Genomic DNA, 57,671 nt, shown 5'->3' with positions numbered 1-57,671 from the left:
CCAAAGGCGTGATGGTGGAACACCGCAACGTGGAAAACCTGGTGCACTGGCACTGCGAAGCCTTCGGCCTGGACGCGCGCAGCCATACCAGCAGTGTCGCCGGTTTTGGCTTTGATGCCATGGCCTGGGAAGTCTGGCCGGCGCTGTGTGCCGGTGCGACCCTGCACTTGCCGCCTGCCACGGTGGGCAATGAAAACATCGACGAACTGCTCGCCTGGTGGCTGGCGCAGCCGCTGGATGTCAGTTTCTTGCCCACGCCAGTGGCCGAATACGCCTTCAGCCAGCACCTGCACCACCCGACGTTGCGCATCCTGCTGATTGGCGGCGACCGTCTGCGCCAGTTCACCCAGGAGCGGCGTTTTGCGCTGATCAACAACTACGGGCCGACCGAGGCCACGGTGGTTGCCACCTCCGGCCGTGTCCGCGCTGGGCAGGCGCTGCACATCGGCCGGCCGGTGGCGAATGCCAGCACCTACTTGCTCGATGCACAGCTGCGCCCGGTGCCGGTGGGCGTGGCCGGTGAGCTGTACGTGGGCGGCAGCGGCGTGGCGCGCGGTTACCTGAACCGTGCGGACCTGACCGCCGAACGCTTCCTGCAAGACCCGTTCAACCCAGGGCGCATGTACCGCACCGGCGACCTGGCGCGTTGGTTGCCCGACGGTAATATCGAGTACCTGGGCCGTAACGATGATCAGGTCAAGGTGCGTGGCGTGCGCGTGGAGCTGGGCGAGATCGAGAGCCGCCTGGCCGCAGTGGAAGGTGTCGCTGAAGCGGTGGTGCTGGTGCGCGAAGGGCGCCTGATTGCCTGGTTCACTGAGCACCACCCGCTGGCGATCGAAACCCTGCGCGTGCAATTGCAGGCGCAACTGCCCGATGCGCTGGTGCCCGTCGCTTACGTGAGGCTCGACGCGTTACCCCTGACCGCCAACGGCAAAGTGGATCGCAAGGCCTTGCCGGAACCTGATCAGGCGGCATTGCTCTCCCGCGACTACGAAGCGCCCCAGGGCGCAGTGGAAACCACTCTGGCGCGGATCTGGGCCGAGGTGTTGCAGGTCGAACAGGTCGGCCGTCATGATCACTTCTTCGAACTCGGTGGCCATTCGTTGCTGGCCGTGAGCCTGATCGAACGCATGCGTCAAGCGGACCTCAGCGCGGATGTCCGTGTGTTGTTCAGCCAGCCAACCCTGGCCGCGCTGGCGGCTGCCGTGGGCAGTGGCCGTGAAGTGCAGGTGCCGGCCAACCGGATCGCAGCGGATTGCCTGCGCATCACCGCTGACATGCTGCCCTTGGTTGATATCGACCAGTCAACCCTCGATCAAGTCGTCAGCCGCATCCCCGGCGGCGCCGCCAATGTGCAGGATATCTACCCGCTGGCGCCGTTGCAGGAGGGCATTCTTTACCACTACCTCACCGCCGAGCAGGGCGACCCGTACCTGCTGCAATCGCACCTGGCCTTCGACAGCTTCGAGCGCCTGCAGGCCTTCGCCCAGGCGCTGCAACAGGTGATCAACCGCCACGACATCCTGCGCACGGGTGTGGTCTGGGAAGGCCTCGGGCAACCGCTGCAAGTGGTGTGGCGCCAGGCTCAATTGCCGCTTGAAGAGGCGCAATTGCAGGGTGATGTGCTCGCCGGCCTGCATGAGCGTTTTGATGCGCGGCGTTATCGCCTGGACATCAGCCAGGCGCCGCTGATCTGCCTCAAGTACGCCAGGGACCCGGCCAACCAGCGCGTGGTGGTGGTGTTGCTCTATCACCATATTGCACTGGACCACACCGCGTTCGACGTGGTGCTGCGTGAGATGCAAGGGCACTTGCTGGGGCACGCCGCCCCGACGGCGGCGCCGATGCCGTATCGCAACTACGTGGCCCAGGCGCGATTGGGCGTCAGTGAGCAGGAGCACGAGGCGTTCTTTCGCGAGATGCTCGCCGCTGTCGATGAGCCGACCTTGCCGTTCGGCTTGCAGGACGTGCGCGGCGACGGCAGCGCGATTGAGGAATACAGCCTGCACCTGGACAGCGACCTTAACCGCCGCCTGCGGGCCCAGGCGCGTTTGCTCGGTGTGAGCACGGCGAGCCTGTTCCACCTGGCCTGGGGCCAAGTGCTGGCGGCCACTTCGGGGCGCCACAGTGTGGTGTTCGGCACCGTGCTGGTCGGCCGTCTGCAAGGCGGCGAGGGCGCCGACCGCGCCCTTGGGGTGTTTATCAATACCTTGCCGCTGCGCCTGGATATCGACGCGCAAGGCGCACGCGATGCCGTGCGTGCCACCCACACGCGGCTCACTGCGTTGCTCGGCCATGAACACGCGTCCCTGGCCCTGACCCAGCGTTGCAGTGGGGTGGCGGCCCCGGCGCCGTTGTTCAGCTCGATGCTCAACTATCGCCATCGCGGCGCCGCGACGCGCTCTGCCGAGGCGCAACACGCCTGGAAAGGCATGCAGACGCTGGCCAACGATGGCCGCACCAACTACCCGTTGACCCTCAACGTGGATGACTTGGGCGATGGTTACGATATCACTGCCCTGGCGCAGGTTGACGCGCAACGGGTGTGTGGTTACCTGCAGAACGCCTTGGCCGGGCTGGTTCAGGCTTTGGAACAGGCGCCGCATCAGGCGCTCAATTGCCTGCCGATCCTGGGCGCCGAGGAACGCCATAAACTGCTGGTAGCGTTCAACGCCACCGACGTCGATTACAACCTCGACCAGACCCTGCACGGCCTGTTCGAGGCCCAGGTTGAACGCACGCCGCATGCGCTGGCGGTCAAGGCCGGTGACCAGCAGTTGACCTACCGGGCACTCAACGAGCGCGCCAACCGCCTGGCCCATCACTTGCGCCAACTCGGCGTACGGCCGGATTCGCGCGTGGGTATCTGCGTCGAGCGTGGGCTGGACATGGTGGTCGGCCTGTTTGCGATCCTCAAGGCCGGCGGCGGTTATGTGCCGCTGGACCCGGCGTATCCCCTCGAACGCATCGCTTACATGCTGCAAGACAGCGCGCCGGTGGTGGTGTTGGCGCAAGGCGCGACCCGCCAGTTGTTGGGCGAGGTGCCGGTGCTGGACCTGGATCACGTCACTTGGCAACAGCAGAGCGCGAGCAACCCGCAGGTGCCAGGCCTGACCGCCCGGCACCAGGCCTATGTGATCTACACCTCCGGCTCCACCGGCCAGCCCAAAGGCGTGATCAACGAACACGCCGGCGTGGTCAACCGCTTGCTGTGGATGCAGGACGCCTATGGCCTCAAGGCCCATGACGCGGTGTTGCAGAAAACCCCGTTCAGCTTCGACGTGTCGGTGTGGGAATTCTTCTGGCCGCTGTTTACCGGCGCACGGCTGGTGATGGCGCGCCCCGGCGGGCATAAAGAGCCGGCGTACCTGTGCGAGGTAATCGAGGCCGAGCAGATCACCACCTTGCACTTTGTGCCGTCGATGCTCGACGTATTCCTGGCCCATGGCGATGTCAGCCAGGCCATAGGGCTGGCGCGGGTGATGTGCAGCGGCGAAGCCTTGCCGGGCAGCCTGGTGCGGCGCTTCAAGGCGCAACTGCCGGGGGTTGGCCTGTACAACCTGTATGGCCCGACGGAAGCGGCGGTCGACGTTACCGCGTGGAACTGCGCGCGGCCCGATGTGCCGGACAACACACCGATCGGCAAGCCGATTGCCAATACACGCATGTACGTGCTGGACGCTCAGTTGCAGCCGGTGCCATTGGGTGTAGTGGGGGAGTTGTTCCTCGGCGGCGTGCAAGTGGCGCGCGGGTATCTGAACCGCCCGGAACTGACCGCCGAACGCTTCCTCAAGGACCCGTTCACCGACGGGCGCCTGTACCGCACCGGCGACGTCGGCCGTTACCTGCCCGACGGCAATATCGAGTACCTGGGGCGCAACGATGATCAGGTCAAGATCCGTGGCCTGCGCATCGAGCTGGGCGAAATCCAGGCGCGCTTGCTGGAGCATCCTCAGGTCAACGAGGCCGCCGTGGTCGCCCGTGAAGAGCGCCTGGTGGCGTACTACACCGGCGCACACATCGACATCGACCGCTTGCGCGCCCACCTGTTGCAGCACTTGCCGGACTTTATGGTGCCCGCGGTATTTGTGCACCTCGACGCACTGCCACTGAGCCCCAACGGCAAGCTCGACCGCAAGGCGCTGCCGGTGCCGGGCATGGACGCACTGAGTGTGCGCGAATACGCGGCGCCCGAAGGCGACACCGAAACTCTCATGGCAGCGCTGTGGGCCGAGCTGCTTAACGTTGAGCGCGTTGGGCGCCATGACAACTTCTTTGAGCTGGGCGGGCACTCGCTGCTGGCCGTGAGCTTGATCGGACGCCTGCGCCAGGAAGGCCTGGAAGCCGATGTGCGGGCGCTGTTCGAACAGCCGAGCCTGGCCGGCTACGCCGCCATTACCGAACGAATGGAGATCGTCCTGTGAGCATTTTTGAGTTATTGACCACGCTGAAAACCAAGGACGTGCAACTGGCGCTCAAGGGCGAGCAGTTGTCGGTGCAAGGCAACAAACAAGCGCTGAGCGACCCTTTGATCCTGGCGGCGTTGCGTGAGCACAAAGGCGCCTTGATCGAATTGATCAAGGCCGGTGAATACTCGGCCTCCAAGGCCGGTGAAGTGCAGGTGCCGGCCAATGGCATCCCGCCTGGTGCCGAGCACATCACCCCGGCCATGCTGACCCTGTCGACGTTGAGCCAGGACGAGATCGAGCGCATCGTGGCCACGGTCGATGGCGGTGTGGCGAATATCCAGGACATTTACCCGCTGGCGCCGTTGCAGGAAGGCATTCTGTTCCACCACGTCAGCGCCGAACAGGGCGACCCCTATGTGATGCAGTCGCAGTTTGCGTTCGACAGCCTGGAGCGTTTCGAGGCCTTCGCCCAGGCCTTGCAAAGCGTAATGGACCGCCACGATATCCTGCGCACCGGCGTGGTCTGGGACGGTTTGCAACAACCCTCGCAAGTGGTGTGGCGCCAGGCACGCCTGCCGGTACAGGCGCTGCAATTGAACCTGGCCGACGGCGATATCGCCGCCCAACTGCATGGGCTGTTCGACGCTCGCCATTATCGTCTCGACGTGACCCGGGCGCCGCTGCTGCGCCTGGTGCGGGCCGACGACCCGCTGAACCAGCGCATTGTCGCCACCTTGCTGTTCCACCATATGGCCCTCGACCACAGCGCCCTCGACGTGGTGTGCCATGAAATGCAGGCGTGCCTGCTGGGCCAGGGCGCGGCGCTTGGCCAGGCCGTGCCGTTTCGCAACTATGTGGCGCAGGCACGCCTGGGCATCAGTGAGCCGGAACACGAAGGTTTCTTCCGCCAGATGCTCGGCGACATCAGCGAACCGACCTTGCCGTACGGCTTGCAGGACGTGCAGGGCGATGCCCGTGGCATCAGCGAAGTCAGCCTGCCTCTGCCCGCAGCACTCAGCCAGCGGTTGCGTGCGCAAGCCCGGCAATTGGGGGTGAGTGCCGCCAGCCTGTTCCATATGGGCTGGGCGCAGGTGCTGGCTGTGCTGGCCGGTAAAGAGCAGGTGGTGTTCGGCACCGTATTGATGGGCCGCATGCAAGGCAGCCATGCCACGGATCGAGCGCTGGGTATTTTCATCAATACCTTGCCGTTTCGCGTCGACGTAGATGCGCAGGACGTGCGCGCCGGGGTCAAGGCCACTCACGCGCGGCTCACCACCTTGTTGCGCCATGAACACGCGCCGCTGGCCCTGGCCCAACGCTGCAGCGGGGTGGTGGCGCCGACGCCGCTGTTCAGCGCCTTGCTCAACTATCGCCACAGCGCCCCGGCCGCCAGCGCCGAAGCCGTGTCGGCCTGGCACGGGATCGCCGCGCTCAGCGCTGAAGAGCGCACCAACTACCCGCTGACCCTGAGTGTGGATGACCTGGGTGACGACTTTGGCCTGAGCCTGCTGGCCAGCCAGCGGGTCGACCCACAGCGGGTGTGCGGCTACCTGCAAACCGCCCTGGAAAACCTGGTGACGGCGCTGGAGCAAGCGCCGCACACCGCGCTCAATCAGCTGTCGGTGGTGCCTGCCGCCGAGCAACAGCTGCTGCTGGAACAGTTCAACGCCACCCAGGCCGATTTCCCTCACGGCAGCACCTTGCACAGCCGCGTCGAAGCCCAGGCCGCGCTCACGCCGGACGCGATCGCCGCCGTGCAGCAGGGCCGCCAACTGACCTACGCCGAACTCAACCAGCAAGCCAACCTGCTGGCCCATCACCTGTTGGCGCTGGGGGTCAAACCCGACGACCGCGTGGCCATCGTCGCGCGGCGTGGCCTGGACACCCTGGCCGGGTTACTGGCCATCCTCAAGGCCGGTGCCTGCTACGTGCCGGTCGACCCGTCGCACCCGGCCGAGCGCCTGAGCTACCTGCTGAGCGACAGCGCCCCGGTGGCAGTGCTGACCCAGCAGGCGCTGCTCGAGCGCCTGCCGGTGCTGGACGTGCCGGTGATCCAGCTGGACCGCTACACCTGGCAGCACCATTCAGCCAGCAATCCCAACGCTGGCGCCAACCCATCGAACCTCGCTTACGTGATCTACACCTCCGGCTCCACCGGCCTGCCCAAAGGGGTGATGGTCGAGCACCACACGGTGGCCAACCTGGTGGACTGGCATTGCCGCGCCTTTGACCTGTGCGCCGGGCGCCACACCGCCAGTGTTGCCGGTTTTGGTTTTGATGCGATGGCCTGGGAAGTCTGGCCGGCGCTGTGTGTCGGCGCGACCCTGCACCTGCCGCCGGTCACGGACGGCGCCGAAGATATCGACGCGTTGCTGAGCTGGTGGTGCGCGCAGCCGCTGGACGTGTGCTTCCTGCCTACGCCGGTGGCCGAATACGCGTTCAGCCAGCAAATCGAACACCCTACATTGCGCACCTTGCTCATCGGCGGTGACCGCCTGCGCCAGTTTGCGCGGGCCCAGCGATTTGAACTGATCAACAACTACGGCCCCACCGAAGCCACGGTGGTCGCCACCTCCGGCAAGGTCGAGGCGGGCCAGCCGTTGCATATCGGCAAACCGGTGGCCAATGCCACGGTGTACCTGCTCGATGAACACCAGCGGCCGGTGCCATTGGGTGTCGCCGGTGAGCTGTACGTGGGCGGCAAGGGCGTGGCGCGTGGTTACCTCAACCGCCCGGAGCTGACCGCCGAGCGCTTCCTGCAAGACCCGTTCAACCCGGGGCGCATGTACCGCACCGGCGACCTGGCGCGCTGGTTGCCGGACGGTACGCTTGAATACCTGGGCCGCAACGATGATCAGGTGAAGATCCGGGGCATGCGCATCGAGCTGGGCGAGATTGAAACCCAGCTCGGCCAACTGCTCGGGATTCAGGAAGCGGTGGTGCTGGTGCGCGAGGAACGGCTGGTCGCCTATTTCACCGAGAGTTCGCAACTCGACCCGTTGGCGGTGGGTGATATCCGTGCCCACCTGGTCGCGCATCTGCCGGACTACATGGTCCCGGTCGCCTATGTGAAGCTCGAGGCGTTGCCACTCACGGCCAACGGCAAGCTTGACCGCAAGGCTTTGCCGGCGCCGGACATGGCCGCGGTGTTTACCCGCGAATACGCCGCGCCCGAGGGCGAGATCGAAAGCGTGCTCGCGCAGATCTGGGCCGATGTGCTGCAGGTGCAGCGTGTCGGGCGCCACGACCATTTCTTCGAGCTGGGCGGGCACTCGTTGCTGGCGATGCGCATGGTGTCGCAAGTGCGCCAGCGCCTGGGGGTGGAACTGGTGCTGGGCGACTTGTTTGCCAATGCCGAGCTGGCGGCAGTCGCTGAAGTGCTGGCGAAGTCGGCACGCAGCACCTTGCCGGATATCCTGCCGGCCAATCGTGATGAACACGTGCCGCTGTCGTTTGCCCAGCAGCGCCTGTGGTTCCTGGCGCTGATGGAAGGCGCCAACACCGCCTACAACATCCCCATCGGCCTGCGCCTGCGTGGCCAGTTGCATGTCGAGGCGCTGCAACGCGCTTTGGCGCGCATTGTTGCGCGCCACGAAACCCTGCGCAGCCGCTTTGCCCAACAGGGCGATGAAGCCCAGGTGCTGATCGTAGCGGCCGAAGACAGGCTGCCCCTGCAAGTGCAGGATTTGCGCCGCCACCCGCAACCGCAGCAGGCGCTGGATGCCTTGATTCAGGGCGAAGCCTCGGCGCCGTTCGATCTGGAGCGCGGCCCTCTGCTGCGCGGGCGTCTGGTGGTGATGGCCGACGATCACCATGTGCTGCTGTTGACCTTGCACCATATCGTTTCCGATGGCTGGTCGATGGGCGTGCTCACCCGCGAGCTGATGGCGCTGTATCAAGCTTTCAGCCACGGCATGCCTGACCCGTTGCCAAGCCTGCCGATCCAGTACGGCGACTTCGCCGTGTGGCAGCGGTTGTGGCTGAGCGGCGAAGTGCTGCAGCGCCAAAGCACCTATTGGCAACAGGCACTGGCCGGTGCGCCGGCCTTGCTCACGCTGCCCACCGACCGCCCACGCCCGGTGCAGCAGGACTACGCCGGCAGCAGCGTCGAAGTGCGCCTGGACGAACGCCTGACCGCCGGGCTCAAGGCCTTGAGCCAACGCCATGGCACCACGCTGTACATGACCTTGATGACGGCCTGGGCCTCACTGCTGGCACGGCTGTCCGGGCAACAGGACCTGGTAATCGGCACGCCGGTGGCCAACCGCACCCGCAGCGAGGTGGAAGGGCTGATCGGCCTGTTCGTCAACACCCTGGCGGTGCGCATCGACACCTCGGGCGAGCTGAGCACCGAGGCCTTGCTGGCGCGGGTCAAGGCGCTGACGCTGGCGGCCCAGGCGCATCAGGACTTGCCGTTCGAGCAGGTGGTGGAAATCACCCGGCCGGTGCGCAGCCTGGCCCACAGCCCAGTGTTCCAGACCCTGCTGAGCTGGCAGGACAGCAGCGCGCCGACCCTGGCCTTGGGCGACCTGGCCCTGGAAGGCATCGTCGAGAACAGCCACTTTGCCAAGTTCGACCTGTCGCTGAACCTGAGTGAAGTGCAGGGCAGCATTCTCGGCGCACTGGAATTTGCCGTGGCGCTGTTTGATCAGTCGACCGTGCAGCGTTATGCCGGTTATTTCATCCGCACCTTGCAGGCCATGGTCGATAACGACCAGGCGGTGCTGGAACATGCGCCGTTGGTGGATGAGCGTGAGCGTCAGCACCTGCTGGTCGATTTCAACGCCACCGCAGTGGCCTACAACCTCGACCAGACCCTGCACGGGATGTTTGAAGCGCAGGTGACGCGCACGCCGAACGCGATTGCAGTGAAGGCGGGCGAACAGCAACTGACCTACGCCGAACTGAATGCGCAGGCTAATCAGCTGGCCCCATCACTTGCTGGCGCTGGGCGTACAGCCGGGTTCGCGGGTGGCGATCTGTGTGGAGCGCGGCCTTTCAATGGTCGTTGGCCTGTATGCGATCCTCAAGGCCGGCGCTGCATATGTGCCGCTGGACCCGGCCTATCCGCAGGAGCGCCTGGCCTACATGCTGCAAGACAGTGCGCCGCGGGTGGTGCTGGCCCAAGGCGCAACACGTGGGTTGCTCGGTGAGGTGGAGATAGTCGATCTGGACCAGCCGACCTGGCAGCATCTGCCCGCAGGCAACCCTCATGCACAGGGCGTGAGCGCCTATGTGATCTACACCTCCGGCTCCACCGGCCAGCCCAAAGGCGTGATCAACGACCACGCCGGGGTGGTCAACCGCCTGCTGTGGATGCAGGACGAATACGGCCTCACGGCACAGGATTCGGTGCTGCAGAAAACCCCGTTCAGCTTTGACGTCTCCGTGTGGGAATTCTTCTGGCCACTGTTTACCGGCGCGCGTCTGGTGATGGCGCGCCCCGGCGGGCACAAAGAGCCCGAATACCTGTGCGAAGTGATCGAGGCCGAACAGATCACCACCTTGCACTTTGTGCCGTCGATGCTCGATGTGTTCCTGGCCCATGGCGATATCCGCCAGGCTGCCGGGCTGGTGCGGGTGATGTGCAGCGGCGAAGCCTTGCCGGGCAGCCTGGTGCGGCGCTTCAAGCAGCAACTGCCGGGCAGCGAGTTGCATAACCTGTACGGGCCGACCGAAGCGGCCGTCGACGTCACCGCCTGGAACTGTGCAGGCCCGGTGACCCCGGACAACACGCCGATCGGCAAGCCCATCGCCAACACGCGCATGTACCTGCTCGACAGCCAATTGCAGCTGGTGCCGCTGGGCGTGGTGGGCGAGTTGTTTATCGCGGGCGTACAAGTGGCGCGCGGCTATCTGAACCGGCCGGAGCTGACTGCCGAGCGTTTCCTTGACGACCCGTTCATGCCGGGGCGCATGTACCGCACCGGTGATGTCGGGCGTTACTTGCCGGACGGCAATATCGAGTACCTGGGGCGCAATGATGACCAGGTGAAGATCCGTGGTTTGCGCATCGAACTGGGTGAAATCCAGGCGCGGCTGCTCGAGCATCCGCAGGTCAACGAAGCCGCCGTGGTCGCCCGTGAAGAGCGGCTGGTGGCGTACTACACCGGCACGCCGAGCGACATCGACGCGCTGCGCGGCCACCTGCTGCGGCATCTGCCGGAGTTCATGGTGCCGGCGATGTTCGTGCATCTGCAGGCGTTGCCGCTCAGCCCCAACGGCAAGCTCGACCGCAAGGCGCTGCCGGCGCCGGGCCTGGACTCGGTGGCGGTGCGAGAGTATGAGGCGCCCCAGGGCGATACCGAAATCGCCTTGGCCAGCCTGTGGGCCGAACTGCTCGATGTTGAGCGCGTGGGCCGTCACGACGACTTCTTCGAATTGGGCGGGCATTCGCTGCTGGCCGTCAGTTTGATGGGGCGCATGCTTCGCCTGGGCTTGTCGGCGGATGTGAAGGTGCTGTTCGGCCAGCCGACGCTCTCGGCCTTGGCGGCGGCGCTGGGCGGTGGGCGTGAAGTGGTGGTGCCGGCCAATGGCATTGTCGAAGGCTGCACCCGGATCACCCCGGCTATGCTGCCCTTGGTCCAGATGGACCAGGCTGCCATCGACCGCATCGTTGCGTGCATCCCCGGCGGTACCGCAAATGTGCAGGATATCTACCCGTTGGCGCCGTTGCAGGCCGGCATCTTGTATCACCATCGGGCGGTGCTTGAAGGCGATGCCTACCTGTTGCGGGCGCAGTTTGCCTTCGACAACCGTCTGCGCCTGGACGCCTTTGCCCAGGCATTGCAGGCGGTGATCCAGCGGCATGACATCCTGCGTTCCTCCTTCCATTGGGAGGGCCTGGAAGAACCGGTGCAGGTGGTGTGGCGTGAGGCCTCGTTAAGCATTGAAACCGGTGCTGTGCCACAACGCCTGGATCTTTCGCAAGCGCCGTTGATGCGCCTGATCTATACCGAGGAACCGCAGCGCGTGGTGGCCACGTTGCTGTTCCATCATTTGGTGATGGACCACATCGCGCTGGACATCCTGCAGCATGAAATGCAGGCGTTTCTGCTGGGCACTCAGCACACCCTGGGCGCGGCCGTGCCGTATCGCAACTATGTGGCCCAGACCCGCCTGGGCGTTGAAGATCACGAGGTTTTCTTCCGCGAAATGCTCGGTGAAGTCGAAGAACCAACCGACGTCCACTACCTGGGCGTCGATGAACACGCGCATCTGGCCGTCGACCCTCAGTTGAGTCAGCGCCTGCGTACCCAGGCCCGCCAGGCAGGCGTGAGTGCCGCCAGCCTGATGCACCTGGCCTGGGCGCAGGTGCTGGGCAAGGTCAGCGGCCGCGAACAGGTGGTGTTCGGCACTGTCATGCTCGGGCGCCTGCAAGGCGGCGAAGGCGCCGAGCGGGCCATGGGCGTGTTTATCAACACCTTGCCGCTGCGCGTCGACTTGGGCGAACACTCGGTACGCGCTGCACTGCGCGCCACCCACGCGCGCCTGACCCAATTGCTCAGCCATGAACACGCGCCGCTCGCGTTGGCCCAGCGTTGCAGCGGCGTGCCAGTGGGGACGCCGTTGTTCAGCGTGCTGTTCAACTACCGCCACAGCGCGCTGCACACGGGTGGCGTGGCCGAGGCATGGCAGGGGATTGCGCTGCTCGGCGCCGAGGAGCAGACCAATTACGGGGTGTCGGTGAGTGTCGATGACCTTGGCGAGGGTTTCAGCCTGACCGCCATGGGGCAGGGCGCCCGGCGTTTGTGTGATTACCTGACTATCGCACTGGAACAACTGGTTGGTGCGCTGGAGCAGCACAGCGAGACGGCCATCAGCGGTCTGCCGATCCTGCCGACAGCCGAGCGCCAACAGCTGGCGGATTTCAATGCCACGGCGCGCACCTTCCCCCGCGAGCACACGGTGCAGCGCTTGTTTGAAGCCCAGGCCCAGGCACGGCCTGACGCGATAGCGGCGTTGCACGCTGACGCGGTGCTGAGCTATGGCGAACTCAACACCCGCGCCAACTGCTTGGCCCATCACCTGATGAGCCTGGGCGTGCGCCCGGCCGATAACGTCGCGATCCTGCTGCCGCGCTCCCTGGACCTGCTGGTCAGCCAACTGGCGATCCTCAAGTGCGCGGCGGCCTATGTACCGCTGGACATCAATGCCCCCGCCGAGCGCCAGGGCTTTATGTTGCAGGACAGCGGTGCGCGCTGGCTGTTGACCCGCAGCGACGCGGCGCTGGAGCACCCGGCGCGGTGCCTGGACCTGCATACCCTGAACCTGGACACCCTGAACCTGGACCCGCAACCGAGCCACAACCCCGACCTGTCGCAGTCCTCGGACAGCGTGGCGTACATCATGTACACCTCCGGCTCCACGGGGACGCCGAAGGGCGTATTGGTGCCCCATCGCGGCATCACGCGGCTGGTGCTCAACAACGGTTACGCCGACTTCAACGCCGCCGACCGCGTGGTGTTTGCCTCCAACCCGGCGTTCGACGCCAGCACCATGGACGTGTGGGGCGCGCTGCTCAACGGCGGCCAGGTGCAGGTGGTCGACCATTGCACCTTGCTCGACCCGGTTGCATTCGGCCGTTCGCTGCACGGTGCGACCGTGTTGTTCGTGACCACCGCGTTGTTCAATCAGTACGTGCAGATGATCCCCGAGGCCCTGGCCGGCTTGCGCATGTTGCTCTGCGGCGGCGAGCGTGCCGACCCGGCGGCGTTTCGCCGCCTGCTGGCGCAGGCGCCGGGTTTGCGCCTGGTGCATTGCTACGGGCCGACCGAAACCACCACCTACGCCAGCACTTACGAGGTGCAGGCGATTGCTGCCGACGCTGACAGCGTGCCAGTGGGTCGACCGATTTCCAACACGCAAACCCACGTGCTGGATGCGTACTTGCAGCCGCTGCCGGTGGGCGTGACGGGCGAAATCTGCATCGGTGGCGACGGCGTGGCCAAGGGTTATTTGAACCGGCCGGAGCTGACCGCCGAAAAGTTTGTCGACGACCCGTTCAACCCAGGCGCCTTGATGTACCGCACCGGCGACCTTGGCCGCTGGACGGCGGACGGTTTGCTGGAGTGCATCGGGCGTAACGACGACCAAGTGAAGATCCGCGGTTTCCGCATTGAACTGGGCGAAATTGAAGCACGCCTGGCGACCTTCGCGAGTATCCAGGACGTGGTGGTGCTGGCCCGTGAAGACGTGCCGGGTGACAAGCGCCTGGTGGCGTATTTCACCTGGGCTGGCGCGCCTGGCGACGTCGACAGTGTGCGTGCGCACCTGCACGGCCAATTGCCGGACTACATGCTGCCGTCGGCCTATGTGCCGCTGGCGCAGTTGCTGCTGACGGCCAATGGCAAGATCGATCGCAAAGCCTTGCCGGTTCCGGCATTGGAGGCCTTGCTCAGCCGTGACTTCGAGGCGCCGGCCGATGCCTTGGAGCAGTCACTTGCAGGCCTGTGGGCCGAGGTGTTGAAACTTGAGCAAGTGGGTCGACATGACAGTTTCTTTGAACTGGGCGGCCACTCGTTGCTGGCGATTCGACTGGTCAACCTGATGGAAGCGGCGGGGTTGCAGGTGTCGCTGGCCGAGCTGTTCCAGCACGTCAGCGTGGCCTCGGTGGCGGCGATGCTGCGTCAGCGTACTGGCGAGCCGGTGCGCGACACCTCGCTGATTACCGTGCGCAGCAGCGGCGCGCAGCCGCCGTTGTTCCTGGTGCACGAGTTCAGCGGCATGGACGTGTATTTCCCGGCGTTGGGCCAGCACTTGCCCGGTGACTATCCGATCTATGGCCTGCCGGGCGCGGCACTGGGCGAGGCGCACCTGAACACCATGGAAGGCTTGGCGGCGCGCATGGTCGGCCTGATCCGCCAGGTTCAGCCGCACGGGCCTTACCGCGTGGCGGGCTGGTCGTTTGGCGGCGTGCTGGCCTATGAAGTGGCGATGCAATTGCTGGGGCTGGATGAGCCGGTGGCGTTTCTTGGTTTGATCGACAGCTATGTGCCGCGCATGACCGATCAGGGCAAGGCGCGCTGGAGTGGGCCGGATGCCCTTAAACGGCATTTGCTGTTGCAGTGCACGGCGTATTGGAAAGCACAGGGAGGTGTGGATGAACTGGCGAGCCTTGAACAGCTTGAGGCGGGCATTGGACAGCTGGACTTTGCGGGTCTGCTGCAACGCTGTCGCGATCAAGGTCTGCTATACGCGCAAATGGCAGCGGCTACGGACGCGGACCTCTTGAGCTTTATCGAGCGGGAAGTCGGCCACGGGCATGCGCTGGCGCACTACAGCCTGTTCCCGCTGCCGGTGCCGGTGCATCTGTTCAGTGCCCGCGAACGGCCGACCGAGCTGTCGCGGCGCAGTGAATCGCTGGGTTGGGAAGACGCCTTGGCGCCTGGGCAATTGCGCCGGGTCGAAGTGCCGGGCGATCACCAGAGCATGATGCAGGCGCCGCATATTCAAGGCTTGGGCGCGGCGATGGCGCAGGCCCTGGCCGTGAGTGCGCCGGTGACGCAAGCGCTGCATCAACCGGTGCTGCGCATTCAGAGTGGGCGTGCGGGGTTTGCGCCGGTGTTCTGCGTGCCGGGAGCGGGGGACAGTGTCACCGGGTTTGTCGGGTTGAGTGAGGCACTCGGGCGGGACTGGCCGCTGTTCGGCTTGCAGCCGCGCGGGCTGGATGGCGAGGCGGTGCCCCATAGCCAAGTGGAAGCGGCGGCGCAGTGTTACCTGGCGGCGCTGGCGCAGGAGTGCCCGCGTGGGCCGGTGCATCTGGTCGGGCATTCATTTGGTGGCTGGGTCGCGCTGGAGATGGCGCTGCGCTTGCAGGCGATGGGCCGCGAGGTGGCGTCGTTGACGGTGATCGACAGTGAATCGCCGGGTGGTGCGGGCAAGCCGTATTCGACCACGGCAGCGCTGTTGCGCTTGATCGAGGCCATGCAGTTGTCGGCGGGCAAGTCGCTGGGCATTGACCGGGTGGATTTTGCCGGGCGCGATGAGGTGGCGCAGCAGCAATGGCTGCATGCGGGGATGGTGAGCGTGGGGTTGTTGCCGGGGCGTGCCAGTGTGGATGCCATGGCAGGGCCGGCGCGTACTTATGCGGCGGCGTTGCGCACGGTGTATCGGCCAACGCAGCGGTTCAACGGGGTGGTGCGCTTGGTGCTGGCGCAGGATCCGGCGTTGGATGCGGCGGGTAATCAGCGTGAGCAGGGGTTGATGGTGGAAGGGTGGCGGCGCCAGGGGAACGGGTTGCAGGTTTGGTATGGCGTGGGGAATCACTTTACGTTGCTTAAGACGCCGAATGTTTTGGGGTTGGCGCGGTGGTGGCTGGAAGGGGTGGTGGTTGGGGAGGTGGTGTCGTGAAGTGGCCGGTGTACATATCCGTTGCTGCGGTAACGGCGGCCTATGGTTCCGCTCTTACAGCGGGTCACTTTTGCAAGGACGCAAAAGTAACCAAAAGGTCCTCGCCCCACCACTCGGTGCCTCGCTTAGGCTCGGCATGCCTGCGTTCGCCCATCGTGGTTAACGGGGCGTCTCAGATCAAAAGCAGAGCACGGCGGCCTAGTAGCCGACCTGAGTGGTTAAAGCAAAAGCGAAAAGCGGATTTGCATGCACCTGGGATCTGCTTCTCTGTGGGAGCTGGCTTGCCTGCGATGCAGACACCTCGGTGTGTCAGGTACACCGAGTTGATGCCATCGCAGGCAAGCCAGCTCCCACACTGGACCGTGCCGTTGTAGGCCCTCTTCATCTTTTTATGGTCATTTATGGAAAAGTCAAAGATTCGCAAAATTGGAATGCTCGCGGTGTTGGCTGCTGCCATTGGCCTGGTGGTGTACACGGTGCAGGCACCCGCCGATGCGCCGCAGTACCTCACTGCCACGGCTGAGCGCGGTGATATCGAGAATGCGGTGTTGGCCACCGGGTTGCTCGAAGGCATCAAGCAGGTTGATGTTGGCGCGCAGGTGTCGGGGCAGTTGAAGTCGCTCAAGGTCAAGGTCGGCGACAAGGTGAAGAAGGGCCAGTGGTTGGCGGAGATCGACCCGCTGATTCTGCAGAACACCTTGCGTAAAGCCCAGGTGGATGAGGAAAACCTGCAGGCCCAGCGCCGCGCCACGGCGGCGCAGCTCAAGCAGGCCAAGTCGGTGTATGAGCGCTATAAGGGCTTGCAGGTGGATGAGTCGGTATCGCGCCAGGATTTTGAAGACGCCGAGTCGACCTTCCAGGTGCAGCAGGCCAACCTGTTGTCCCTGGATGCGCAGATCAAAAGCGCGCATATCCAGATCGACACCGCCAAGGTCAACCTGGCGTATACGCGCATCATCGCGCCCATCGACGGGGATGTGGTCGGCATCGTCACCCAGGAAGGCCAGACCGTGATCGCCAACCAGTTGGCGCCGGTGCTGCTCAAGCTGGCCGACCTGGACACCATGACCGTCAAGGCCCAGGTGTCGGAGGCCGATGTGATTCATATCAGCCCTGGCCAGCAGGTGTATTTCACCATTCTGGGTGAAGCCGACAAGCGCTACTACGCCAAGCTGCGCGGCACGGAGCCGGCGCCGCAGAACTTCCTCGAAACCCAGACGGCCGGCACGCCCAAGCAGAACACCGCGGTGTTTTACAACGCGCTGTTCGACGTGCCCAACCCGGACCATCGCCTGCGCATCGCGATGACCGCCCAGGTGCGCATCGTGCTCGACACCGCCCAGGCGGCGTTGATGGTGCCGGTGGCGGCGCTCGGCGCGCGCAACAACGACGGTACTTACCCGTTGCGGGTGCTGGACGCCAAGGGCAAGGCGCTGTCGCGGGATGTGAAGACCGGCATCAATAACAACGTCAAGGTGCAGATCCTGGAAGGCCTGGCCGAGGGCGACAAAGTCGTGATCGGCGATGCCACCCCAGCCGTGGCGGGGAACTGAGCCATGACCCAACCCCTGTTGGAACTCAAGGGCATTACCCGCAGTTTCATGGCTGGCGAACGCGAGTTCATCGCACTCAAGGGCATCGACCTGACGATTCATGCCGGCGAAATGGTCGCGATCATTGGCGCCTCGGGCTCGGGTAAATCCACCCTGATGAATATCCTCGGTGGCCTGGACTACGCCACCGCCGGCAGCTACAAGATCAACGGCATCGAGACCCGCTCGCTGGGCGATGAACAGTTGGCGGAACTGCGCCGTGATTACTTCGGGTTTATCTTCCAGCGCTACCATTTGCTCGCGCACTTGAGCGCCTTGCACAACGTGGAAATGCCGGCGATCTACGCCGGCACGCCCGAGAACCAGCGGCACAGCCGCGCACGCGATCTGCTCACGCGCCTGGGCCTGGCGGGGCACACCACCCACCGCCCGAGCCAGCTCTCCGGTGGCCAGCAACAGCGCGTGAGTATCGCCCGGGCCTTGATGAACGGCGGTGAAGTGATCCTCGCCGACGAGCCCACCGGCGCCCTCGACACTCACAGCGGCAAAGAGGTGATGCGCATCCTCGCCGAGCTGCACGCGGCCGGGCACACGGTGATCATCGTCACCCACGACCCCAAGGTGGCGGCGAACGCCCAGCGCATTGTCGAGGTGTGCGATGGTGAAATAGTCAGCGACAAGGCCAATGACAGTGTGGGTCTGGAGTTGCCCAGCGAGGCGCCGATCGAACCCAAACGCAGCGGCGCACGGCGTCTGGTGGCGAGCCTGGGGTTGTTCAAGGAGGCCTTCAATATGGCCTGGGTTGCGCTGATTTCCCATCGCATGCGCACCTTGCTGACCATGCTGGGTATCGTGATCGGCATTACCTCGGTGGTGTCGATTTCGGCGATCGGCGAGGGGGCCAAGCGGTATGTGCTCAAGGACATCCAGGCGATTGGCAGTAACACCATCGATATCTTTTCCGGCACCAGTTTCGGCGACAGTCGGGCGTCGGCCATCGAGACATTGATGCCGTCGGATGTGGAGGCGTTGAACCAGCTGTATTACGTCGACAGCGCTACGCCGGTGGTGGGGCGCAACCTGTTGCTGCGTTTCGGCAATATCGACCTGGATGCGCAGGTGAACGGCGTCAGTGATCGGTATTTCAAGGTGAAGGGGCTCAAGCTCGAGGCCGGGATTGCCTTCAGTGAAAGTGATGCGCGGCGTCAGGCGCAGGTGGTGGTGATTGACCACAACACGCGGCATCGCCTGTTCGGGCCGAATGTGGACCCGCTGGGGCAGGTGATTCTGGTCGGCAACCTGCCGTGTACGGTGATCGGGGTGACGGCTGATAATAAAAACATGTTCGCTGCCAGCAAGGCGTTGAACGTGTGGGTGCCTTATGAAACGGCGGCGGGGCGCTTGTTGGGGCAGCGGCATCTGGACAGCATTACCGTGCGTATCAAGGATGGGCAGCCGAGCAAGGTGGTGGAAGACAACGTCAACAAGCTGATGCTGCAGCGGCATGGGACCAAGGATTTTTTCACCAATAACCTCGATAGCATCATGCAGACGGTGCAGAAAACCAGCCGGTCCCTGGCGCTGTTGTTGTCGCTGATTGCGGTGATTTCGTTGTTGGTGGGTGGGATTGGGGTGATGAATATCATGCTGGTATCGGTCACTGAGCGCACCCGTGAGATTGGGATTCGCATGGCGGTGGGGGCGCGGCAGTCGGATATTCGCCAGCAGTTTCTGGTGGAGGCGGTGATGGTGTGTTTGATCGGCGGGGTTATTGGGATTTCGTTGTCTTACGCCATTGGTTATCTGTTTTCGCTGTTTGTGAAGGAGTGGGAGATGGTGTTTTCGGTGGGGTCGATTGTGACGGCGTTTGCGTGTTCGACGTTGATCGGGATTGTGTTTGGTTTTGTGCCGGCACGTAATGCGGCGCGGTTGGACCCGATTGAGGCGTTGGCGCGGGATTGATTTTTGCTGGCAGTGTTTGATTGGGGTGGGGGGTGGTTTGCTGGTGTACATATCCGTTGCTGCGGTAACGGCGGCCTATGGTTCCGCTCTTACAGCGGGTCACTTTTGGCAAACGCCCCAAAAGTAACCAAAAGGTCTTCGCCCCACCACTCGGTGCCTCGCCTAGGCTCGGCATGCCCTCACTCCGGCTTGAATCCGTGGGCCGCCGCGATGGGCCATCCTTGGCCCAGCGCGGCTAACCCGGCGTCCTGCCGGGTTACCCACGCATTCAAGCCTGCGTTCGGCCATCGTGGTTGACGGGGCGCCTCAGATCAAAAGCAAGATCAAAAGCAGAGCACGGCGGCCTGAAAGCCGACCTGAGTGGTTGAAGCAAGAGCCAGGTCAAGTGCAAGTCAAAAGCCTCTCTACCTGATGCAACTCGATCCAAATGTGGGAGCGGGCTTGCTCGCGAAAGCGGTGGGTCAGTTACAAATGAATTGACTGACCCACCGCATTCGCGAGCAAGCCCGCTCCCACAGTTGACCGCATGCATTTTTGAATATGAGGTCGGCTGCAGATTTGCATGCACTGAAGAGCTGCTTTTCTGTGGGAGCTGGCTTGCCTGCGATGCAGACACCTCGGTACATCAGGTACACCGAGTTGATGCCATCGCAGGCAAGCCAGCTCCCACCTTTGACCGAGTATGGCTCTGCTGTTGCTGTTGCTGTTGCTGTTGCTGTTGCTGTTGCTGTTGCTGTTGCTGTTGCTGTTGCTCTGGCCCTTACATCCTTTTCGATGACGAAGTCAGCGGTCTTTTGATCTGAGCTTTTGATTTTGATCTTGATCTTGATCTGAAATCGCCCCGTCAAACACGATGGCCGGAATTCGACAGTGATTTGGGGGGTAAACCGGCAAGGATGCCGGTTTAGCCGCCCCGCGCCATGGATGGCGCGTGGCGGCGGCCCCCCAAATCACTGTCGGATTGCGGGCATGCCGAGCCACAGCGAGGCACCGAGTGTTGGGGCGAGGACCTTTTGGTTACTTTTGCGTCCTTGCAAAAGTGACCCGCTGTAAGAGCGGAACCATAGGCCGCCGTTACCTAAATAACGGATATGTACTCCGACAAACCACCCCACAAAACTCTGCCGTGATCTAGAGATCCGCGGCCCCCCCCTCATCACCCGCATACATCCACCGCAACAACGAATGCCGCCCACTGATCCCCAGCTTGATCGCCGCCCGCTTGAGGTAGCTTTCAATCGTGTTGACCTTCAACGCCAACTGCTCCGCCAACTCCGGTGCAGTCCGCCCGGCCAGCAAGCCCACACACACTTCCAGCTCACGGTTGGACAAGGTCAACCCCGATTGCACCAAGCGCTCTTCAATACGCCGACGCAAGGTTTCAAGCCCCTGATTTTCCGCCACCACAGGCGACCCGTCCTGGCGGCACGGCTGGATCGCAGTGATGTGCTTCTCGACCATGGGCAGAAGCAGCGTAGAAAAATCCTGCAGCATGCTGCGTTCCTGCGGCGAAAAACTTTCTGATTGATGCGAGCGATACACCGACAGCACATACCGCACATCGTCCTTGCGGCGCGTAAGGTGCAATTGGGCGGCGGGTTGTTCTTCGCCCAGCGCCGCCGCCGAGTCGGTGTAGACCGGGCTGATCCGGCGCCGGGTGTGCCCTTCGGCGCTGACCTGCAGTTGGGTGATATGGGTGGCGTCCACTGCCAGTTGGGTCAGGATCAAGTCATGCAGCATGCGCGGGAAATGGCGGCTGCCGGTGCTGGCGATGACTTTGCCGATATGGGGGAACAGGTGTGAGTTCATCAGTTCGTCCATGAATGTCGAGTGCGGGGATTCATCCTTATAACGACGGGGTTTAACAAGGTAACCAAAGTGAATAACCTACAGTGATAATGCACCCGCCGAGCACCTATGCTAGTACAGCCTGGGAAAAGCAGGGGGATCCAATCGGCAAAAAAACCAGATTAAAACGCATAACGACGGTCGGACCAGTCCGACCATTGTCTGTGGGAAAGGATTACCTCAACCGTAGGCCTTATTTCACGGCGTGTTCTTCCACCACGGCGCGGCCCGGTGCCGTACGCGTGCATTTGGCCAGGGCCTGGTGGATATCGGCCAACAGGTCGGCGATGTCTTCAAGCCCGACCGACAAGCGCACCAGGCCTTCGCTGATACCGTGTTGTGCGCGTTCTTCGGGGGTGTAGGTGGAGTGGGTCATGCTCGCCGGGTGTTGGGCGAGCGACTCGGCGTCGCCCAGGCTGACGGCGCGGGTGAACAGGTTGAGGGCATTCATGAAGCGCCGGCCGGTGTCGATGCCGCCCTTGAGTTCAAACGCGATCATGCCGCCGGACTGCTTCATCTGCCGCGCCGCCAGGGCGTATTGAGGGAAAGAGCGCAGGCCCGGGTAAGTCACCCACTGCACGGCAGGGTGGGCCTGCAACGCTTCGGCCACCGCCTGGGCGTTACTGCAATGGCGGTCCATGCGCAGGGCCAGGGTCTTGAGGCCGCGCATCAGCAAGGATGCGTCCTGCGGTGACATCACTGCGCCGGTCAGGTCCTTGAGGCCTTGCAGGCGAATGCGTTGCGCCAGGGCCTGGTTGCTCACGGCGATACCGGCGGTGATATCGCCATGGCCGCTGAGGTACTTGGTGGCCGAGTGCACCACCACATCGGCCCCCAGTTCCAGCGGCCGTTGCAGGTAGGGTGTGCAGTAGGTGTTGTCGACCACCACGATGATATTCGGCTGCTGGTGCGCCAGCTCGGCCACGGCGGCGATGTCCACCAGGCGCAGGTTGGGGTTGGCCGGGGTTTCGCAGTAGACCATGCGGGTGGCGGGGGACAATGCCGCGCGCAGGGCGGCCAGGTCGGTGAGGTCGACGTGTCGCACCCGGATGCCGAACTCGGCAAGGCCATGGTGCAGCAGGGCAAAGGTGCAGCCATACAGGGTCTGGCTGACGATCACCTCATCGCCCGGGCGCAGCAATGTCCAGAACGTCGCGGCAATTGCACCCATGCCGGAGCTGAAGGCCACGGCGGCTTCGCCGTTTTCCAGGGTGGCCATGCGTGATTCCAGCAGTGCCAGGGTCGGGTTGGAAATGCGTGTGTAGAAGTGGCCGCCGGCGTCCCCGGCAAAACAGGCAGCGCCATATTCGGCAGTCGGGAACGCGAAGGTGGCCGATAAATAGATCGGCGGTACGAGGGCGCCGTGATGGTCCTTGGGGTCGTAACCGTGATGGATGGCGCGGGTAGAAAAGCCGAATGTAGTGTGTTTATTGTTCATGTCGGACGCTCCTTATTTCCTACAATGCTATGCTCATAACTGAAGTTGAACATTGCAAAAAACCCAGGAAAATCCCGGATTACGGGGCGAATCAGCGACAAAAACAACAAATAGAGGCACGTTATGCCCGTGAGTCTGGACCGCACCGACAAAACCCTTTTAAACGCCTTGCAAGGCAACGCCCGCCTGACCGTGGCCGAGCTTGCCGACCGCGTGGCCCTGACCACTTCGCCGTGCTGGCGACGGGTGCGCAACCTGGAGGAGAGCGGGGTGATCAGCGGCTACCAGGCGATCCTGTCGCCCAAGGCGCTGGGGTATGGCGTGACGGCATTTGTCAGCATCATGATGGAAAGCCACACCCAGGACATCGCCCGGGCGTTCGAGCACCGGCTGCTGGAGATTCCCGAGGTCGTCGCGTGCCATAACGTGTCGGGGCGCTATGACTTTTTGCTCGAGGTGGTGGCCAAAGACCTGGAGTCGTTCGGCGAATTTGCGCGTGAGGTGTTGCAGACGTTGCCCTGTGTTAAAGAAATCTACTCGAGTTTTTCCTATAAGTCGGTGCGGCCTTTGCGGGTGATTCCGCTACCGGGCTGAAGCGGCCTCATGCACGCCCTCAGTCGACCTTCAAATACCCGCGTGGCGTGCACCCGGTCATGCTCTTGAAGAAGGCGATCAACGCGCTGTCACTGGCAAAGCCCAACTCGAACGCGCAGTAGCCGAGGTTGCGCCCGATGGCCAGCAGTTCAATGGCCCGCATCAAGCGCCACTGCTGGCGCCATTGCTGATAACCAAGGCCGGTTTCCCGCAGGAATATCCGGCCGATGGTCTTGGTGCTGGCGCCTATCTGTTGTTCCAGCGCTTGCAGGGTCGGCGGCAACCTTTGCAGATCCGCGAGCAAGGGCGCCAGGCGTTTGTCATGGGGCAAGGGCAGGAGCATCGGTTGTGCGGTGGCCGCCTGGATTTCATCCAGGCACAGCGCGAGCAAATGCGCGTAGCGGCCCGTTTGCCAATCGGTGTCGAAGGGCGCCATCGCTATGGGTTCCAGCACCGCGCGCAGCAACGGGCTGACCTCGATCACTCCAACCTGCGGGGGCAATTGATCGGCCAGTGCCGGGCTCAGATACACCGAGCGATAGTCCACGGTTTTGTGCATCACCGCGCGATGCGGCACGCCACACGGGATCCACGCAGCGCGCGAAGGCGGCAGCAGGCACAGTTGGTTGTCGAGGGTGATACGGGTGCACCCTCGGCGGGTGAACAGCAGTTGCCCGCGCTGGTGGCGGTGCAAGCCGGAGTCGTGATCACCGAGCAAGGCGGCGATGCCGATGACCGGCGCTGCCAGGTGGTCGGGATCGAAAGGGGCGTCGGCGGTGAGCCAGGCCATAGGTTGTCCGATTTGATGGGTAAATTGTCAAAGTCTGGATAATACCCCAATCCACAGTCCTTACACTTCTTGCGCTGTTTCAAGCAAAGGAGTTGGGGAATGAAGGTTAGAATTTTTTTGCCACTGACCGTGGCGTTGCTGATGTTCCCGCAACTGGCCCAAACGCTTTACAGCCCAGCGCTGGGAGATATCGGCCGGGCCTTTGCGGTGGGGCCGGAGCGGGCCGGGCAGACGTTGTCGGTGTACTTCCTGGCGTTCGCTTTTGGCGTGGTGGTGTGGGGCCGACTGTCTGATCGTTGGGGGCGGCGGCCGGTGATGCTGGCCGGATTGGCCCTGTATGTGGCAGCCACGGTATTGGCCCTGGGCATGACCAGCTTCATCGGTTTGCTGCTGGCCCAGGCGTTGGCGGCGTTTGGCGCGGCGGTCGGCTCGGTAGTGACGCAGACCGTGCTGCGTGACCGTTTCCAGGGCGTGCAATTGGCCCAGGTATTTTCGCTGATGGGCATTGCCCTGGCCGCCAGCCCGGCCGTGGGTTTGTTCACGGGCGCCAGCCTGGTGCAGTCCTTCGGTTATCGCGGTGTGCTCAGTGGTTTGTTGCTGCTCTCGCTGGCCTTGTGGGCCGTGTGCTTATGGGCTTTGCCGGAGACACGTCCAACCTCGATGCCGACGGCCGCGCTGGGCGAGACGTTGCGGTTGCTGCTCAGGGATGCCGGGATTTGGCGTTCGGTGGGGTTGGTGGCGGCGTTCAATATTGCGCTGTTCAGCTATTACAGCGTGGGGCCCTTCGTCTTTTCGCGGCTGGGTTTGTCTGCCGCCGACTTCGGCTACAGCGGCGTGTTGCTGGCGCTGGGCTCGGGGGTTGGTGCGTGGCTGAACAAGCGGCTGCTAAAGCGTGGAATAAATGGCGAGCAATTAGTGCTGATCGCCGCCGGTGTCGCGGTGCTGTGCGGCTTGCTGGTCGTGCTGCTGCAACACAGTTGGATGTTTGTCTGGCCGATGCTGCTGGTGGTGCTGGCGTTCGGCATGGCCATTCCCAATGTGCTGGGGGCCGCGCTGGTGGCTTATCAGGATCGCCTGGGCACTGCCGCCGCGCTGTTTGGCTTGTTGTATTACCTGGTGATCGGCGCCGGGTTGACCCTGGTCGCCTGGGCCCAGGACCTGGGCTGGAGCCTGTTGGTCTGTGGTCTGGCGGCGCTGTGGCTGGCAGCGCCGCGCGGGCTCAGAAGTTGACCGAAGCACTCAGGCGCGCGGTCAAGGGCGCGCCCTGGAACAGGTAGTCGTCGCCCAGGTATTCACCCGCATCGCGCCAGTAGCGTTTGTCGAACAGGTTGTCGACGCTGAGGCGGAACACGGTTTCATAGCCGTCAATTCTGGTGGTGTAGCGGCTGCCGACATTCACCACGGCGTAGTCGCCCACCTGCACATTGCCGGTGCGGTCGGCGTACTTCTTGGCGCTGTATTGCACGCCGCCCAGCACGGCCAGCCCATTCATCCACGGCAGAGCGTAATCGGCATACAGGCTGGCGCGCAGTTTGGGTACGTTGATCGCTTGGTGGCCTTCGTAGTCCGGCGTGCCGCTGTTGGTCACGCGGGCGCGAATCGCCGCCACGCTGGTGGCGATCTGCAGGCGGTCGGTGGCCCAGCCGTTGGCGGAGAGTTCCAGGCCGGTGTTTTTTTGTTCGCCTTGCTGGACGTAGGTGAAGTTCCCGGCCCCCTCCGGCTTGGAATACTGGTAGGCCTGGCGGGTCTGGAACACGGCGGCGGCGAAGCTGATGCGGCGCCAGTCGTATTTCACGCCGGCTTCGATTTGCCGGGACACGGTTGGGGCCAGGGTGTCACCGGCGTTACTCGCGAACCACGGCGCCGTGCCGCCCAGGGACAGGCCTTTGCTGTAACGGGTATACAGCGAAATGTTTTCCACCGGTTTGTAGATCAATGAGGCCTGGGGCAGGAACACGTATTGCTGGGTGTGGCGATTTTCGTTGCCGGTTGCTTCATCGAACGCTTTTTCATCCAGACGCACTTCGCGCCCGCCAATGATGGTTTGCCATTGCTCGTTGAAGCGGATGCGGTCGGTGACGAACAGGCCATATTGGCGGCTGTCGAGGTTGCGATGGCTGGGGTTCAGCGGCTTGTCGGTAGGCTCGAAGGTCGGTGCGTCCTGGTTGATGTTGCCGCTGCCGATCCACTCGTTGACGGACTTGCGCTTGTCGATCACCCGGCGAAACGCGCTGGTGCCGAAAGTCAGTTCATGGCCCAGCCCGGCAGTGTCGAACAGCCCGGTCATTGCAGCTTGCACTTCATCATCACGGCGCGTGTCGTCCGGGCTGCGGTAATCGTAAATGTCGTAGTTGCCGTCAGGCGTGAAGTAGTTGCCTACGCCGGTCGTGGCGCCTCCCCAGGCAAACGCGCTGTAATCATCAATCACCACCTTGCTGTGGGCGGCACTGAGGCTGCCTTTCCACTGATCACTGAAGCGGTATTCAAACTTGCCATTGAGGTTCAGCGAATCGATGCCGACCTGATGGGAACCACTCTGGTGCCCCAGCAACTTCTTCGGTGACGCGTCATGGGGCACTTCAGTGCCGCCCAGCAGTTGATAACCCGGCACGGAGCGCTGCTGCTTGTTCTGGTATTCCGCGTCCAGTTGCAGCACCGCGTCGGGGCTGATGTTCCAGTCGAAGGCCAGGGACACAAAGTCGCGCTGGCCGTTGGCGTGCTCGACATACGAGTTGAGGTCTTCGTGGGCAACGTTGGCGCGCAGGCCGAACTGTTGCTCGCTGCCAAACCAGCCACCCACATCGGTGGCGACATAACCGCTGCCACGGTCGTCAGTGGACACGGTGACCGAACGCACATCCTCCGGGCGCTTGGTCACGTAGTTGATCACGCCGCTGGGTTCGGAAATGCCGCTTTGCAAACCGGCCAGGCCCTTGAGCACTTCGACCTGCTGCTTGTTTTCGAGGGCGACGTTCTGCTCGCCGGTGATGGTGCGGCCGTTGATCTTGTAGCTGCTCGCTGCGTTCAGCGAGAAGCCGCGCACCACGAAGTTTTCGTAGTAACCGATGGGCGCATAACTGTCGCCAACCGAGGCGTCGTTGCGCAGCACTTCACTGAGCAGGCGCGCTTGCTGGTCTTTGATCAGTTCGGCGTTGATCACGGTGATTGATGCCGGAGTGTCCAGCAACGGCGCTTCGTTGAAGCCACCCACCGAGGCGCTGTTGGTGCGATAGCCGGATTCGTCCTGGCCCTGGACGTTTACCGCCGGTAGTTCAATGTCGGCGGCCATGCTGTTGCCGAGGCTGGCGCTGAGTAACAGGCCGAGGGCGAAACGTGAGGTAACGACGGGACGAAAACGCACAACCATGGGGGTAGGGCCTTAATGCGCGGGGCGGGGGGCGCATAAGCTAGGGGGATGTGCCGGGATTTACAAGCTATTGAGAAGGGTTGTGTTGGGTTGTTTTGTGTAAAGCCGACTTGAGTGGTTGAATCAAGAACCAGATCAAGTGCAAAGCAAAAGCCTATCTGCCTGATGCAACACGGTCTGAATGTGGGAGCGGGCTTGCTCGCGAATGCGGTGGGTCAGTTATAGATGAAGTGACTGACCCACCGCATTCGCGAGCAAGCCCGCTCCCACAGTTGATCGCATACAGCTTTGAAAATGAAGTCGCCTGTTGCTGTTGCTCCGGCCCTTACATCCTTTTCGCTGACGAAGTCGGCGGCCCCCAGGTCAGTACCAAAAACACACGTCAACCCAAGCGCCTGAGCGTCTCACTGGGCAGCTCCCGAAACAACGCCCGATAACTCTGCGAAAACCGCCCCAAATGCCAGAACGACCAGTTCATCGCCACCTCAGCCACCGTGGCCCGAGTCGAGCTCAACAACTCACGCCGCGCCCCGTTCAACCGGCGCAAGCGCAACCACTGCGCCGGGCTCATCCCGGTGTAGGTCTTGAAGCCTTGTTGCAGCTGGCGTAACGGCACGCCGGCAATCTGTGCCAGTTCCAGCAGGTTGACGGTTTCATCCGGTGCGTCTGCCGCCCATTCGCCGATGCGCGCCATCAGCCGGCGCTCGTCGCTGCGCCGCTGCAACGAGCTGCGGTCCAGGCACACACAAGCGTTGTCGAGAATGAACAGGCAGTCATCAAGCAGTTGCTGGGTGAGGGCATCACGGCTGATAGGGTCAGTCAACGCGGACAGCCGCGTCAGCGTGCCACTGAGCCAACGGCTGAACAGCGCGTTCTGCTGGCAGGTCAGCGGCGCCATGAACAACCCCTCGAGTTTCGCCACATCCAGGCCATGGCGCTGCACAAACTGCGGGCCGAATACCACCGCCACTTCGCGGTAGTTTTCCGGGGTGATCCAGGTGTTGCGGCTTTCGCCATTGAGCATGTACAGCGCGTTGTCGCTGCCATCGAAACAGAACGCCAGCGAGCCCGGTGGCGCGTTGAAATGCTGTTCGACGCGCGTGTTCATGCACTCTTCGTAAACCTCGACACCGTGCAGGTCGAGGTAGCGGATCTGCCCGGCAAAATGCCCCGGAGACATCTGCTGGTACTGCTGCACCCAACCGGGTGTCGCACTGCATTGAGCGGCCACATCACCGGTGGTGAAGGCCTGTACGCGCAAAGCTGTTGCCTGTGTCATGGGTAACCTGGGCGCACTCTATTGGTGCGTTGTGGTTCGTGCAAAGTGGATAGATGCCGTTTGAAGGCTGGCCCAAGATAGACCTCAATGCGCCGGGAGTACAAGTCGGCGCAGCATCCAACCCATGACGAGGTCCTTATGAACGCCCCCTTCGATCAGCTGTCCGCCTGGCTGAAAGAACACAAGATTACCGAAGTCGAATGCGTGATCAGTGATTTGACTGGCATCGCACGCGGCAAGATTGCGCCCACCAACAAGTTCCTGCATGAGCGAGGCATGCGCCTGCCGGAAAGTGTGTTGCTGCAAACGGTGACCGGGGACTTTGTCGACGACGATATCTACTACGACCTGCTCGACCCTGCCGACATCGACATGATCTGCCGCCCGGTGTCCAACGCCACTTACGTGGTGCCGTGGGCCATCGAGCCCACCGCCATCGTGATCCACGACACCTTCGACAAGCAGGGCAACCCCATCGAGTTGTCGCCGCGCAACGTGCTGAAAAAAGTCTTGCAGCTGTACACCGACAAAGGCTGGCAGCCGATTGTCGCGCCGGAAATGGAGTTTTACCTGACCCAGCGCTGCGAAGACCCGGACCTGCCGCTGAAAACCCCGGTGGGCCGTTCGGGCCGTGCAGAAACCGGGCGCCAGTCGTTTTCCATCGACGCCGCCAACGAATTCGACCCGCTGTTCGAAGACGTCTATGACTGGTGTGAACTGCAGGGTCTGGACCTCGACACACTGATTCACGAAGACGGCCCGGCGCAGATGGAAATCAACTTCCGCCACGGCGACGCCCTCGACCTGGCCGACCAGATTACCGTGTTCAAACGCACCCTGCGTGAAGCCGCGCTCAAGCACAATGTGGCCGCGACCTTTATGGCCAAGCCGGTGGCCGACGAGCCGGGCAGCGCCATGCACCTGCACCAGAGCGTGGTGGATATTGCCACCGGCAAACCGGTGTTCGTCGACGCCGACGGCAAGATGAGCCAGCTGTTCTTGCATCACATCGGCGGCTTGCAAAAGTACATCCCCAAGCTGCTGCCGATGTTTGCGCCCAACGTGAACTCGTTCCGCCGCTTTCTGCCGGACACCTCGGCGCCGGTCAACGTGGAGTGGGGCGAAGAAAACCGCACCGTCGGCCTGCGTGTGCCGACCTCCAGCCCCGACGCGATGCGCGTGGAAAACCGCCTGCCGGGCGCGGATGCCAACCCCTACCTGGCGATTGCCGCGAGCTTGCTGTGCGGCTACCTGGGCATGATCGAGCAGATTGAACCGAGCGCGCCGGTGGAAGGCCGCGCCTATGAACGCCGCAACTTGCGCCTGCCGTTCACCCTCGAAGATGCCCTGGCGCGCATGGAGGACTGCGACACGGTCAAGCAGTACCTGGGCGATAAGTTCGTGCGTGGCTATGTGGCGGTCAAACGCGCCGAGCACGAGAATTTCAAGCGGGTGATCAGTTCCTGGGAGCGTGAGTTCCTGCTGTTGAGCGTCTAAAAAACCAATAAAGGGGTGTCGATATGCGTCTTGTGAAAAAGCTTCTCCCGCTGGCTCTTGTCGCGGCGTTCAGCAGCAGCGGCCAGGCCGCCCAGACCGTCAGCGTCTATAACTGGACCGACTACATAGGCGAGACCACCTTGGCCGATTTCCAGGCCAAGACCGGGATCAAGGTGATCTATGACGTGTTCGACTCCAACGAAACCCTGGAAGGCAAGCTGCTCGCCGGGCGCACCGGCTATGACGTGGTGGTGCCGTCCAACCACTTCCTGGCCCGCCAGGTAAAAGCCGGTGCGTTCTTGAAACTCGACCGCTCGCAGCTGCCCAACTTCAAGAACCTTGACCCCAAACTGCTCAAGCTGCTGGAAAAAAACGACCCCGGCAACGCGCACTCGGTGCCGTACCTGTGGGGCACCAATGGCATCGGCTACAACGTCGACAAGGTCAAGCAAGTGCTGGGCATTGACCACATCGACTCATGGGCGGTGCTGTTTGAACCGGAGAACATCAAGAAGCTCAACCAGTGCGGCGTAGCCTTCCTGGATTCGGCGGATGAGCTGTTCCCGGCGATCCTCAACTACATGGGCAAAGACCCGCGCAGCGAAAACCCCGAGGATTACAAACAGGCCGAAGCCAAGCTGCTGACGTTGCGCCCGTACATCACCTACTTCCATTCTTCCAAGTACATCTCTGACCTGGCCAACGGTGATATCTGCGTGGCCTTCGGCTATTCAGGCGACGTATTCCAAGCCGCCAACCGCGCCAAGGAAGCCAGGAACGGCGTGAATATCGCCTACTCGATTCCCAAGGAAGGCTCCAACCTGTGGTTCGACCTGCTGGCCATTCCTGCCGACGCCGGCAACCCGAAAGAGGCCCACGCCTTTATCAATTATTTGCTCGACCCAGAGGTGATCGCCAAGGTCAGTGCCGCGGTCGGTTATGCCAACGCCAACCCGGCGGCCAAGCCCTTTATGGCGCCGGAGCTGGTGAACAACCCTGAGGTGTACCCGCCCCAGGAAGTGCTCGACAAACTCTATATTTCCACCACGCCTAGCCCGGCGACCATGCGCCTGATGACCCGCGCCTGGAGCAAAGTGAAGACCAACAAATGATCCAGTCCAATGACCACGCCCGGTCCTACTACCGGGCTTCGGCCAACGCCATGCCGGAGCGCCCGTCACTGGGCGCCGACCTGAGCGCTGATGTGTGCGTGATCGGCGGCGGGTTTACCGGCGTCAACACCGCGATTGAACTGGCCCAGCGCGGGCTCTCGGTGATCCTGCTGGAGGCCCGGCGCATCGGCTGGGGCGCCAGTGGGCGTAATGGCGGGCAACTGATTCGGGGTATCGGCCATGACGTGTCGGGGTTCGCCAAGTATGTGGGCGAGGAGGGCGTGCGTTACCTGCAGCGTGCCGGGATCGACTCGGTGGCGCTGGTGGGCGAGCGTATCGCCCAGCACGGCATTGACTGCGATTTGCGCTGGGGCTTTTGCGAACTGGCCAACACCCCGGCGCAGTTTGCCGCGTTCAAGGGCGAGCAGGCGGGCCTGGCGACGCTGGGTTATGCCCATCAAACCCGCCTGGTCGGCCCGCAAGACATGGCGCAGGTGGTGGGCTCCAGCGTCTACGCTGGCGGCCTGGTGGACATGGGCTCCGGGCACTTGCACCCGTTGAACCTGGTGCTGGGCGAGGCGCAGGTGGCCGATTCGCTCGGGGTGCGGATTTTCGAACAAACCCCGGTGCTGGAGATTGTGCACGGCGATACCGTGCAGGTGCGTTGCGCCGGCGGTACGGTGCGTGCGGCTAATCTGGTACTGGCCTGTAACGCGCATTTGGAGGAACTGGAACCGCGCTTGAGCGGCAAGGTGCTGCCGGCGGGCAGCTACATCATCGCCACCGAGCCGTTGTCGGTCGAACTGGCCCAGCAGTTGATCCCGCAAAACCTTGCCCTGTGCGACCAGAAAGTCGGGCTGGATTACTACCGGCTCTCGGCTGACCGGCGTCTGCTGTTCGGCGGCGCCTGCCATTATTCGGGGCGTGACCCTGCGGATATCGCCGCGTATATGCAGCCCAAGTTGCTCAAGGTGTTCCCGCAGTTGGCAGGCACCGCCATCGAGTTCCAGTGGGGCGGCAAGATCGGCATCACCGCCAACCGCTTTCCCCAGGTCGGGCGCCTCAAGCAGTACCCGAATGTGTTCTATGCCCAGGGCTATTCCGGGCATGGCCTGAACGTGACCCATTGGTGCGCGCGCCTGCTCGCCGAAGGCATTCACGCCGGCGCAAGCCACGGCCTGGATATCTTCAGCCAGGTGCCGCACATGACCTTCCCCGGCGGCAAGGCCTTGCGCTCGCCGCTGCTGGCGTTGGGGATGTTGTGGTATCGGTTGCGGGAAATGCTCTGACTTGACGTCACATTTAACGTTTGGAGTGTGATGGGGAAGTGATGAAGTGCCTGTGTGCAGGCACATCGTTGGTTACCGGGTCTGGAATAACCTGATGAAGACATACCCGGCCTCGGTGCTGGCGCCGTTGTCGCTGATGGTGCCGGTGCCGGTGTCGGGGTTGTTCATCGCCTACTGGTTTTTTGGCGAACAGCTGAGGGGGGAGCAGGGGATTGCGATTGGATTGGTGTTTGTGGGGATTGCGATTTTCGTCAATTCGGCGGGGATTATGGTTAGGTTGGGGCGGTAGTGGGTATGGGTGTATATCCGTTATTTAGGTAACGGCTGCTATTGGTTCCGCTCTTACAGCGGGTCACTTTTGGCAAACGCCCCAAAAGTAACCAAAAGGTCTGTGCCCCACCACTTGGCACCTCGCTAATGCTCGGTGTGCCCTCACTCCGGCTTGAATCCGTGGGCCGCCGCGATGGGCCATCCTTGGCCCAGCGCGGCTAACCCGGCGTCCTGCCGGGTTACCCTCGGATTCAAGCCTGCGTTCGGCCATCGTGGTTGACGGGGCGCCTCAGATCAAAAGCAAGATCAAAAGCAGAGCACGGCGGCCTGAAAGCCGACCTGAGTGGTTGAAGCAAGAGCCAGATCAAGTGCAAGTCAAAAGCCTATCTACCTGATGCAACTCGGTCCAACTGTGGGAGCGGGCTTGCTCGCGAATGCGGTGGGTCAGTCAATTCATCTATAACTGACATACCGCATTCGCGAGCAAGCCCGCTCCCACAGTTGATCGCATGCAGTTTTGAATATGAGGTCGGCTGCGGATATGCATGCACTGAATAGCTGCTTTTCTGTGGGAGCTGGCTTGCCTGCGATGCAGACACCTCGGTGTGTCAGGTGCACCGAGTTGATGCTATCGCAGGCAAGCCAGCTCCCACCTTTGACCGAGTATGGCTTTGCTGTTGCTGTTGCTGTTGCTGTTGCTGTTGCTGTTGCTGTTGCTGTTGCTGTTGCTGTTGCTGTTGCTGTTGCTCTGGCCCTTACATCCTTTTCGATGACGAAGTCAGCGGTCTTTTGATCTGCGCTTTTGATCTTGATCTTGATCTGAAATCGCCCCGTCAAACACGATGGCCGGAATTCGACAGTGATTTGGGGGGTAAACCGGCAGGGATGCCGGTTTAGCCGCCCCGCGCCATGGATGGCGCGTGGCGGCGGCCCCCCAAATCAGTGTCGGATTGCGGGCATGCCGAGCCACAGCGAGGCACCGAGTGTTGGGGCGAGGACCTTTTGGTTACTTTTGCGTCCTTGCAAAAGTGACCCGCTGTAAGAGCGGAACCATAAGCCGCCGTTACCTAAATAACGGATATACACACCAACACCAACACCAACACCAACACCAACACCAACACCAACACCAACACCCATCACCGCGGTTCAGTCAGCACCTTCCTGAACGTCTCCACCAGCGGCCGCAAATTAACCCGGTGCCACGCCGCCCATAACGGTGTGGTGTAACTCAGCCAAGGCAGCTCGCGCAACACCACCCCAGGCGGCGCATTGCGGCTCAACCCCTTTTGCACCATCGCCACACCCAACCCCGAGGCGACAAGGCCGAGGGCGGTAAACGGCTCACTGGCTTCCATAGGGATTTGCGGCGTGAAGCCTGCGCGAATGCACGCAGCCACGAAGTCATCCGCCGGGTTGGCGCCAGGCTTGCGTTGCACGCCGATCCACTGCTGATCAGCCAGATGCTCGGGTAGCAACGCGCTGTGGCGCGCCAATGCATGCTGCTCCGGCAGCGCCAGCAGCATCGGGTCGTCCAGCACCTGCAGCGCCGTCAGGTCCGGGTCATCGGTAGCCGGTGGCTCGCCGACCAGGGCAATGTCGAGGCTGCGTTGGCGCAAGCCTTCGAGCTGTTCCAGCGACGGCAAGTTGTACAGCTTGATATGCACGGTGGGCCGGTCATCGCGCAATACACGCAACGCATTGGGCAGCACGCCGGCATGCATGGCGTTTTCGATGTAGCCGATGCACAAACCGCCTTCTTCGCCGCGTCCCAGGCGCTTGCCCAAGGATTCCAAGCGATTGGCGTGGGTCAACAGCGCCTTGGTTTCCGCCAGGAACGTCTGGCCATCGCGGGTCAGGCGGATGCGTTGCTGGCTGCGTTCGAACAGGGTCAGGCCCAGGCGCTCTTCCAGCTGCGCGATCTGCCGGCTCAGCGGCGACTGCGAGATATGCAGGCGCTCGGCGGCACGGCCGACGTGTTCTTCTTCAGCGACCACTTCGAAGTAGCGCAGTTGGCGAAGATCAATCATATGTAAGACCTTGCAGGACTCAAGTTGGTCGCAGTATGTCTTGGACGGTCCGATCTCTGCAATCTAGGATCTGCTCAACGGTCACAGCGACCCACAACCGATTGAGGATCCACCATGAGCTTGAAAGACAAATTGCCCGGCCCGCTGGGCTTTGGCACCGCACCGCTGGGCAATATGTACCGCGCAATTGCTGAAGACGAAGCCCAGGCCACCGTCGAGGCCGCCTGGAACCACGGCGTGCGTTACTTCGACACCGCTCCCTTCTACGGCTCGGGGCTGTCGGAAATCCGCCTGGGCCAGGCGCTGTCGCAGTACAACCGCGATGACTTCGTGCTCAGCACCAAAGTGGGCCGGGTGATTCTCGATGAAGTCGAAGAAAGCGCTCGCGACCTCGGCGAAAAAAGCGGCGTGTTCGAACACGGCCGTCCCAACAAGATGCTCAACGACTACAGCGCCGACGCCACCTTGCGTTCCATCGAAGACAGCCTGAAGCGCCTGCAAACCGACCGCCTGGACATCGTGTGGATTCACGATATCGCGCAGGACTTCTACGGTGACCAATGGCTGGACTACTTCAACCAGGCGCGCGCCGGCGCCTTCAAGGTGCTGACCCGCCTGCGTGAAGAAGGCGTGATCAAGGCCTGGGGCCTGGGCGTAAACCGCGTTGAACCCTGCGAGCTGACCCTTGACCTCAGCGAAGCCCAGCCCGATGGCTTCCTGCTGGCCGGCCGCTACACTTTGCTGGACCACGAACGTGCCTTGCAGCGTTTGATGGACGCAGCCTTGGCGCAGAATGTCGAGATCGTTGTCGGCGGGCCTTACAGCTCCGGCATTCTGGCCGGTGGCGCGCACTTCGAATACCAGCAGGCGAGCCCCGCGATCATCGATAAAGTCGAGCAGATCAAGGCGATTGCCCAAGCGTTCGGGGTCAGCGTAAAAGCCGCAGCCCTGCAATTTTCCCTGGCGCATCCGGCCGTGGCGGCGGTGATTCCAGGTGCCAGTCGTCCGGGACGGATTGCCGAAGACGTTGCGGCGTTGTCAGAGAAGATCCCGGCAGCCTTCTGGCAGGCGCTGCGCGATGCCCGATTGATTTCGGCCCGTGCGCCTCTGCCGCTTTAACTTCAGGAGTACCACCGATGAACATTGATGTAAGCGGCAAAGTAGCCATCGTCAGCGGCAGCACCGCCGGTATTGGCCTGGGCATCAGCCAGGCGCTGGCAGCCTGCGGCGCCACCGTCGTGGTGATCGGGCGCGAATCGGGCAAGGTCGACGACGCGCTGGCAAGCATTCGCCAGGCGGTGCCAGGTGCCGATTTGCGCGGGCTGGTGGCCGACCTCGGCACCGCCGCAGGCGCCGAGAAACTGTTCGCCGCCGAACCGCGTGCCGACATCCTGGTCAACAACCTTGGCATCTTCAATGATGTGGATTTTTTTGATGCACCCGACAGCGAGTGGACGCGCTTCTACGAGGTCAACGTGATCTCCGGCGTACGCCTGGCACGGCATTACACGCCGGGCATGGTCGAGCAGGGCTGGGGGCGGGTGATCTTCCTGTCGTCGGAGTCCGGCGTGGCCACTCCGGCCGACATGATCAACTATGGCGTGACCAAAAGCGCCAACCTCGCGGTTTCCCATGGCCTGGCCAAGCGCCTGGCGGGCACCGGCGTGACGGTTAACGCAGTGCTGCCGGGGCCGACTTTTACTGACGGCCTGGAGCAGATGCTCAAGGACGCCACGCAAAAGTCCGGGCGCAGTGCGCGGGACGAGGCCGACGTATTTGTGCGTAACGCACGGCCGACCTCGATCATCCAGCGCGCGGCGAATGTGGATGAAGTGGCGAACCTGGTGGCGTACATTGCTTCACCGCTGTCCTCTGCAACCACAGGCGCTGCGCTGCGGGTCGACGGTGGTGTGGTCGACAGCATGGCGATCTGAAATCTTGTTTTTTCTGGAGTATTGAGTGTGGCGACAGCTTCTTCTGTAATTGAAATCCCGGTTTCGGCCGATCAGGTCTGGCAATTGGTCGGTGGCTTCAACGCGCTGCCGGATTGGCTGCCGTTTATCGTCAAGAGCGAGCCGAGCGAGGGCGGGCGCGTGCGCCACCTGCAAACCGCGGATGGCGGTGGGGTGGTCGAGCGTTTGCAGCGTTTTGACAACGTGGCGCGCAGCTACAGCTACACCATCGAGCAATCGCCGTTTCCGGTGAGTGCTTACCTTGCGACCTTGCAGGTTGAGGCGCTCACCGACAGCTCGGCGAAAGTGACCTGGTCCGGCGTGTTCACCCCGGCAGCCGGGACCACGGATGCGGCGGTGGAGGAGTTGTTCACCGGCGTGTACAGCGGCGGCCTTGAGGCGCTGCGCGCCAACTTCCCGGCCTGATATAAGAGGCACTGCAAGTCCAATGTGGGAGCGGGCTTGCTCGCGAATGCGGTGGGCCAGTCGATGAATCTGTTGACTGACACACTGCATTCGCGAGCAAGCCCGCTCCCACATTTTTTGACTGAGGTGATCTTCAGGCTTCGGGCATCAACTGCTGCCGACACTCCAGCACCAACCGCGCACCGCCACGCTGGCTGCTGCCAACTTCCAGCTTGAACCCGTGCAAGTTGATGATCGCCGCCACAATCGACAGGCCCAAACCGAAGCCGCCTTGTTGGTCGCCTTCATCCACACGATAAAAACGCTGGAACACCGCATCACGTTCCGCCGCCGGAATGCCCGGCCCGGAGTCATGCACTTCGATGCGCGTGCTGCCGCTGTCATTCACACCACGCAAGATCACCTCGCCACCGGCGGGCGAGAACTTGATCGAGTTGCTCAGCAGGTTGGCCAAGGCTTCGAACAGCAGCGCACGGTCGCCGGTGATCCACGGCAACGCTTCGGGCACTTCGAGGCGCAGCTGCAATTCGCCTTCTTCGGCCAACGGCAGATAAAAGTCATGCAGTTCGCGCAGCAGCGGCAATGGGTCCATTACCAAAAAACCCGAGCGGCGCTGGTGGTCTTCCAGCTCCGAGATGCGCAACAGCCCGCGAAAGCGCGCCATCAGCGTGTCGGTCTCGGCGATGGCGTCGTCGAGCTTCACCGCGTACACCGAGTTTTCCTCGGCTTCCTGCTTGATGCGGTACAGCTGCGCACGCAAGCGTGTCAGCGGGGTGCGCAGGTCGTGGGCGATGTTGTCGCACACGCCCTTGACCTCGTTCATCAGCTTCTCGATGCGGTCGAGCATGGCGTTGACAATGGCCGCGAGCATGTCCAGCTCATCACGCCGATTCGACAGCGGCAAACGGTGGGTCAGGTCGCCGGCAACGATGGCTTCGGCACTCGCCTGGATCCCGCGAATACGCCGCAACGGGCGGCGGCGCAATAAATGCCAGCCGGCCGCGCCGGGAATAATGGTCAGCGACAGCGCCCACAGCAGCGCATGCCAGATGATCCGGGTGACGCCGAACAGCGAACCGTTGGCCCGCACCAGCACCAGCCAGCGCCCGTCTTCGGTGTGGGTGGCGACGGCGTCGCAGCTGTCTTTGGGCAGTTTGGGGTCGTCGGACTCGACGCAATTGGCCAGCGCGTGGATCTTGCCGTCCAGCGGCAAATCCGGCGGCACGGCGCGGATCGGCCCGCTCAAGGGGCGAAATTGCTCATCGAACAGGCCATAGGCGTCCACGCCCTTCATGTCGAAGGTCATGCTGGTGGTCAGGGCTTCCACCAGTTCTTCGCCGTCGAAACGCTGAAACAAGTGCTGGCGCTGCATCAACGAGTGGCGAGACAGGTCGCCCAGGTAACCCGACACTTCGAAATACAGCACCCCCATGAGGATGCAACTCCAGGCCACGAACAGCGAACTGTAGAGCGCCAGCAAGCGGCTGCTGGAGGAGCGCCAGCCTTTAGAGGGGTTCAGCAATGACATAACCGGAACCTCGTACCGTGCGGATCAGCGGCGTGAGGCCCGGTGGGTCGATTTTTTTGCGCAGGCGACCAATGTGCACATCGATCAGGTTGGTGCCCGGGTCGAAGTGATAACCCCAGACTTCCTCGAAAATCATCATCCGCGACAGGATCTGCCCGGTGTTGCGCATCAGGAACTCAAGCAGTTTGTATTCGGTGGGCAACAGGCTCAGCGGTTGCTCGGCGCGGCTGGCTTCGCGGCTGATCAGGTTCAGTTCCAGGTCGGCCACGCGCAGGGCGGTTTCGAATTCCTTGACCGTACTTTTGCGCCGCAGCAAGACTTCGACACGGGCGGCCATTTCGTCGGAGGCGAACGGCTTGGTCAAGTAGTCATCGCCACCGGCCCGCAGGCCGCGCACGCGCTCGTCGACATCGGAGAGGGCGCTGATCATCAAGATCGGCGTCGACACCCCGATGGTGCGCAGGGTCGTGACAATGGCCAAGCCATCCAGCTCCGGCAGCATCCGGTCGAGGGTGATCAGATCGTAATCACCACTCACAGCGCGGACCAGGCCTTCGCGGCCGTTGTCCACCCAATCCACATCCAGTCCATGGCTACTCAGCTCGGCGACGATCTCGCGGGCTGTTACGGCGTCATCCTCGATGGTCAAAATACGGGTCATAGGATTACCTGGTGAGCGATTCACACTAGAAGTGGGGTCATTTTGCCAAGAAGTAGCTGAATGTTTCCTAAATTAAACTTCATCTTGGCAAAACCACCACAAATTTCCGGGTTGGACACTTTTATTGTGGGAGCTGGCTTGCCTGCGATAGCGGTGTTCCATCTTGATATTTTGTATCTGATACACCGCTATCGCAGGCAAGCCAGCTCCCACAGTGAGCGGGTTTGAAGCGAGATTGCATAAAGCACGCCCGCCACTGTGGTTTCTTGCAAGTTGCACGGTCCTGGGAAGTTCAAATTACTTAACTTGTTGAAATAAAAGGATTTTAATTTTTGCTCCGGCTGGCACGCTGCCTGCACTGTCCCTTTTGAGACTTGTAACACTATTTTTCCTGCCGGGAGCAAAACAACAATGATCACATCGTCATCCACGCTGCAAGAGTCAAGCGCGCGCTCTGGGGTTTCCTGGGGCGCAATCTTTGCCGGGGCCGCTGCGGCGGCTGCACTGTCGCTTATCCTGGTGCTGCTGGGCTTCGGCCTGGGCTTTTCGGCGGTGTCGCCGTGGGCCGACAGCGGCATGAGTGCCAAGGGGCTGGGTATTTCCACGATTATCTGGCTGGCATTCACCCAAATCGTCGCTTCGGGCCTGGGCGGTTACATTGCCGGCCGGTTGCGTGTGAAGTGGGCGAATATGCATGGCGATGAAGTGTACTTTCGCGACACGGCCCATGGTTTCCTCGCCTGGGCCGTCGCAACCCTGGTCACCGCGGTACTGGTGGTCGGTTCGGTCAGCAGCGTGGTCAGCGGCGGCGTGAAAGCCGGTGCCAGTGTGGCCGCAGGTGCCGCCAGCGGCATCAGCCAGGCCGCCGGCAGCGCAACCAAGGGTGCCAATAGCGGCGACTTCGACTACTACGTCGACAGCCTGTTCCGCGATGACCGCCCAGCTGCCGTCGGCGATGACGCGGTACACGGCGTGGTTGCACGTATCCTCACCCGCACCCTGAACAACGACGGCCAACTGGCACCGGAAGACCGTACCTACCTGGCCCAGTTGATCAGCCAGCGCACCAACCTCAGCCAGGCCGACGCCGAAGCGCGTATCGACAAGGTGTACGGCGAAGCCCGTAAAGCCATTGACGATGCCAAGCTCAAAGCCAAGCAAGCGGCCGACACTGCCGCCAAAGTCGCCGCCTACACCTCGCTGTGGACCTTTGTGGCCCTGTTGATCGGCGCGTTCTTTGCCAGCTTCGCGGCTACCTTCGGCGGTCGTCGTCGGGATGCTGTGGTGTACGTCGAAACCGAAAACTACGTTCGTTAATTCAAGGCCCATTCATTTAAGGAAAGCATCATGCGCTCATTACTACTGTGGTTCCTCGGCGTGCCGATTCCGGTGATCATCCTGATCGCGATCTTCATGCACTAAACCTGAGCCCAGCTCGGTCCCCCTGTGGGAGCGGGCTTGCTCGCGAAGGCGTTCTGTCGGCTATTCATGAGTTGACTGATACACCGCTTTCGCGAGCAAGTCGAGTCGTCGCACCGCCGCTCCCACATTGGCTTTTGTGTAATGTCAGCCAACTGAGTGCCAGCAATGCACTGGCCGCTGCGGTCATGATTAACAAAGGCTGCGAGGTGCCATCCGACAACAACCCCGTCACCCAGCTGCTCACCGCCGTCAGGAACATCTGGATAAAAAAGAACAACCCCGACGCCGTCCCCGCAATCGCGCCATAGGGCTGCAGCACTGACAGCTGGCAGGCCGGAATCACCATCCCCACCGACACCATGATCACCACCATCGGCAGCACAATCGCCAGCCATTCTCTCGGCAGCGTGAGGGTTGCCATCGCCAGCAATACGCTGCCCAGCACATTCAGGCCGATCCCAGCGTTGATCAAGCGGTCGGGCTCGAAGCGCACCACCAGGCGCCGAAACAGGTTTGCCCCGAGCATGTAGCCGCTGATCGTCGCGGCGAATACCAATGCGTATTCCGTGGCTGTCAATTGGTAGCCGCGTTGCAACAGCGAAGACGACTCGCTGATAAACGGGAAATACGTGCTGTACACGCAGCCGATGGCCAGGGCATACCGCAGGAAATAGCGGTCGCGCAGCAGTTGGCCATACACGCGCAGCAGGTTGCTCGGTGGCGCGGCGGCAACTTGCGGCGGGCGGGTTTCCGGCAGGCGGCGGTAAACCACCAGGCACAGCGCGGCGCCGATCACGCCCAGCAGCACAAACAAGCCACGCCAGTTGATCAAGGGCAGCATCAGGCTGCCAAGCACCGGCGCGGCCATCGGCGAGATGGCCATGGCCATGGAGATCAGGCCCAGCAGGCGCGCCTGCTCGTGGCGGTCGAAGTAATCGCGCACGATCACCCGGCCGATCACCGTGGTACAGCAACCGCCGAGGGCCTGGAACAGCCGGGCGATCACCAGCACGCCAAGGCTGTCGGCCTGGGCGCAGGTCACGGTCGCCACCACGTACAGCAGCAGCCCGGCCAGCAACACCGGGCGCCGGCCGAAGCGGTCGGTCAACGGGCCGCTGACCAGCAGGGAAATCGCCGAACCCAGGGTGTACAGCGTGAGGGTCAATTGCAGTTGGCTGTCGCTGCTGTGGAAGTAGTCAGCCATGGCGGGCAAGGCTGGCAGGTGCAGGTCGAGCGTGAGACGGGGCAGGGCGATCAGCACGGTCAGCAGGACCAGCCAGAATCCGGTGGAGAGGGCGCGTTGAGTCATGGGGAGCTTCTTCGCTAACGAGTAGAGCCTGAACTCTAACGACTTTGTGGTTTAATCCTTTGAGCCACTTATGGCTTAAAACACTGGACCACTTATGCGCCGAGGAAAAACCGCCGCCACCCTGGACCTGCCGCGCCCGGATACGTTGAACGCCGGCAAACAACAGGGCGCCTATGACGCGTTGCGCGCCGCCATCCTCAACCGGCAGTTGCCGGCGGGCAGCCGTTTGCCCTCGACCCGCAGCCTGGCCGAACGCTGGCTGGTGTCGCGTGGCACGTTGGAAGCGGCGTTCGAGCGCTTGCACAGCGAGGGTTACGTAGAACGCGTGGCGGGTTCCGGCACGCGGGTGAGTGCGGTGATCCCCGAGCAATTTATCGCGGCCCCGGCGCCGAGCAGTAACCCACGTCGCCTGGCCGTGCCTGATCAGCCCGATGCCGGCGTGCAAAGCCACGTGCCCTTTGTGGCCCGGCGCCCCGATGCCGGCCTGTTCGACTTGAAAACCTGGGCACGCTGTATTTCCCGTGGTTTGCTGTCGGCGGGGCCAGGCGCCTTGGAGGCCGCGCACCCGGCCGGGTTGCCGGCGTTGCGCGAGCAAATCGCTGACTACCTGCGCAGTTATCGCGGCATGCACTGCGAGGCGGATGAAGTGATTGTCACCACGGGCATTCGTCACGCCCTTGACCTGATCGCGCGCACCTTGCTCAAACCTGGCGACACGGCGTGCGTCGAAGACCCGGGTTATAAACCGGCGCGGCGCTTGTTCAACCTGGCCGGCGCGCAGGTTCAATCGATCCCGGTCACAGCCGACGGCCTCGACACCGACCAGCTCCCAGCCACGGCGCGGCTGGCTTACGTGTCGCCTGCGCACCAGGCGCCGTTGGGCATGACTCTGTCGGTCTCGCGCCGCCTGGCATTGCTGGACTGGGCTGCTCGCGCTGACGCCTGGGTAGTCGAAGACGATTACGACAGTGAATACAACTACAACAGCGCGCCCCTGGCCGCGCTCAAATCCCTCGACTCCGGCGACCGGGTGATCTACTGCGGCAGCTTCAACAAGAACCTGTTTCCCGGCCTGCGTGTGGGCTTCATGGTGGTGCCCAGGGCGCTGCGGCCCGGGTTGTTGCGCACCTCACAATTGACCGGACATTCGGTGGGCGCCACGGATCAATTGGGCCTGGTCGAGTTCCTCGGCAGTGGGGCGTTCGTGCGCCATTTGCGTGCTTCACGCCAAGCCTATCAGGCGCGCCGCGATGCGTTGCTCGCCTGCCTGCCGCAGGGCTGTACGGTCAGCGGCCAGCAGGCCGGGTTGCATTTTGTGCTGTGGTTGCCGACGGGCGTCGGCGAGGCGGACTTTTGCAGCCGCGCGGCCGCCGTTGGCCTGACGTTGCAGCCGTTGGGCAAGTTCTGTGACGAGGCCAACCTGAAGCCTGCGGTGATCATCGGTTACACCGCGCTGACCCTGGCGCAGATTCGCTTTCACGGCCGGGCTCTCAACAAATTGTTAATGGCGGTTTAATTGGCGTTTGGCAGGGCTCGGTGTATCAGGCACACCGAGTTGATGTTATCGCAGGCAAGCCAGCTCCCACAGGGGACCCGCGTTGCCGGCAGGTCAGTCGTCGAAACCGACCTGCTCATGAATCTCATCCACCTTCAATTCCAACCGATACGCCACGGCAATAAACAACGCCTGGCACAGGCACAACGTGGCGCTCAACGAACGGAAGGCAAACGACGAACCCTCATTCACCAACAACACCGCGTTCGCCCGCTTGGCCAGGGGCGACAGGTTGCTGTCGGTGATGATCAAAGTCTTGGCCTGATGATGCTGGGCAATGCGCAGGCAATGCTGGGTCTCTTTACCGTAGGGCGTAAAGCTGATCGCGATCACCAGGTCGTTGGCCCGCACGCTGCGCATCTGCTCGCGATAACTGCCGCCCAGGCCCGAGATCAGGTGGATGCGCTTGTTGGTGTGCTGCAGGTTGTAGACCAGGTAATCGGCCACGGCAAACGAACGGCGCACGCCGACCACGTAGATATTGTCGGCATTGACCACCAGGTCCACCGCCTTCTCGAATGCCACATCATCCAGCTCCAGCCCCAGGCGCTCGATGCCGGAGAGGGTGGCATTCACGCACTCACGCGCCAGGTCGCCGCCACTGGCCTTCTGCGACTTGTTGGCGATCATGCTGCGGATGCGCTGCTGGTAGTTCTGCACCGGCGTGGTCTTGTGGGTGTAGGCCTCGCGAAACAGCGCCTGCATTTCGCTGAACCCACTGAAACCGAAGCGCTGGGAAAACCGCACGATGGCCGAAGGGTGCACTTCGCATTCGCGCGCGATGTCGCTGATGCGGTCGACCATGATGCGGTCGCTCTGCTGGCTCATGTAGCTGGCAATGCGTTTGAGCTGGCGCGGCAGGCTTTCGTATTCGTCCGTGATCAGCTGCAACAGGCGTTCGGCATTGATCGGAGGGCTGGCGATCGTATCTTCCAGGGTGGTCTCGGGATCGGTGCGGGACATGGGCAATCCTTCTGGCGTGTTCGTCTGATGCGCTGATGGGTGACGCAAGTCTACAGGGTAGGCGCAAAAAAATACCTCGGCATCACGGCGCCCGTGGGCTGCTGAAACGATGCACGGCGGCTGGCATGCCATTATGCTGGCTTATTGGAAAAAATATTCCACTAAAAATAATTATGGAATAAATATTGATTGCCGCCGCTGGACGTTCTAGTCTGCTTGCACCAAGAGCGTGTGCCGTCACCACGGCGGCACCACGCAGGCTGATAAAAATAACAGGAGCCAGCATGGGCCAGACTCGTTTTGCCAGTGGGCGTCAATTGGATCTGATTTGCCTCGGGCGCCTGGGCGTCGACCTCTATGCGCAGCAAGTCGGTGCGCGGCTTGAGGACGTGTCCAGCTTTGCCAAGTACCTCGGCGGTTCCTCCGCCAACATCGCCTTCGGCACGGCGCGGCTGGGCCTCAAGTCGGCGATGTTGAGCCGCGTGGGCGATGACCATATGGGCCGGTTCCTGCTCGAATCCCTGGCCCGTGAAGGTTGTGATGTGAGCGGTATCAAGGTCGACCCGGAACGCCTCACCGCCCTGGTATTGCTGGGGCTTAAAGACCGCGAAACCTTTCCGCTGGTGTTCTACCGCGAAAACTGCGCCGACATGGCCCTGCGTGCCGAAGACATCAGCGAGGCCTTTATCGCCTCCAGCAAAGCCTTGCTGATCACCGGCACACATTTCTCCACCGATGGCGTGTACAAGGCCAGCATCCAGGCGCTGGATTACGCCGCCAAGCACAACGTCAAGCGCGTGCTGGATATCGACTACCGCCCGGTGCTGTGGGGTTTGGCGGGCAAGGCGGATGGCGAAACGCGGTTTGTCGCCGACCAGAACGTCAGCCAGCATGTGCAGAACATCCTGCCGCGTTTCGACCTGATCGTCGGCACTGAAGAAGAGTTTTTGATCGCCGGTGGCAGTGAAGACCTGCTGACGGCGTTGCGCACCGTGCGTGAACTGACCCCGGCGACCCTGGTGGTCAAGCTCGGCCCGCAAGGCTGCACGGTGATCCACGGCGCCATCCCGGCGCGCCTGGAAGACGGCGCGATTTACCCCGGCGTGCGGGTTGAAGTGCTCAATGTGCTGGGTGCCGGTGACGCCTTCATGTCCGGCTTCCTCAGTGGCTGGATCAATGATGCCAGCGATGAACGTTGCAGCCAGTTGGCCAACGCCTGTGGCGGCCTGGTCGTGTCCCGCCACGCTTGCGCGCCGGCCATGCCGACACCGGCCGAACTGGATTACCTGTTCAACAGCCCGGTGCCCATCACCCGGCCGGACCAGGACGTGACCCTGCAACGCCTGCACCGCGTCACGGTGCCGCGCAAAACCTGGAAGCAGTTGTTTGTGTTTGCCTTCGACCACCGCTGGCAACTGGTGGACCTGGCGCAAAAAGGCGGCCAGGACCTGACCCGCATCAGCGACATCAAGCAGCTGTTTATCCAGGCCATCGAACGTGTGGAAACCAAGCTGGCGCAGCAGGGCATCGACGCCGATGTGGGCCTGCTGGCCGACCAGCGCTTCGGCCAGGACGCATTGAATGCCGCCAGCGGCCGTGGCTGGTGGGTCGCCCGCCCGGTGGAGGTGCAGAACTCGCGGCCACTGGCGTTTGAACATGGCCGCTCGGTGGGCAGCAACCTGATTGCCTGGCCCCAGGAACAAATCATCAAGTGCCTGGTGCAGTTCCACCCGGACGACGAGCCGATGCTGCGTCTTGAGCAAGAGGCGCAACTCAAGGCGGTGTACGAGGCGTCCCTGGTCAGCGGGCATGAACTGCTGCTGGAAGTCGTGCCGCCCAAGGATCACCCGTCGACCTACCCCGATGTGCTCTATCGCAGCCTCAAGCGCCTGTACAACCTGGGCATCTACCCTGCGTGGTGGAAGATCGAGGCGCAGTCGGCCGCAGACTGGAAAAAGCTCGACGAACTGATCCACGAGCGTGACCCGTACTGCCGTGGCGTGGTGCTGCTGGGCCTGAATGCTTCGGCGCAGTTTCTGGCCGATGGCTTTCAGCAAGCCAGCCAAAGCACCACCTGCCGTGGGTTCGCCGTGGGCCGCACGATCTTCCAGGAGCCAAGCCGTGCGTGGATGGCGGGGGAGATTGATGATGAAGGGTTGATTGAGCAGGTGCAGGCCACGTTCGAGCAGCTCATCAATGCCTGGCGCAGTTCCAGAAATTAAACGCAGTCAAATGTGGGAGCAGCTTTGTGTGGGAGCCGGGCTTGCCCGCGATGGTATCGCCTCGGTCTAGCAATGAAACCGCGGTGATGCCATCGCAGGCAAGCCAGCTCCCACACAAGCCCGCTCCCACATAGAGCAGATCTAATCAGGCTTAAGTCAGATAAAAACAAAAGGTGCAGCCATGCCCGCAATCCGAATTGGCATCAACCCGATCTCCTGGAGCAACGACGACCTGCCGGCCCTGGGCGGTGAAACGCCGCTGAGCACTGCGCTCAGTGAAGGCAAGGACATCGGCTACGAAGGTTTTGAACTCAACGGCAAGTTCCCCAAAGACGCCAAGGGCGTTGGTGATGTGCTGCGCCCTTATGACCTGGCGCTGGTCTCCGGCTGGTACTCCAGCCGCCTGGCGCGCCGTTCGGTGGCCGAAGAAATCGAAGCCATCGCCAGCCATGTCCAGTTGCTCAAGCTCAATGGCGCTAACGTGCTGGTGTACGGCGAAGTCGCCGACTCGATCCAGGGCTCGAAGGTGCGCCTGATCGAACGCCCGCGTTTTCACAGCGAACACGCCTGGCAGGACTACGCCGACAAGCTCACGGAGCTGGCGCGTTTCACCCTGTCCCAAGGCGTGCGCCTGGCGTATCACCACCATATGGGCGCCTACGTCGAATCCCCTGAAGACATTGACCAGTTGATGAAACGAACGGGCCCGGAGGTCGGCCTGCTGTTCGATTCGGGCCATTGCTACATGGGCGGCGGCGAACCCCTCGAGGTCCTGCGCAAACACATCGACCGCGTTTGCCATGTGCATTTCAAGGACGTGCGCAAGCCGGTGGTGCAACTGGCGCGCAACCAGATGTGGAGCTTCCCTGACTGCATCGTCAACGGCACGTTCACCGTGCCCGGCGATGGCGACATCGATTTTGCCGAGTTGCTCGATGTGCTGCTGGCGGCCCACTACAAGGGCTGGCTGGTGGTCGAAGCCGAGCAGGACCCGGCCGTGGCGCCTAGCTATGTCTATGCCAAAAAAGGCTACGACACCCTGCGCGCGCTGCTCAACGAGAGGACTAAGTGATGAGCTTGTTGGTCAAAAGCAGCAAACGCGGGCAAACCATGGTGGCCCTGGAAGCCGGGCGCCTGGAGTATGTGGGCTTTTCCGCTTATCGACTGAGCCTGGGCGAAACCCTGCCGGTCACCGCCGGGGATCAAGAGCTGTGCCTGGTGCTGCTCAGCGGTCGCGTCAATATCGAAGGCGAAGGCTTTAACTGGCAGAACCTTGGCGACCGCCAGTCGGTGTTCGAAGACAAATCCCCCTTCGCCGCGTACCTGCCACCTGGCACCGATGCGCAGATTACCGCCTTGAGCGACGTGCAGATTGCCGTCTGCGCCGCGCCCGGTGCGCCTGGCTTTGAACCGCGCCTGATTCGCCCCGAGCAGTGCAAACGCAGCGTGCGCGGCAAAGGCGCCAACACCCGCTACGTGTGCGACATCTTGCCCGACAGCGAGCCGGCCCATTCGCTGCTGGTGGTGGAAGTGCGTACACCTTCCGGGCACTCATCGAGCTACCCGCCGCACAAGCACGACACCGACGACCTGCCGCACCAGAGCTTCCTGGAAGAAACCTACTACCACCAGATCAACCCGCCGCAGGGCTTTGTGTTCCAGCGCGTGTACACCGACGATCGCAGCATCGACCAGGCCATGGCCGTGGAAAACAGCGACCTGGTGGTGGTGCCCAAGGGGTATCACCCGGTCAGCGTGCCGTATGGCTATGAATCGTATTACCTCAACGTGATGGCCGGGCCAAAACGCGCCTGGCATTTCCATAACGACCCGCAGCACAGCTGGCTGCTGGACCTCTAAACGGTTTTGGACGGAGAACAACAACAATGAAGTCGCCGCTACGTTTTGCCCTTAACCGCATGGTCGCCCCCAACCTGTCGTTGCCGGACTTTATCCAGTTGGCCGCGGCCCTCAAGTGCGATGCCATCGAGATTCGCAACGACCTTAAAGGCCATGAAATCGAATACGGCACCCCGGCCAGCCGCGTGCGTGAATTGTGCGCGGTGCAGGGCATCACGGTGCTGTCGATCAATGCGCTGTACCCCTTTGATGTGTGGAATGACGAGCGCCGGGCCCAGGCCATCAAGCTCGCCACTTACGCCCGTGAATGCGGCGCGCAGGGCCTGGTGATGTGCCCGTTGAATGAGCGCGGCGATACGCGCAACGAAGCCCAGCGTGCCGCCGGTTTGCGCACGGCGCTGAGCGAGCTGGCGCCGATCCTGCGCGAGTACGGCATCCTCGGGTTTATCGAGCCGCTGGGCTTTGAAGAATGTGCCCTGCGCCGCAAGCGCGTGGCGGTGGACGCGATTCAGTCGATTGGCGGCCTGGATGTGTTCCGGCTGGTGCATGACACCTTCCACCACCACCTGGCCAGCGAGCAGGAGTTCTTCCCGCAACTGACGGGCCTGGTGCACATCTCTGGCGTAGAAGACGCCGAAGCGCCGCTCAATTCGATTCGTGACGGCCACCGCGTGCTGGTGGGCGAGGGCGATATTCTCGGCAATGCCGCGCAGATCGACACCTTGCTCAGCAGCGGGTACGGCGGTTACCTGTCGTTTGAGCCGTTTGCCGAAAGTGTGCATGGGTTGGCGGATATCCAGCAGGCCATCGGGGCCAGCATCGCCCACCTGCAAAACCCCCGAACCTGACGCGGGCCAAACTGTGGGAGCGGGTTTGCTCGCGAATGCGGTCTATCAGTCACCTGATTCATTTACTGACGCACCGCATTCGCGAGCAAGCCCGCTCCCACATTGGATCTCTGTTGATCGATGGATCTGCATTTATACAAGGTGCGAACATGACCACAACAAGACTGACCATGGCTCAGGCCCTGGTGAAGTTCCTGGATAACCAATACATCGAAGTCGATGGCGTGCAGAGCAAGTTTGTCGCCGGTGTGTTCACGATTTTCGGCCACGGCAATGTGCTGGGCCTGGGCCAGGCGCTGGAACAGGACAGCGGCGACCTGGTGGTGCATCAGGGCCGTAACGAGCAGGGCATGGCCCATGCCGCCATCGGTTTCGCCAAGCAGCATTTGCGTCGCAAGATCTACGCATGCACCGCCTCGGTAGGCCCCGGCGCGGCGAATATGCTCACTGCGGCGGCCACTGCCACGGCCAACCGAATTCCGCTGCTGCTGTTGCCCGGTGATGTGTACGCCAGCCGCCAGCCGGACCCGGTGTTGCAACAGATCGAGCAATTCCATGACCTGAGCATCAGCACCAACGATGCATTCCGCTCGGTGAGCAAATACTGGGACCGTATCAACCGCCCTGAGCAGCTGATGACGGCGGCGATCCATGCCATGCGCGTGCTCACAGACCCGGCCGAAACCGGCGCCGTGACCCTGGCGCTGCCGCAGGATGTGCAGGCCGAAGCCTGGGACTACCCGGATTATTTCCTGCAAAAGCGCGTGCACCGTATCGAACGGCGCCCGGCCACGGCGGCGATGATCGGCGATGCGCTGGCGGCCTTCCGGGGCAAGCGCAAGCCGCTGATCATCTGTGGCGGCGGGGTGAAGTACTCCGGCGCGAATGCGGCCCTGCAAGCGTTCGCCGAGCGTTTTGAGATTCCCTTCGCCGAAACCCAGGCGGGCAAGAGTGCAGTGGTGTCCAGCCACCCGCTGAACGTCGGTGGCATCGGTGAAACTGGCTGCCTGGCGGCGAACCTGCTGGCGCCCGAGGCGGACCTGATCATCGGCATCGGCACGCGTTATACCGACTTCACCACCTCGTCCAAGTCGCTGTTCAAGCATGCCGAGGTGAAGTTTCTCAACCTCAATATCAGCCCGTGCGATGCGTTGAAACTCGACGGCGTGCAAGTGCTGGCCGATGCGCAAGTTGCCCTCGAAGCGCTGGCTGACGCCTTGGGCGACTACCGCGCCGGCTGGGGCGAGCAGGTCCGCGACGCCAAGGCGCAGCTGGAGGCGGAAGTGGATCGCGTGCACCAGGTGCAATACCACGGCGACGATTTTGTGCCCGAGGTCGATGACCACCTGGACCGCGCCGTATTGCGCGAGTTTATCGAGCTGACCGGTTCGTGCCTGACCCAGAGCCGTGTACTCGGCGTGTTGAACGACAGCCTGGCAGACGATGCGATCATCGTCGCCGCCGCCGGCAGCCTGCCCGGCGACTTGCAACGCGCCTGGCGCAGCAAGGGCGTCAACACCTACCACGTCGAATACGGCTATTCGTGCATGGGCTACGAGATCAACGCCGCCCTCGGTGTGAAGCTGGCCGAGCCGAGCAAGGAAGTGTATGCGCTGGTCGGCGACGGCTCCTACATGATGCTGCACTCGGAGCTGGCCACCTCGATCCAGGAGCGACGCAAGATCAACGTGATACTGCTCGACAACATGGCGTTCGGCTGCATCAACAACCTGCAGATCGGCAACGGCATGGACAGCTTCGGCACCGAGTTCCGTTTTCGTAACCCCGAGAGCGGCAAGCTCGACGGCGGCCTGGTGCCGGTGGATTTCGCCATGAGCGCGGCAGCCTATGGCTGCAAGACCTACAAGGTCAGCAGCGTGGAGCAGCTCGAAGCGGCCCTGGCCGATGCGCGCACGCAAACGGTGTCCACGCTGATTGATATCAAGGTACTGCCCAAAACCATGGTCCACGGCTACCTGTCGTGGTGGCGCGTGGGCGTGGCGCAAGTGTCCACCAGTGAACGCACGAATGCAGCCGCGAAAAAACTCAATGAACAGCTGGCCAAGGCCCGGCAGTACTAATAACAAGAGGAGTTGTGTATGTCGTTAAAGCTTGGAGTGATTGGCACTGGCGCTATCGGCCGTGACCATATCCGTCGTTGCAGCCAGACCTTGCTCAATAGCCAGGTGGTGGCGGTGACCGACATCAACCTTGAGCAAGCCGCCAAGGTCGTCGCTGATTTGAAGCTAGCCGCCGAGGTCTACGCCGATGGTCATGCGCTGATCAACTCGCCACAGGTCGAAGCCATTCTCGTCACGTCCTGGGGGCCGAGCCACGAAGAGTTCGTACTGGCCGCCATCGCCGCCGGCAAACCGGTGTTCTGCGAAAAACCGCTGGCGGTGACGGCGCAAGGTTGCCGCAAGATCGTCGACGCTGAACTGGCCTATGGCAAGCGCCTGGTGCAAGTGGGCTTTATGCGCCCGTACGACGAAGGTTATCGCGCCCTCAAGGCCGTGATCGACAGCGGCCAGATCGGCGAGCCACTGATGCTGCATTGCGCGCACCGCAACCCGACGGTGGGCGAGAACTACAAGACCGATATGGCGATCACCGACACCTTGATCCACGAGCTGGATGTGTTGCGTTGGTTGCTCAACGATGACTACGTGTCGGTGCAGGTGGTGTTCCCGCGCAAATCGAGCAAAGCCCTGGCCCACCTGCGCGACCCGCAGATCGTGCTGCTGGAAACCGCCAAGGGCACGCGCATCGATGTGGAAGTGTTCGTGAACTGCCAGTACGGCTACGACATCCAGTGTGAAGTGGTGGGCGAGACTGGCATTGCCAAGCTGCCGGAGCCTTCGCAGGTGCAAATGCGCAGTGGTGCGAAGCTTTCGAATGCCATTTTGATGGACTGGAAGGATCGGTTTATCGGGGCTTACGACGTGGAATTGCAGGCGTTTATCGACAGCGTGCGTGCGGGCCAGGTCGGCGGGCCTTCGGCCTGGGACGGGTTTGCGGCGGCAGTGGCGGCAGATGCGTGCATCGAGGCGCAGAACAGTGAGCAGATCGTGAAGGTGAGCTTGCCGGAGCGTCCGCACTTCTACGGCTAATCACAATCTGCCAGGTGGAATGCAGTCAGTGTGGGAGCGGGCTTGCTCGCGAATGCGGTGTATCAGTTAAAGCATTTGTGTCTGACATACCGCATTCGCGAGCAAGCCCGCTCCCACATTTTTGATTGGGTTTGCACTTCATATTAAGGAGTGAACTATGCGAATCGGACTAGTTGGCTACGGCCACGGAGGGCGTTTCTTTCATGCGCCGCTGATTGCAACCTTGCCCGGTGCGACCTTTGTTGGCGTGGTGACCCGTTCAGCGGAGCGCCGCCAGCAATTGAGTACCGACCTTCCGGGCGTAAAGGCCTTTGACAGCATCGGCCAGATCGTCGAGGCCGGCGTGGACGCACTGGTGATCTCCACCACCCTCAAAGGCCGCCCGGCGCTGGTGCTGGAAGCCATCGAGCACGGCGTGGCGGTGGTCAGCGACAAACCCTTCGCCAGCAACGCCGAACAGGCCCAGGCGCTGATTACCGCCGCCGAGCGCCAGGGCTCGCTGCTCAGCGTCTACCAGAACCGCCGCTGGGATTCGGATTACCTGACCTTGCGCAAGCTGATCGACGCCGGTGCCTTGGGTGAAATAACGCGCTTTGAATCCCGCGTCGAACGCTACAGTCCGCAAGCGGTGGGCAATGCCAGTGGCGGCGGCTGGCTGCGTGACCTGGGCAGCCACTTGGTAGACCAGGCGCTGCAATTGTTCGGCCCGGTGGATCGGGTATTCGCGCAATTGCAGTTCAGCCCCGAACACCCAACCCTCGACCACGGTTTTTTTGTCTCCCTGACCCACGTCAATGGGGTGGTTTCCCATTTGTGGGGTAACGCCCTGCAAAACAGCCAGGCTCCGCGTTTTCGCGTCAGTGGTACGTTGGGTTGTTACACCGTTGACGGTCTGGACGGCCAGGAGGCGGCACTGATGGCCGGCAAGTCGCCGAAAACCGAAGGCGAGCACTGGGGCGCCGAGGAACATCGACGCTGGGGCTGGTTTGAGCAAGGTGAAGAGCGCGAGCGCGTGCCGTCCGAGAAGGGCTGCTGGACGCAGTTCTATCGCCAGTTGCAACTGGCCGTGCAAGGGCAGGGGCCACTGCCGGTCAGCGCCTATGATGCGCTGGAAACCACCCGTATATTGGACGCCGCACGCCTCAGCGCCGAGCGCCAGCAGGTGGTTTCGACAAAAATAGAATAAAATTCTAAAACAGGTTGATATGGAAATTATTTTCTAATACAGTCTTTTCCAGGTTGCATAAAGTACGTTCGAACTCGATTCGCACGGCTCAACAAAAACAAGATCAAAAACAACCAGGTACCGTCAGATGAAAATCTTCAACGCTGTACTGCGAGTTTTACGCCCTGCCTCAGCGCCACGCGGTCTGCCCCGCGCCCGGCCGTTCTACTTCTCCTTCCTTAATGTGCTGTGTGTCGAAAACCACGGCGCGCTGGTCTGCTGCATTCCGGGGGCACCGGTGGTTCGACTGCCTGCCGAACGCTGATAAACGCAACGTCCAAAAAACCAACAAGAAAGTGGAGACAGACCGTTCATGAAGACCCCGATCCGTTTTACCGCGCTGGCCCTGTCGATGTTGCTGGCCAGTGGTTTTGCCTCGGCCGCCGACCTCAAGATTGGCGTGACCATGTCCGCCTTCGATGACACCTTCCTGACCTACCTGCGTGAAGACATGGACAAACAAGCCAAGTCCTATCCCAAGGGCGATGGTGTGCAATTGCAGTTTGAAGATGCGCGCGCCGACGTGGTCAAGCAACTGAGCCAGGTCGAGAACTTCATCAGCCAGAAGGTCGACGCGATTATCGTCAACCCGGTGGACACCGCATCGACCGCCAACATCATCAAGGCCGCCACCGCGGCGAAAATCCCGCTGGTGTTCGTCAACCGCCGCCCGGATAGCCCGACCCTGGCCCCAGGCGTTGCAGCGGTGGTGTCCGATGACGTCGAGGCCGGCAAACTGCAGATGCAATACATCGCCGAAAAACTCGGCGGCAAGGGCAACATTGTGATTCTGTTGGGCGACCTGGCGAACAACTCCACCACCAACCGCACCAAGGGCGTGAAGGAAGTCCTGACCAAGTACCCGGGCATCAAGATCGAACAGGAACAGACCGGTATCTGGCTGCGTGACAAGGGCATGACCCTGGTCAACGACTGGCTGACCCAGGGCCGCGATTTTGACGCGGTACTGGCCAACAATGACGAGATGGCCATTGGTGCATCCATGGCGCTGAAGTCGGCGGGCAAAAAAGGCGTGTTGATCGCCGGCGTCGACGGCACCCCGGACGGCCTCAATGCGATCACCAAGGGCGACATGACCGTGTCGGCCTTCCAGGACGCCAAAGGCCAGGCTGACAAATCGGTGGAGACCGCGCGCAAGATGGCTAAAAACGAGCCCATCGAGCAGAACGTGGTGATCCCGTTCCAGCTGATCACGCCGGACAACGTCAAAGACTTCAAGTAGCCCGCACACAACAACAATAAGCCGGCAGGGCGGCCACGGTCGCCCTGCAGTCGAGGTACTTTTCTATGCTCGCCCAAGCCACTGTCTCGCAGCCCCCCGGTCTCCAGCCCGCGCTGCTGGAAGAACCCTACCTGCTGGAAATCGTCAACATCAGCAAAGGCTTTCCCGGCGTCGTGGCCCTGGCCGATGTGCAACTGCGCGTGCGCCCGGGCTCGGTACTGGCGCTGATGGGCGAGAACGGTGCGGGCAAGTCGACGTTGATGAAAATCATCGCCGGCATCTACCAGCCCGACGCCGGTGAAATCCGTCTGCGCGGCAAGCCGATTGTGTTTGAAACACCGCTGGCGGCGCAGAAGGCCGGGATCGCGATGATCCACCAGGAACTCAACCTGATGCCGCACATGAGCATCGCCGAGAACATCTGGATCGGCCGCGAGCAGCTCAATAGCCTGCACATGGTCAACCACCGCGAAATGCACCGCTGCACCGCCGAGTTACTGGCCCGCTTGCGCATCAACCTGGACCCGGAAGAACAGGTGGGCAACCTCAGCATCGCCGAGCGGCAGATGGTCGAGATTGCCAAGGCGGTGTCCTACGACTCCGACATCCTGATCATGGATGAACCGACTTCAGCCATTACCGAAAAGGAAGTGGCCCACCTGTTTTCGATCATTGCCGACCTCAAGTCCCAGGGCAAAGGCATCGTCTACATCACGCACAAAATGAACGAAGTGTTTGCCATCGCCGACGAAGTGGCGGTGTTCCGCGACGGCCAGTACATCGGCCTGCAGCGCGCCGACAGCATGAACAGCGACAGTCTGATCTCGATGATGGTCGGCCGCGAACTGAGCCAGTTGTTCCCGGTGCGCGAGACACCCATCGGCGATTTGCTCTTGTCGGTGCGCGACTTGAGCCTGGACGGCGTGTTCAAGGACGTGTCGTTCGACCTGCATGCCGGTGAAATTCTCGGCATCGCCGGGTTGATGGGCTCGGGGCGTACCAACGTGGCAGAGACCATTTTCGGCATCACCCCAAGTTCCAGCGGCCAGATCACCCTTGACGGCAAAGCGGTGCGCATCACCGACCCGCACATGGCCATCGAGAAGGGTTTTGCGCTGTTGACCGAGGACCGCAAGCTCAGTGGCCTGTTCCCGTGCCTGTCGGTGCTGGAGAACATGGAGATGGCTGTGCTGCCGCATTACTCGGGTAACGGCTTTATCCAGCAGAAAGCTCTGCGCGCGCTGTGCGAAGACATGTGCAAGAAGCTGCGGGTGAAAACCCCGTCACTGGAGCAGTGCATCGACACCCTGTCCGGCGGCAACCAGCAAAAAGCCTTGTTGGCGCGCTGGCTGATGACCAACCCGCGCTTGCTGATCCTCGATGAGCCGACCCGTGGCATCGACGTGGGCGCCAAGGCCGAGATCTATCGCTTGATTTCCTTCCTCGCCAGCGAAGGCATGGCGGTGATCATGATTTCCTCGGAGCTGCCGGAAGTGCTGGGCATGAGCGACCGGGTGATGGTGATGCACGAAGGCGAACTGATGGGCACCCTGGACCGCGCCGATGCGACCCAGGAAAAAGTCATGCAGCTGGCTTCCGGTATGACCGTAGTCCACTGACGAACCGCACAGAATAAGAAGGTGATTGGCTATGAACGCAATAACAGACAACAAGCCTGCCACGGCACCGGTCAAGCACCGTCGGCGCTTACCCACCGAGCTGAGTATCTTCCTGGTGTTGATCGGCATCGGCCTGGTGTTTGAACTGTTCGGCTGGATCGTGCGCGACCAGAGCTTCCTGATGAACTCCCAGCGTCTGGTGCTGATGATTCTGCAAGTGTCGATCATCGGCCTGCTGGCGATTGGCGTGACCCAGGTGATCATCACCACCGGTATCGACTTGTCGTCCGGCTCGGTGTTGGCGTTATCGGCGATGATCGCCGCCAGCTTGGCGCAAACATCGGACTTTTCCCGGGCGGTGTTTCCCAGCCTGACCGACTTGCCAGTGTGGATTCCGGTGGCCATGGGCCTGGGTGTCGGGCTGCTGGCGGGGGCCATCAACGGCAGTATCATTGCGGTGACCGGCATTCCGCCGTTTATTGCGACCCTGGGCATGATGGTCTCGGCCCGTGGCCTGGCGCGCTACTACACCGAAGGCCAGCCGGTGAGCATGCTCTCGGATTCGTACACGGCCATCGGCCATGGGGCGATGCCGGTGATTATCTTCCTGGTCGTGGCGGTGATCTTCCATATCGCCCTGCGCTACACCAAGTACGGTAAGTACACCTACGCCATCGGCGGCAACATGCAGGCGGCGCGCACCTCGGGCATCAACGTCAAGCGTCACCTGATCATCGTCTACAGCATCGCCGGTCTGTTGGCGGGCCTGGCCGGTGTGGTGGCTTCGGCGCGTGCTGCCACCGGCCAGGCCGGCATGGGCATGTCCTATGAGCTGGATGCGATTGCGGCGGCCGTGATCGGCGGTACCAGCCTGGCGGGCGGGGTAGGGCGCATCACCGGCACCGTGATCGGCGCGCTGATCCTCGGGGTGATGGCCA

The 57,671-nt window shown here is 62.3% G+C and carries 36 protein-coding genes and 1 pseudogene (2 of these 37 only partly in view); 26 read left to right on the top strand and 11 right to left on the bottom strand.

All coding sequences use genetic code 11. The annotated features are described in order from the left end of the window. The 4 genes and pseudogenes from QF043_RS16120 to QF043_RS16105 form a co-directional block, all read left to right on the top strand. On the top strand, positions 1 to 4,424 hold the 3' end of the coding sequence (locus QF043_RS16120) for a non-ribosomal peptide synthetase (protein ID WP_307419319.1). 8,482 nt of this gene lie to the left of the window's left edge; only the last 4,424 of its 12,906 coding nucleotides appear in the window; the start codon falls outside the window, past its left edge; it ends in the stop codon at positions 4,422 to 4,424. After that, positions 4,421 to 15,761 (top strand): annotated as a pseudogene (locus tag QF043_RS16115) (amino acid adenylation domain-containing protein). Before QF043_RS16120 ends, QF043_RS16115 begins: the two are co-directional and overlap by 4 nt. 401 nt (positions 15,762 to 16,162) lie before the next feature. After that, the gene (gene macA / locus QF043_RS16110) at positions 16,163 to 17,314 is read left to right on the top strand and encodes a macrolide transporter subunit MacA (protein ID WP_307419317.1); all 1,152 of its coding nucleotides are present in this window, start codon (positions 16,163 to 16,165) and stop codon (positions 17,312 to 17,314) included. A gap of 3 nt (positions 17,315 to 17,317) precedes the next feature. Then, on the top strand, positions 17,318 to 19,276 hold the full coding sequence (locus QF043_RS16105) for a MacB family efflux pump subunit (protein ID WP_307419316.1): 1,959 nt from the start codon (positions 17,318 to 17,320) through the stop codon (positions 19,274 to 19,276). Between the two features lie 1,131 nt (positions 19,277 to 20,407). Here QF043_RS16105 and QF043_RS16100 read toward each other — a convergent pair. Together QF043_RS16100 and QF043_RS16095 are read right to left on the bottom strand one after the other, a co-directional pair. Then, the gene (locus QF043_RS16100) at positions 20,408 to 21,085 is read right to left on the bottom strand and encodes a helix-turn-helix transcriptional regulator (protein WP_307419315.1); all 678 of its coding nucleotides are present in this window, start codon (positions 21,083 to 21,085) and stop codon (positions 20,408 to 20,410) included. 232 nt (positions 21,086 to 21,317) lie between these two features. Continuing rightward, a complete protein-coding gene (locus QF043_RS16095) occupies positions 21,318 to 22,562 on the bottom strand; it encodes a methionine gamma-lyase (RefSeq protein ID WP_307419314.1) in 1,245 nt (414 codons plus the stop codon). Positions 22,563 to 22,685: 123 nt separating this feature from the next. On the opposite strand from QF043_RS16095, the gene QF043_RS16090 reads away from it, so the two are divergent. Then, positions 22,686 to 23,156, top strand: coding sequence for an Lrp/AsnC family transcriptional regulator (locus tag QF043_RS16090; RefSeq protein ID WP_307419313.1), 471 nt, complete (start codon positions 22,686 to 22,688; stop codon positions 23,154 to 23,156). A gap of 19 nt (positions 23,157 to 23,175) precedes the next feature. Here QF043_RS16090 and QF043_RS16085 read toward each other — a convergent pair whose 3' ends face one another. Continuing rightward, positions 23,176 to 23,946, bottom strand: coding sequence for a helix-turn-helix domain-containing protein (locus tag QF043_RS16085; protein ID WP_307419312.1), 771 nt, complete (start codon positions 23,944 to 23,946; stop codon positions 23,176 to 23,178). Between the two features lie 99 nt (positions 23,947 to 24,045). Between QF043_RS16085 and QF043_RS16080 the strand changes: the two genes are divergently transcribed. Further along, positions 24,046 to 25,176 (top strand): MFS transporter, encoded by a 1,131-nt coding sequence (locus tag QF043_RS16080; protein WP_307419311.1) that lies wholly within the window; start codon positions 24,046 to 24,048, stop codon positions 25,174 to 25,176. Here QF043_RS16080 and QF043_RS16075 read toward each other — a convergent pair. Beyond that, entirely contained in the window at positions 25,166 to 27,313 is a 2,148-nt protein-coding gene (locus QF043_RS16075) for a TonB-dependent siderophore receptor (protein WP_307419310.1), read from the bottom strand. The two genes, QF043_RS16080 and QF043_RS16075, sit on opposite strands and share 11 nt — an antisense overlap. 382 nt (positions 27,314 to 27,695) lie before the next feature. After that, complete coding sequence (locus tag QF043_RS16070) at positions 27,696 to 28,592, bottom strand: helix-turn-helix domain-containing protein (RefSeq protein WP_305459509.1); 897 nt, start codon at positions 28,590 to 28,592, stop codon at positions 27,696 to 27,698. Between the two features lie 138 nt (positions 28,593 to 28,730). Here QF043_RS16070 and QF043_RS16065 point away from each other — a divergent pair, with 138 nt between their 5' ends. The 4 genes from QF043_RS16065 to QF043_RS16050 are packed head-to-tail and all read left to right on the top strand — an operon-like array spanning position 28,731 to position 32,779. Then, the gene (locus tag QF043_RS16065) at positions 28,731 to 30,089 is read left to right on the top strand and encodes a glutamine synthetase family protein (protein WP_056859454.1); all 1,359 of its coding nucleotides are present in this window, start codon (positions 28,731 to 28,733) and stop codon (positions 30,087 to 30,089) included. A 23-nt stretch (positions 30,090 to 30,112) separates the two neighbouring features. Then, positions 30,113 to 31,201 (top strand): polyamine ABC transporter substrate-binding protein, encoded by a 1,089-nt coding sequence (locus tag QF043_RS16060; protein WP_307419309.1) that lies wholly within the window; start codon positions 30,113 to 30,115, stop codon positions 31,199 to 31,201. Beyond that, complete coding sequence (locus tag QF043_RS16055) at positions 31,198 to 32,490, top strand: FAD-binding oxidoreductase (RefSeq protein ID WP_307419308.1); 1,293 nt, start codon at positions 31,198 to 31,200, stop codon at positions 32,488 to 32,490. The genes QF043_RS16060 and QF043_RS16055 overlap by 4 nt, the downstream gene beginning before the upstream one ends. Positions 32,491 to 32,536: 46 nt before the next feature. Next, a complete protein-coding gene (locus tag QF043_RS16050) occupies positions 32,537 to 32,779 on the top strand; it encodes an EamA family transporter (RefSeq protein WP_307419306.1) in 243 nt (80 codons plus the stop codon). Between the two features lie 1,120 nt (positions 32,780 to 33,899). Here QF043_RS16050 and QF043_RS16045 read toward each other — a convergent pair. Beyond that, positions 33,900 to 34,790: a LysR substrate-binding domain-containing protein gene (locus tag QF043_RS16045; RefSeq protein WP_307419305.1), complete on the bottom strand. Its 891-nt coding sequence runs from the start codon at positions 34,788 to 34,790 to the stop codon at positions 33,900 to 33,902. Positions 34,791 to 34,904: 114 nt separating this feature from the next. Here QF043_RS16045 and QF043_RS16040 point away from each other — a divergent pair, with 114 nt between their 5' ends. From QF043_RS16040 to QF043_RS16030, 3 genes are read left to right on the top strand one after another with little or no spacing between them, the layout of a single operon-like run. Beyond that, positions 34,905 to 35,909, top strand: a complete 1,005-nt coding sequence (locus tag QF043_RS16040) for an aldo/keto reductase (RefSeq protein ID WP_307419304.1) — start codon at positions 34,905 to 34,907, stop codon at positions 35,907 to 35,909. A gap of 17 nt (positions 35,910 to 35,926) precedes the next feature. Continuing rightward, positions 35,927 to 36,724, top strand: coding sequence for an SDR family NAD(P)-dependent oxidoreductase (locus QF043_RS16035; protein WP_307419302.1), 798 nt, complete (start codon positions 35,927 to 35,929; stop codon positions 36,722 to 36,724). A 27-nt stretch (positions 36,725 to 36,751) separates the two neighbouring features. Continuing rightward, a complete protein-coding gene (locus QF043_RS16030; RefSeq protein ID WP_307419301.1) occupies positions 36,752 to 37,168 on the top strand; it encodes an SRPBCC family protein in 417 nt (138 codons plus the stop codon). Between the two features lie 133 nt (positions 37,169 to 37,301). On the opposite strand, the gene QF043_RS16025 is transcribed toward QF043_RS16030, so the two are convergent. Further along, positions 37,302 to 38,696 carry a HAMP domain-containing sensor histidine kinase gene (locus QF043_RS16025; RefSeq protein ID WP_307419300.1) on the bottom strand — a complete coding sequence of 465 codons (1,395 nt, stop codon included), beginning with the start codon at positions 38,694 to 38,696 and terminating at the stop codon, positions 37,302 to 37,304. Further along, positions 38,674 to 39,357, bottom strand: a complete 684-nt coding sequence (locus tag QF043_RS16020) for a response regulator transcription factor (protein WP_003219726.1) — start codon at positions 39,355 to 39,357, stop codon at positions 38,674 to 38,676. The genes QF043_RS16025 and QF043_RS16020 overlap by 23 nt, the downstream gene beginning before the upstream one ends. 411 nt (positions 39,358 to 39,768) lie before the next feature. Between QF043_RS16020 and QF043_RS16015 the strand changes: the two genes are divergently transcribed. Next, the gene (locus QF043_RS16015) at positions 39,769 to 40,674 is read left to right on the top strand and encodes a hypothetical protein (protein WP_307419299.1); all 906 of its coding nucleotides are present in this window, start codon (positions 39,769 to 39,771) and stop codon (positions 40,672 to 40,674) included. Between the two features lie 169 nt (positions 40,675 to 40,843). Here QF043_RS16015 and QF043_RS16010 read toward each other — a convergent pair whose 3' ends face one another. After that, positions 40,844 to 42,088 (bottom strand): multidrug effflux MFS transporter, encoded by a 1,245-nt coding sequence (locus tag QF043_RS16010; RefSeq protein WP_307419298.1) that lies wholly within the window; start codon positions 42,086 to 42,088, stop codon positions 40,844 to 40,846. A gap of 94 nt (positions 42,089 to 42,182) precedes the next feature. On the opposite strand from QF043_RS16010, the gene QF043_RS16005 reads away from it, so the two are divergent. Then, positions 42,183 to 43,604 (top strand): PLP-dependent aminotransferase family protein, encoded by a 1,422-nt coding sequence (locus QF043_RS16005; protein ID WP_307419297.1) that lies wholly within the window; start codon positions 42,183 to 42,185, stop codon positions 43,602 to 43,604. Between the two features lie 93 nt (positions 43,605 to 43,697). On the opposite strand, the gene QF043_RS16000 is transcribed toward QF043_RS16005, so the two are convergent. After that, positions 43,698 to 44,606 carry a MurR/RpiR family transcriptional regulator gene (locus QF043_RS16000; protein WP_017136418.1) on the bottom strand — a complete coding sequence of 303 codons (909 nt, stop codon included), beginning with the start codon at positions 44,604 to 44,606 and terminating at the stop codon, positions 43,698 to 43,700. Between the two features lie 82 nt (positions 44,607 to 44,688). Continuing rightward, positions 44,689 to 44,892, bottom strand: a complete 204-nt coding sequence (locus tag QF043_RS15995) for a hypothetical protein (RefSeq protein WP_141722670.1) — start codon at positions 44,890 to 44,892, stop codon at positions 44,689 to 44,691. Here QF043_RS15995 and iolC point away from each other — a divergent pair. The 11 genes from iolC to QF043_RS15940 all read left to right on the top strand — a co-directional run. Beyond that, entirely contained in the window at positions 44,891 to 46,828 is a 1,938-nt protein-coding gene (gene iolC / locus QF043_RS15990) for a 5-dehydro-2-deoxygluconokinase (protein WP_307419295.1), read from the top strand. The genes QF043_RS15995 and iolC overlap by 2 nt on opposite strands. A gap of 181 nt (positions 46,829 to 47,009) precedes the next feature. Further along, positions 47,010 to 47,900: a myo-inosose-2 dehydratase gene (gene iolE, locus QF043_RS15985; protein ID WP_307419294.1), complete on the top strand. Its 891-nt coding sequence runs from the start codon at positions 47,010 to 47,012 to the stop codon at positions 47,898 to 47,900. Next, the gene (iolB, locus tag QF043_RS15980; RefSeq protein ID WP_017136421.1) at positions 47,900 to 48,688 is read left to right on the top strand and encodes a 5-deoxy-glucuronate isomerase; all 789 of its coding nucleotides are present in this window, start codon (positions 47,900 to 47,902) and stop codon (positions 48,686 to 48,688) included. The genes iolE and iolB overlap by 1 nt, the downstream gene beginning before the upstream one ends. A gap of 26 nt (positions 48,689 to 48,714) precedes the next feature. Continuing rightward, positions 48,715 to 49,536 carry a TIM barrel protein gene (locus QF043_RS15975; protein WP_058421811.1) on the top strand — a complete coding sequence of 274 codons (822 nt, stop codon included), beginning with the start codon at positions 48,715 to 48,717 and terminating at the stop codon, positions 49,534 to 49,536. A gap of 149 nt (positions 49,537 to 49,685) precedes the next feature. Further along, positions 49,686 to 51,617 carry a 3D-(3,5/4)-trihydroxycyclohexane-1,2-dione acylhydrolase (decyclizing) gene (gene iolD, locus QF043_RS15970; protein ID WP_307419293.1) on the top strand — a complete coding sequence of 644 codons (1,932 nt, stop codon included), beginning with the start codon at positions 49,686 to 49,688 and terminating at the stop codon, positions 51,615 to 51,617. A gap of 18 nt (positions 51,618 to 51,635) precedes the next feature. After that, entirely contained in the window at positions 51,636 to 52,646 is a 1,011-nt protein-coding gene (locus tag QF043_RS15965) for a Gfo/Idh/MocA family protein (protein WP_056859439.1), read from the top strand. Positions 52,647 to 52,803: 157 nt separating this feature from the next. Then, the gene (locus QF043_RS15960) at positions 52,804 to 53,832 is read left to right on the top strand and encodes a Gfo/Idh/MocA family oxidoreductase (RefSeq protein ID WP_307419291.1); all 1,029 of its coding nucleotides are present in this window, start codon (positions 52,804 to 52,806) and stop codon (positions 53,830 to 53,832) included. Between the two features lie 127 nt (positions 53,833 to 53,959). Continuing rightward, positions 53,960 to 54,136, top strand: coding sequence for a hypothetical protein (locus QF043_RS15955; RefSeq protein ID WP_163005443.1), 177 nt, complete (start codon positions 53,960 to 53,962; stop codon positions 54,134 to 54,136). A gap of 48 nt (positions 54,137 to 54,184) precedes the next feature. Continuing rightward, the gene (locus QF043_RS15950; RefSeq protein ID WP_065931775.1) at positions 54,185 to 55,114 is read left to right on the top strand and encodes a sugar ABC transporter substrate-binding protein; all 930 of its coding nucleotides are present in this window, start codon (positions 54,185 to 54,187) and stop codon (positions 55,112 to 55,114) included. A gap of 65 nt (positions 55,115 to 55,179) precedes the next feature. Then, a complete protein-coding gene (locus QF043_RS15945) occupies positions 55,180 to 56,733 on the top strand; it encodes a sugar ABC transporter ATP-binding protein (RefSeq protein WP_307419290.1) in 1,554 nt (517 codons plus the stop codon). Between the two features lie 31 nt (positions 56,734 to 56,764). Next, positions 56,765 to 57,671: the 5' portion of an ABC transporter permease gene (locus QF043_RS15940; RefSeq protein ID WP_026013640.1), read on the top strand. It continues 116 nt past the right edge of the window; 907 of the gene's 1,023 nt are visible here — the first part of the coding sequence; the start codon lies at positions 56,765 to 56,767; its stop codon lies off the right edge, out of view.

It is taken from the genome of Pseudomonas sp. W3I7 (assembly GCF_030816095.1).
GTDB classification, from domain to species: Bacteria; Pseudomonadota; Gammaproteobacteria; order Pseudomonadales; family Pseudomonadaceae; genus Aquipseudomonas; species Aquipseudomonas salomonii.
The sequence above is the reverse complement of the archived record's forward strand: the minus strand, read 5'-3'. Positions and strand labels throughout refer to the sequence as shown.

Bases quoted from the DNA above. Each gene is read 5' to 3' on its own strand.
- macA (WP_307419317.1), top strand. From the start codon at position 16,163: ATGGAAAAGTCAAAGATTCGCAAAATTGGAATGCTCGCGGTGTTGGCT.
- QF043_RS16105 (WP_307419316.1), top strand. From the start codon at position 17,318: ATGACCCAACCCCTGTTGGAACTCAAGGGCATTACCCGCAGTTTCATG.
- QF043_RS16100 (WP_307419315.1), bottom strand. From the start codon at position 21,085: ATGAACTCACACCTGTTCCCCCATATCGGCAAAGTCATCGCCAGCACC.
- QF043_RS16095 (WP_307419314.1), bottom strand. From the start codon at position 22,562: ATGAACAATAAACACACTACATTCGGCTTTTCTACCCGCGCCATCCAT.
- QF043_RS16090 (WP_307419313.1), top strand. From the start codon at position 22,686: ATGCCCGTGAGTCTGGACCGCACCGACAAAACCCTTTTAAACGCCTTG.
- QF043_RS16085 (WP_307419312.1), bottom strand. From the start codon at position 23,946: ATGGCCTGGCTCACCGCCGACGCCCCTTTCGATCCCGACCACCTGGCA.
- QF043_RS16080 (WP_307419311.1), top strand. From the start codon at position 24,046: ATGAAGGTTAGAATTTTTTTGCCACTGACCGTGGCGTTGCTGATGTTC.
- QF043_RS16075 (WP_307419310.1), bottom strand. From the start codon at position 27,313: ATGGTTGTGCGTTTTCGTCCCGTCGTTACCTCACGTTTCGCCCTCGGC.
- QF043_RS16070 (WP_305459509.1), bottom strand. From the start codon at position 28,592: ATGACACAGGCAACAGCTTTGCGCGTACAGGCCTTCACCACCGGTGAT.
- QF043_RS16065 (WP_056859454.1), top strand. From the start codon at position 28,731: ATGAACGCCCCCTTCGATCAGCTGTCCGCCTGGCTGAAAGAACACAAG.
- QF043_RS16060 (WP_307419309.1), top strand. From the start codon at position 30,113: ATGCGTCTTGTGAAAAAGCTTCTCCCGCTGGCTCTTGTCGCGGCGTTC.
- QF043_RS16055 (WP_307419308.1), top strand. From the start codon at position 31,198: ATGATCCAGTCCAATGACCACGCCCGGTCCTACTACCGGGCTTCGGCC.
- QF043_RS16045 (WP_307419305.1), bottom strand. From the start codon at position 34,790: ATGATTGATCTTCGCCAACTGCGCTACTTCGAAGTGGTCGCTGAAGAA.
- QF043_RS16040 (WP_307419304.1), top strand. From the start codon at position 34,905: ATGAGCTTGAAAGACAAATTGCCCGGCCCGCTGGGCTTTGGCACCGCA.
- QF043_RS16035 (WP_307419302.1), top strand. From the start codon at position 35,927: ATGAACATTGATGTAAGCGGCAAAGTAGCCATCGTCAGCGGCAGCACC.
- QF043_RS16025 (WP_307419300.1), bottom strand. From the start codon at position 38,696: ATGTCATTGCTGAACCCCTCTAAAGGCTGGCGCTCCTCCAGCAGCCGC.
- QF043_RS16020 (WP_003219726.1), bottom strand. From the start codon at position 39,357: ATGACCCGTATTTTGACCATCGAGGATGACGCCGTAACAGCCCGCGAG.
- QF043_RS16015 (WP_307419299.1), top strand. From the start codon at position 39,769: ATGATCACATCGTCATCCACGCTGCAAGAGTCAAGCGCGCGCTCTGGG.
- QF043_RS16010 (WP_307419298.1), bottom strand. From the start codon at position 42,088: ATGACTCAACGCGCCCTCTCCACCGGATTCTGGCTGGTCCTGCTGACC.
- QF043_RS16005 (WP_307419297.1), top strand. From the start codon at position 42,183: ATGCGCCGAGGAAAAACCGCCGCCACCCTGGACCTGCCGCGCCCGGAT.
- QF043_RS16000 (WP_017136418.1), bottom strand. From the start codon at position 44,606: ATGTCCCGCACCGATCCCGAGACCACCCTGGAAGATACGATCGCCAGC.
- iolC (WP_307419295.1), top strand. From the start codon at position 44,891: ATGGGCCAGACTCGTTTTGCCAGTGGGCGTCAATTGGATCTGATTTGC.
- QF043_RS15995 (WP_141722670.1), bottom strand. From the start codon at position 44,892: ATGCTGGCTCCTGTTATTTTTATCAGCCTGCGTGGTGCCGCCGTGGTG.
- iolE (WP_307419294.1), top strand. From the start codon at position 47,010: ATGCCCGCAATCCGAATTGGCATCAACCCGATCTCCTGGAGCAACGAC.
- iolB (WP_017136421.1), top strand. From the start codon at position 47,900: ATGAGCTTGTTGGTCAAAAGCAGCAAACGCGGGCAAACCATGGTGGCC.
- QF043_RS15975 (WP_058421811.1), top strand. From the start codon at position 48,715: ATGAAGTCGCCGCTACGTTTTGCCCTTAACCGCATGGTCGCCCCCAAC.
- iolD (WP_307419293.1), top strand. From the start codon at position 49,686: ATGACCACAACAAGACTGACCATGGCTCAGGCCCTGGTGAAGTTCCTG.
- QF043_RS15965 (WP_056859439.1), top strand. From the start codon at position 51,636: ATGTCGTTAAAGCTTGGAGTGATTGGCACTGGCGCTATCGGCCGTGAC.
- QF043_RS15960 (WP_307419291.1), top strand. From the start codon at position 52,804: ATGCGAATCGGACTAGTTGGCTACGGCCACGGAGGGCGTTTCTTTCAT.
- QF043_RS15955 (WP_163005443.1), top strand. From the start codon at position 53,960: ATGAAAATCTTCAACGCTGTACTGCGAGTTTTACGCCCTGCCTCAGCG.
- QF043_RS15950 (WP_065931775.1), top strand. From the start codon at position 54,185: ATGAAGACCCCGATCCGTTTTACCGCGCTGGCCCTGTCGATGTTGCTG.
- QF043_RS15945 (WP_307419290.1), top strand. From the start codon at position 55,180: ATGCTCGCCCAAGCCACTGTCTCGCAGCCCCCCGGTCTCCAGCCCGCG.